Source organism: Marinobacter sp., from assembly GCF_048266785.1.
Lineage (GTDB): Bacteria > Pseudomonadota > Gammaproteobacteria > Pseudomonadales > Oleiphilaceae > Marinobacter.
Genome location: NZ_JBLWYX010000006.1, coordinates 169,272 through 226,942, shown reverse-complemented (window position 1 = coordinate 226,942; position 57,671 = coordinate 169,272). Strand labels below are relative to the sequence as shown.

General features: G+C 54.9%; 47 protein-coding genes, 1 tRNA gene and 1 other RNA gene (2 of these 49 cut by a window edge). 32 read left to right on the top strand and 17 right to left on the bottom strand.

Going from position 1 to position 57,671, the window contains the following annotated elements:
• Positions 1–327, top strand: partial view of a tyrosine-type recombinase/integrase gene (locus tag ACN0V1_RS11400; RefSeq protein ID WP_417545100.1) — the 3' portion only. The gene continues 660 nt to the left of window position 1, outside the view; only the last 327 of its 987 coding nucleotides appear in the window; the start codon falls outside the window, past its left edge; it ends in the stop codon at positions 325–327.
• Between the two features lie 485 nt (positions 328–812).
• Here ACN0V1_RS11400 and ssrA read toward each other — a convergent pair.
• From ssrA to smpB, 3 genes are all read right to left on the bottom strand, one after another.
• Positions 813–1,175: a transfer-messenger RNA gene (ssrA, locus tag ACN0V1_RS11395) on the bottom strand.
• Between the two features lie 87 nt (positions 1,176–1,262).
• Complete coding sequence (locus ACN0V1_RS11390; RefSeq protein WP_417545099.1) at positions 1,263–2,681, bottom strand: WS/DGAT/MGAT family O-acyltransferase; 1,419 nt, start codon at positions 2,679–2,681, stop codon at positions 1,263–1,265.
• Positions 2,682–2,820: 139 nt separating this feature from the next.
• Positions 2,821–3,300, bottom strand: a complete 480-nt coding sequence (gene smpB / locus ACN0V1_RS11385; protein WP_417545098.1) for an SsrA-binding protein SmpB — start codon at positions 3,298–3,300, stop codon at positions 2,821–2,823.
• Positions 3,301–3,478: 178 nt separating this feature from the next.
• On the opposite strand from smpB, the gene ACN0V1_RS11380 reads away from it, so the two are divergent.
• The 3 genes from ACN0V1_RS11380 (at position 3,479) to ACN0V1_RS11370 (ending at position 5,910) form a co-directional block, all read left to right on the top strand.
• Positions 3,479–5,104 (top strand): sodium-dependent transporter, encoded by a 1,626-nt coding sequence (locus ACN0V1_RS11380; protein ID WP_417545097.1) that lies wholly within the window; start codon positions 3,479–3,481, stop codon positions 5,102–5,104.
• Positions 5,105–5,177: 73 nt separating this feature from the next.
• Positions 5,178–5,633 (top strand): type II toxin-antitoxin system RatA family toxin, encoded by a 456-nt coding sequence (locus ACN0V1_RS11375; protein ID WP_417545096.1) that lies wholly within the window; start codon positions 5,178–5,180, stop codon positions 5,631–5,633.
• Positions 5,620–5,910: an RnfH family protein gene (locus ACN0V1_RS11370; RefSeq protein WP_417545095.1), complete on the top strand. Its 291-nt coding sequence runs from the start codon at positions 5,620–5,622 to the stop codon at positions 5,908–5,910. The genes ACN0V1_RS11375 and ACN0V1_RS11370 overlap by 14 nt, the downstream gene beginning before the upstream one ends.
• Here ACN0V1_RS11370 and ACN0V1_RS11365 read toward each other — a convergent pair.
• A complete protein-coding gene (locus ACN0V1_RS11365) occupies positions 5,907–6,233 on the bottom strand; it encodes an outer membrane protein assembly factor BamE (protein ID WP_417545094.1) in 327 nt (108 codons plus the stop codon). The two genes, ACN0V1_RS11370 and ACN0V1_RS11365, sit on opposite strands and share 4 nt — an antisense overlap.
• Before the next feature lie 122 nt (positions 6,234–6,355).
• On the opposite strand from ACN0V1_RS11365, the gene fur reads away from it, so the two are divergent.
• Entirely contained in the window at positions 6,356–6,766 is a 411-nt protein-coding gene (gene fur, locus ACN0V1_RS11360; RefSeq protein WP_417545093.1) for a ferric iron uptake transcriptional regulator, read from the top strand.
• A gap of 95 nt (positions 6,767–6,861) precedes the next feature.
• Here the strand turns inward: fur and recN are convergent, their stop codons facing one another.
• Positions 6,862–8,541 carry a DNA repair protein RecN gene (recN, locus tag ACN0V1_RS11355; protein WP_417545092.1) on the bottom strand — a complete coding sequence of 560 codons (1,680 nt, stop codon included), beginning with the start codon at positions 8,539–8,541 and terminating at the stop codon, positions 6,862–6,864.
• A 244-nt stretch (positions 8,542–8,785) separates the two neighbouring features.
• Between recN and grpE the strand changes: the two genes are divergently transcribed.
• From grpE to greA, 7 genes are all read left to right on the top strand, one after another.
• A complete protein-coding gene (gene grpE, locus ACN0V1_RS11350; protein ID WP_417545091.1) occupies positions 8,786–9,382 on the top strand; it encodes a nucleotide exchange factor GrpE in 597 nt (198 codons plus the stop codon).
• Positions 9,383–9,485: 103 nt separating this feature from the next.
• Positions 9,486–11,411 (top strand): molecular chaperone DnaK, encoded by a 1,926-nt coding sequence (gene dnaK, locus ACN0V1_RS11345; protein ID WP_417545090.1) that lies wholly within the window; start codon positions 9,486–9,488, stop codon positions 11,409–11,411.
• A 77-nt stretch (positions 11,412–11,488) separates the two neighbouring features.
• On the top strand, positions 11,489–12,616 hold the full coding sequence (gene dnaJ / locus ACN0V1_RS11340) for a molecular chaperone DnaJ (protein ID WP_417545089.1): 1,128 nt from the start codon (positions 11,489–11,491) through the stop codon (positions 12,614–12,616).
• 24 nt (positions 12,617–12,640) lie between these two features.
• The gene (gene dapB, locus ACN0V1_RS11335; RefSeq protein WP_417545088.1) at positions 12,641–13,441 is read left to right on the top strand and encodes a 4-hydroxy-tetrahydrodipicolinate reductase; all 801 of its coding nucleotides are present in this window, start codon (positions 12,641–12,643) and stop codon (positions 13,439–13,441) included.
• Between the two features lie 361 nt (positions 13,442–13,802).
• The gene (gene carA, locus ACN0V1_RS11330; RefSeq protein WP_417545087.1) at positions 13,803–14,933 is read left to right on the top strand and encodes a glutamine-hydrolyzing carbamoyl-phosphate synthase small subunit; all 1,131 of its coding nucleotides are present in this window, start codon (positions 13,803–13,805) and stop codon (positions 14,931–14,933) included.
• Positions 14,934–15,023: 90 nt separating this feature from the next.
• Positions 15,024–18,242 carry a carbamoyl-phosphate synthase large subunit gene (carB, locus tag ACN0V1_RS11325; RefSeq protein WP_417545086.1) on the top strand — a complete coding sequence of 1,073 codons (3,219 nt, stop codon included), beginning with the start codon at positions 15,024–15,026 and terminating at the stop codon, positions 18,240–18,242.
• Between the two features lie 4 nt (positions 18,243–18,246).
• The gene (gene greA / locus ACN0V1_RS11320; RefSeq protein WP_417545085.1) at positions 18,247–18,726 is read left to right on the top strand and encodes a transcription elongation factor GreA; all 480 of its coding nucleotides are present in this window, start codon (positions 18,247–18,249) and stop codon (positions 18,724–18,726) included.
• A 137-nt stretch (positions 18,727–18,863) separates the two neighbouring features.
• Here greA and yhbY read toward each other — a convergent pair whose 3' ends face one another.
• Positions 18,864–19,175, bottom strand: a complete 312-nt coding sequence (gene yhbY, locus ACN0V1_RS11315; protein ID WP_417545084.1) for a ribosome assembly RNA-binding protein YhbY — start codon at positions 19,173–19,175, stop codon at positions 18,864–18,866.
• 330 nt (positions 19,176–19,505) lie between these two features.
• Here yhbY and ftsH point away from each other — a divergent pair, with 330 nt between their 5' ends.
• The 13 genes from ftsH to pnp all read left to right on the top strand — a co-directional run bounded on the left by ftsH (position 19,506) and on the right by pnp (position 34,136).
• Positions 19,506–21,440, top strand: coding sequence for an ATP-dependent zinc metalloprotease FtsH (gene ftsH, locus ACN0V1_RS11310; protein ID WP_417545108.1), 1,935 nt, complete (start codon positions 19,506–19,508; stop codon positions 21,438–21,440).
• 120 nt (positions 21,441–21,560) lie between these two features.
• Complete coding sequence (gene folP, locus ACN0V1_RS11305; protein ID WP_417545083.1) at positions 21,561–22,391, top strand: dihydropteroate synthase; 831 nt, start codon at positions 21,561–21,563, stop codon at positions 22,389–22,391.
• Positions 22,391–23,734 (top strand): phosphoglucosamine mutase, encoded by a 1,344-nt coding sequence (gene glmM, locus ACN0V1_RS11300; RefSeq protein WP_417545082.1) that lies wholly within the window; start codon positions 22,391–22,393, stop codon positions 23,732–23,734. Before folP ends, glmM begins: the two co-directional genes overlap by 1 nt.
• 76 nt (positions 23,735–23,810) lie before the next feature.
• Complete coding sequence (gene tpiA, locus ACN0V1_RS11295) at positions 23,811–24,569, top strand: triose-phosphate isomerase (protein ID WP_417545081.1); 759 nt, start codon at positions 23,811–23,813, stop codon at positions 24,567–24,569.
• A 24-nt stretch (positions 24,570–24,593) separates the two neighbouring features.
• A complete protein-coding gene (gene secG / locus ACN0V1_RS11290; protein ID WP_417545080.1) occupies positions 24,594–24,971 on the top strand; it encodes a preprotein translocase subunit SecG in 378 nt (125 codons plus the stop codon).
• Positions 24,972–24,978: 7 nt separating this feature from the next.
• Positions 24,979–25,063: transfer RNA gene (locus ACN0V1_RS11285), tRNA-Leu, on the top strand.
• A gap of 319 nt (positions 25,064–25,382) precedes the next feature.
• Positions 25,383–25,844, top strand: a complete 462-nt coding sequence (gene rimP / locus ACN0V1_RS11280; RefSeq protein ID WP_417545079.1) for a ribosome maturation factor RimP — start codon at positions 25,383–25,385, stop codon at positions 25,842–25,844.
• Between the two features lie 54 nt (positions 25,845–25,898).
• The gene (nusA, locus tag ACN0V1_RS11275; protein ID WP_417545078.1) at positions 25,899–27,392 is read left to right on the top strand and encodes a transcription termination factor NusA; all 1,494 of its coding nucleotides are present in this window, start codon (positions 25,899–25,901) and stop codon (positions 27,390–27,392) included.
• Between the two features lie 17 nt (positions 27,393–27,409).
• Positions 27,410–29,971 carry a translation initiation factor IF-2 gene (gene infB, locus ACN0V1_RS11270; protein ID WP_417545077.1) on the top strand — a complete coding sequence of 854 codons (2,562 nt, stop codon included), beginning with the start codon at positions 27,410–27,412 and terminating at the stop codon, positions 29,969–29,971.
• Entirely contained in the window at positions 29,971–30,441 is a 471-nt protein-coding gene (rbfA, locus tag ACN0V1_RS11265; protein ID WP_417545076.1) for a 30S ribosome-binding factor RbfA, read from the top strand. The genes infB and rbfA overlap by 1 nt, the downstream gene beginning before the upstream one ends.
• Positions 30,438–31,367, top strand: a complete 930-nt coding sequence (gene truB, locus ACN0V1_RS11260) for a tRNA pseudouridine(55) synthase TruB (RefSeq protein WP_417545075.1) — start codon at positions 30,438–30,440, stop codon at positions 31,365–31,367. Before rbfA ends, truB begins: the two co-directional genes overlap by 4 nt.
• A 78-nt stretch (positions 31,368–31,445) precedes the next feature.
• A complete protein-coding gene (gene rpsO / locus ACN0V1_RS11255) occupies positions 31,446–31,715 on the top strand; it encodes a 30S ribosomal protein S15 (protein ID WP_144777886.1) in 270 nt (89 codons plus the stop codon).
• Positions 31,716–32,021: 306 nt separating this feature from the next.
• Positions 32,022–34,136 (top strand): polyribonucleotide nucleotidyltransferase, encoded by a 2,115-nt coding sequence (pnp, locus tag ACN0V1_RS11250; RefSeq protein WP_417545107.1) that lies wholly within the window; start codon positions 32,022–32,024, stop codon positions 34,134–34,136.
• A 198-nt stretch (positions 34,137–34,334) separates the two neighbouring features.
• Here pnp and ACN0V1_RS11245 read toward each other — a convergent pair whose 3' ends face one another.
• The 8 genes from ACN0V1_RS11245 to ACN0V1_RS11210 form a co-directional block, all read right to left on the bottom strand.
• On the bottom strand, positions 34,335–35,213 hold the full coding sequence (locus tag ACN0V1_RS11245) for an alpha/beta hydrolase (protein ID WP_417545074.1): 879 nt from the start codon (positions 35,211–35,213) through the stop codon (positions 34,335–34,337).
• Entirely contained in the window at positions 35,183–37,048 is a 1,866-nt protein-coding gene (locus ACN0V1_RS11240) for a DUF4105 domain-containing protein (RefSeq protein ID WP_417545073.1), read from the bottom strand. Before ACN0V1_RS11240 ends, ACN0V1_RS11245 begins: the two co-directional genes overlap by 31 nt.
• Before the next feature lie 83 nt (positions 37,049–37,131).
• Positions 37,132–37,596 (bottom strand): DUF3015 domain-containing protein, encoded by a 465-nt coding sequence (locus ACN0V1_RS11235; RefSeq protein WP_417545072.1) that lies wholly within the window; start codon positions 37,594–37,596, stop codon positions 37,132–37,134.
• Between the two features lie 273 nt (positions 37,597–37,869).
• Positions 37,870–38,571, bottom strand: a complete 702-nt coding sequence (locus ACN0V1_RS11230; protein ID WP_417545071.1) for an ABC transporter ATP-binding protein — start codon at positions 38,569–38,571, stop codon at positions 37,870–37,872.
• Positions 38,572–38,579: 8 nt separating this feature from the next.
• Positions 38,580–39,335: a high-affinity branched-chain amino acid ABC transporter ATP-binding protein LivG gene (livG, locus tag ACN0V1_RS11225; RefSeq protein WP_417545070.1), complete on the bottom strand. Its 756-nt coding sequence runs from the start codon at positions 39,333–39,335 to the stop codon at positions 38,580–38,582.
• A gap of 6 nt (positions 39,336–39,341) precedes the next feature.
• Complete coding sequence (locus ACN0V1_RS11220) at positions 39,342–40,613, bottom strand: high-affinity branched-chain amino acid ABC transporter permease LivM (protein WP_417545069.1); 1,272 nt, start codon at positions 40,611–40,613, stop codon at positions 39,342–39,344.
• Positions 40,613–41,536 (bottom strand): high-affinity branched-chain amino acid ABC transporter permease LivH, encoded by a 924-nt coding sequence (gene livH, locus ACN0V1_RS11215; protein ID WP_291946420.1) that lies wholly within the window; start codon positions 41,534–41,536, stop codon positions 40,613–40,615. The genes ACN0V1_RS11220 and livH overlap by 1 nt, the downstream gene beginning before the upstream one ends.
• Before the next feature lie 161 nt (positions 41,537–41,697).
• A complete protein-coding gene (locus ACN0V1_RS11210) occupies positions 41,698–42,810 on the bottom strand; it encodes a branched-chain amino acid ABC transporter substrate-binding protein (protein WP_417545068.1) in 1,113 nt (370 codons plus the stop codon).
• A gap of 333 nt (positions 42,811–43,143) precedes the next feature.
• Between ACN0V1_RS11210 and ACN0V1_RS11205 the strand changes: the two genes are divergently transcribed.
• Entirely contained in the window at positions 43,144–43,638 is a 495-nt protein-coding gene (locus ACN0V1_RS11205; RefSeq protein ID WP_144777895.1) for a MarR family winged helix-turn-helix transcriptional regulator, read from the top strand.
• Positions 43,639–43,657: 19 nt separating this feature from the next.
• On the opposite strand, the gene lon is transcribed toward ACN0V1_RS11205, so the two are convergent.
• Complete coding sequence (gene lon, locus ACN0V1_RS11200; RefSeq protein ID WP_417545067.1) at positions 43,658–46,108, bottom strand: endopeptidase La; 2,451 nt, start codon at positions 46,106–46,108, stop codon at positions 43,658–43,660.
• A gap of 165 nt (positions 46,109–46,273) precedes the next feature.
• Between lon and ACN0V1_RS11195 the strand changes: the two genes are divergently transcribed.
• Positions 46,274–47,137 carry a tetratricopeptide repeat protein gene (locus ACN0V1_RS11195; RefSeq protein WP_417545066.1) on the top strand — a complete coding sequence of 288 codons (864 nt, stop codon included), beginning with the start codon at positions 46,274–46,276 and terminating at the stop codon, positions 47,135–47,137.
• A gap of 72 nt (positions 47,138–47,209) precedes the next feature.
• Here the strand turns inward: ACN0V1_RS11195 and ACN0V1_RS11190 are convergent, their stop codons facing one another.
• Positions 47,210–48,574, bottom strand: a complete 1,365-nt coding sequence (locus tag ACN0V1_RS11190) for a KamA family radical SAM protein (protein WP_417545065.1) — start codon at positions 48,572–48,574, stop codon at positions 47,210–47,212.
• Between the two features lie 640 nt (positions 48,575–49,214).
• Between ACN0V1_RS11190 and aceE the strand changes: the two genes are divergently transcribed.
• The 3 genes from aceE (at position 49,215) to ACN0V1_RS11175 (ending at position 54,255) form a co-directional block, all read left to right on the top strand.
• Positions 49,215–51,881, top strand: a complete 2,667-nt coding sequence (aceE, locus tag ACN0V1_RS11185; protein ID WP_417545064.1) for a pyruvate dehydrogenase (acetyl-transferring), homodimeric type — start codon at positions 49,215–49,217, stop codon at positions 51,879–51,881.
• A 10-nt stretch (positions 51,882–51,891) separates the two neighbouring features.
• On the top strand, positions 51,892–53,577 hold the full coding sequence (gene aceF, locus ACN0V1_RS11180; protein WP_417545063.1) for a dihydrolipoyllysine-residue acetyltransferase: 1,686 nt from the start codon (positions 51,892–51,894) through the stop codon (positions 53,575–53,577).
• Positions 53,578–53,736: 159 nt separating this feature from the next.
• Entirely contained in the window at positions 53,737–54,255 is a 519-nt protein-coding gene (locus ACN0V1_RS11175; protein ID WP_417545062.1) for a DUF2478 domain-containing protein, read from the top strand.
• 64 nt (positions 54,256–54,319) lie between these two features.
• Here ACN0V1_RS11175 and ACN0V1_RS11170 read toward each other — a convergent pair whose 3' ends face one another.
• Entirely contained in the window at positions 54,320–55,450 is a 1,131-nt protein-coding gene (locus ACN0V1_RS11170; protein ID WP_417545061.1) for a DcaP family trimeric outer membrane transporter, read from the bottom strand.
• A gap of 170 nt (positions 55,451–55,620) precedes the next feature.
• On the opposite strand from ACN0V1_RS11170, the gene ACN0V1_RS11165 reads away from it, so the two are divergent.
• On the top strand, positions 55,621–57,072 hold the full coding sequence (locus ACN0V1_RS11165; RefSeq protein ID WP_417545060.1) for an exonuclease domain-containing protein: 1,452 nt from the start codon (positions 55,621–55,623) through the stop codon (positions 57,070–57,072).
• 98 nt (positions 57,073–57,170) lie between these two features.
• A protein-coding gene (locus tag ACN0V1_RS11160) for an aspartate aminotransferase family protein (protein WP_417545059.1) crosses the window boundary here: on the top strand, positions 57,171–57,671 show its beginning. Its footprint extends 714 nt past the window's final position; 501 of the gene's 1,215 nt are visible here — the first part of the coding sequence; its start codon is at positions 57,171–57,173; its stop codon lies beyond the right edge, outside the window.

Here is a 57,671-nt window from a genome sequence, read left to right as displayed (position 1 = left end):
ACGAAAAGCGGGAAGTCCAGGTCTGTGCCTGTAGCGCCTGAGCTATTCAAGGAGATCCAAGAGCACCTGAAACAACACGGCGGTTTTAGCTTTTCACTGTCGGCCTTCCGCCGCGCTTTGGAAAAGTCGGGAATTCAGCTTCCGGCGGGTCAGTCTGCCCACGTCCTCCGCCACTCGTTTGCCAGTCACTTCGTCATGAATGGCGGCGATATTCTCTCGCTTCAAAAGATCCTTGGGCACGCTTCAATCACTATGACAATGCGCTATGCGCACCTATCTGGCGACCATTTATTGGCGGCTAAGGCTCTGAATCCGCTTGAATATTGAAAAAGTTATTTTTTTGACACGCAAAAACGTGACCAACTCCACAGGATCGGGTATTATCCAGTGGTCGTAGGCACGACAAGGAGCATTAGGAGGGTGCAACCTCAAAATGCAATGGCTGTAGTATCGAAATTGGACGCTGATTATATCGCTTGTTTTATGAAAGTAAACCCTTGGTTTATTTTTCGCAAGTAAAAAGATCAGTTGCTATGGCCTTCTGAGGGACCAGTTCAACTAACTGTGTGAAAGAAGGAGGCCATATGGCCCGCAAAACTGAAGTATATAAAAGTGCCGACAATGGCGAGTTTGTGTCCGAGGACTACGCGAAGAAGCATCCGAAGACAACTTACAAAACCAGTGTCAAAAAAGGTCCAACAAAGTCTAGAGGTAAATAAAGGCTAGGTGGACTGATCGTGGACAGTTTCTAGTTGCGCTGTCTTTGATCCATAAAAAAAGCCCCTGAAATCAGGGGCTTTCTCTTGGTTGGTTGGTGGAGACGGCGGGAATTGAACCCGCGTCCGCCAGCACTGTGCCTTGAGATCTACATGCTTGTGTCCTTCTATTGATTTAACCTCTTGCGACCCGAAGGCCAGGGTGCAAAAGGCGAGTTCTTTAAATCTTAGCCGTTAGACAGTGAACTCTGGATAACGGAGCATCCCGTAAGCGATGACGTCCTGAGATGTAGCTCTGGGCTACGGGCGACCCAGTCAGGACGACTAGCAGCTTACGCTGCTAGTGCGTAGTTTTCGTCGTTTGCGACTATTGCATTGCAGCTTTGGATTAACGAGATTCGCTGCCATCTCGACATGCACCCAAGGGTTCGCCACCAGCGTCGAAGCCATGTCGTCCCCTTACCCACAGTATATGTGGGCGCCTCGCATAACTTCAAGGCTTCTTTGTTGCTGTTTTGCACAGGCAAGTTTGCAAGGCTCAGTATGTCAGCTTGCCTGGCGCTTTATATTCTCATGCCGGCCCGCTAATGCCGCATGGCTCATGGCTTTGAAGCTTTCGCAGAAGTAGCCCATCACGGCATTCGGGTCTGCGTGAATGGCTTTGTCTACGGTAATGCCGAATTGCACGGTGCCAGCGTAGCTGAAAATGCTCATACCAATACCGATATTGCCACTTTGTGGAACCCAGAACATGGGTTGTATCAGCTTGCTACCAGCTAGATATACCGGCTCTTTGGGCCCGGGTACGTTGGTGAGCACCGCTGAGGCTTTGTTGCTCAGTAAGTCCAGCGCCCGCCGCTCCAGAATATCCGGGCCACGCCCAAACAGATCGAGCAGGCTGTAGGTAACCTGAGCCTGATAGGACTGCTTGAGGCGGGTCATGTTCTCCTGAACCTGGCGGAAGCACATTACCGGGTCTTCGATTTCGACCGGCAGGCATGCCAGAACCAGGCCAAACTGGTTTCCCAGGGTTTCGATGGGCTGGTTGAGCGGCCGAAGGTTGAAGGGCACCGCGACACGGATGCCGCAATCCGGAATAACTTCCTTGCTTGCTTTGAAATGCCGGTGTAGAGCACCAGTAGCCGCACAGAGCAGTGCGTCGTTGATGGTCCCGCCCAGCGCTTTCGCGCAGGCTTTTACTTCAGCCAGGTCTAGCGGTTCCGCCCAGGCAACTTCCTTGCGCCCTGAGAGCGGGCTTTTCAGGCAGGTTTTCGGCTCGAACGGTGAGAGCCCCAGTTTGAGCAGATCTGCAGCAACGCCGCTGGCAGTGCTCACCAGCTTCAAAGGGTAGTTGGGCTCTTCGCGCACGGATTGGATAAACAACCTGGCCTGGTGCGTTGCAGCCCCAGTGGTATCCAGGACGCGGTGCAGAAACTTGCTGATGGTCGAGGATTTGCTTTGCGGCCGAGGCCGGGACGGAAACGTTGTTTGCTTGCAGGGCTCCGGCGTCTTGTCGGTCAGGGAGAGAAGCACCCGTACCAGTGAAATACCATCCGCAATGCAATGATGGATACGGATCAGAAGCGCGCAGCCGCCATCGTAGTTGTCGATATAGTGAATTTGCCAAAGGGGACGTCGCAGATCCAAAGATGTGCTGTTGAGATCGCTGGTCAGCGCCTGAAGCTCTGCTTTCCCGGCTTTTCCGGGAAGTGCTATCCGGTGCAGGTGGTTGTCGATATCGAAGAGAGGGTCGTCTTGCCAGTAAACCTTGCTACCTTCATCAACAACCCTCTGGCGAAACCGCTGAAAACGCAGGAAACGCTCATTCAGAAGGTGTCTCAGCCGGTTGATGGCAATTGGCTTATCAAATACCAGAACCGTCGAGATCATCATCGGATTGCTGGGCGTGTCCATCCGCAACCACGAGCGATCAACAGCCGCCATCGGAATCCGTATAGGTGACATAAGCCCTCCCCCTGCGGTGTGCCGTAACCCGGCAGTATAAGCAGGGTAAAAAACGGTGCATAGAGGAAGAGTATGCGACACAAGACGTTGCTCGCTCATGACGCGGATCAGAATAATTGCTGCTTGTAATGGGTGCCGGTCAGGCGTTTCCTTCACGCAGGATGCGCTGCTTTTGACGGTCCCAGTCGCGTTCTTTCTCCGTAGCGCGCTTGTCGAACAGCTTTTTGCCTTTCACCAGGGCGATTTCGCACTTCACTTTGTTCTTTTTCCAGTACAGCGCCAGCGGCACGCAGGTTTGGCCAGCCTGGCTCGTTTCCCCGATCAGCTTGGCCAGCTCTTTGGCGTGCAGCAGCAGCTTGCGGGTGCGCGTGGGGTCAGCAATAACGTGGGTGGAAGCCGTGGTAAGTGGCTCAAAGTGCCCGCCCAGCAGGAATGCCTCGCCGTCTTTCAGCAAAACATAGGCGTCAGTGATCTGGGCCTTGCCAGCTCGTAGAGATTTTACTTCCCAGCCGAGTAAAACCATCCCCGCTTCAAAGCGTTCTTCTATATGGTATTCGTGCTTCGCCTTCTTGTTAAGGGCGATGGTACCGCTTGGCGTACCGGCTTTTTTCTTGCTCATGAATCAGTTATCCGGGTTCGGACGAGTGAACGGGCCGACCGGACTCAGGTCGGCAAAACGCGCATTGTAGCCCAGGAGTGCCAGATTGGTCACGAAATGGCCGCCGAAGGCGTTGCCGGTTCGTATGTAATCGAGTCCTTCGGCTACACTATCTGACCAGACTCTTTCAGGGGCGCAAATGCCTACGCCGTATCAGACACATATCGGGTCGTTTACCCGAAAATCAACCTTTTTCTGGGCCGCAGTAGGTGCAACTGTGGGTCTGGCGAATCTTTGGCAGTTTCCCTATCTGGCGAGCCAGCACGGTGGTGGCTTGTTTATCCTGCTGTATCTCGGGTGTCTGTTGCTCGTCACTCTGCCCCTTATGGTTACCGAAGCCTCGATTGGCCGCTACGCCCGCCATGGCATCGTGCTGGCGATGGATGGGTTGATACGCAGTGCTAAAAGCTCAAGAGTGTGGATGGCGGCGGGCCGGCTAAGTGTTCTGGCTGCCTTTGTTGTGCTGTCGTTTACCGCGGTTTTTGGTGCCATCGCGTTGGCCTATGTTTTTTTTGGTGCTTTAGGCCGGTTTTCGGGCGCGAGCCAAGCGGAGGCTACCAGTGTGTTGGCCGGGCTTGTTTCTGACCCGAGAGCGTTTCGCGAGTTTATGGGTTGGCATGCGTTTTTTTTGGTTATGGTGCTTTGGGTGTCCGGGCAAGGTGTGGTTGGGGGGCTTGAGCGTGCCTTCAGAATTGTAGTCCCAGGCACGCTCATACTCATGCTCGCGTTGTTCGGGCTTGCCGCTTGGCATGGCAGGATTGATGGCGCCATCAGTCAGATCCTTGAGATGCACCCAGAAGACCTCACCTGGGCCTCCTTGAGGGCAGCGCTGTTCCATGCGTTCTTCACGCTTGGTCTTGGAATGGGGGTGTGGGCTGTTCTGGGTGCCTATACCACGCCGGATACACGCCTGAAGCGATCCATTCTGGCTGCCGTGTTGATGGACACGCTGGTGGCGATTCTGGCCGGGTTGATGATTTTTTCCATGGCAACTGAAAGCAACGTGTTTGATGGCGAGCGCGGGTTCAGCCTTCTGTTTGTCTCGCTACCGGTTACGCTTGCACAGCTCCCTGTGAGTCAGTTCGTTATCGCGACGGTCTTTCTTATGGTGGTGATGATTGTATGGGCGACCGCGCTGGCTTTGCTGGAGCCGGTTGTTGGCTGGTTTCGTGAATGGACAGGCGCGCCTCGGGGGTTGTCTGTGGTACTGGTGGGTCTGGCAGTTTGGCTCGCAGGATTGGCCTCCCTGTTATCGTTCAATGTGTGGGCGGAATACCGCTTGGGTGGTGCGACGGTTTTTCGCTGGCTGGAACTGGCAACCGGGGGATTGATGATTCCATTGGTGGCGATTCTCATTGCGCTTTTTACCGGTTGGTGTCTGACGCGCAATCTTTCGAGAACCATGCTTGGGGCGGCGCCGAAGCTTTTTGGTACAATCTGGTTCTGGGTTATGCGCCTGGTGTTACCTCTGGTTGTTGTTTATATCGGCATCCATTACACCACGGCTTCATTGGCAAACCTTTGCGACAACGGCAGCAAAGCATTTTGGTGTGAGCAAGCGCCGGGTATGGTTTTCCGGGGTGAGGGTGGTGTGCCCACTGAGGATGCAGAATCGCACGCGCGAGGCGCAATCGAAGGTGGAACGGTTGAGAAGCCAGGAGGACTGCTCCCGGCAGATCAGCCGTCTGCAGGTGGGTCTGGTGAACAGCAATCGTCCCCTGAAAATGCCCCTAAAGACGACGATATCCTTTATCATAGCGTCTGATTGCAGCCTTGTTCGAGCTTGAGGCGTCTGCAGTCATTATTAAAGCGTATTTGTAAGCAGGACAACCGGTTCAATGCCCCATCAGATTGATAAAACAGCCCTGGTAATGCACTCTGCCGAGCGCATGTTTCACCTGGTTAATGACATAGCCCGTTATCCGGAGTTTCTTCCTTGGTGTGCGGGGGCCGAGGTTCACCACCATGGCCCGGAACAGATCATGGCGTCGTTGGAGATAGCCAAGGGAGGCGTGCGCCATAAGCTCACCACTCGCAACCAACTGCTGATGCCAGAGGCCATTGAAATGAACCTTGTAGAGGGTCCGTTTCGAAATCTTACGGGTCGCTGGCACTTCAAGGCGCTCAGTGAGAGCGCCTGTAAAGTGGTGCTGACGCTGGAGTTCGAGTTTTCAGGTTCGCTGTCGCGCATGACCTTTGGGCCAATATTCAATCAGGCGGCGACCACTATGGTGGATGCTTTCTGCCGTCGCGCAGATGACATATACAAGGAGGCGCGTCATGCCTCAAGTTGAAGTGGCGTATGCCCGGCCCGATAAGCAGGAAATCGTTCCCGTGCAGGTGCCAGAGGGTGCAACTGCCGTTGATGCGGTCAAATTGTCAGGCATTTGCGCAATCTTTCCGGAAATCGACGCAGATTCCATCGATATGGGGATATTCGGCAAGGTTATTAAAAATCCGGCGGATCATGAGCTGCGCGACGGAGACCGGGTGGAGTTGTATCGCCCGCTCCAGATTGACCCGAAGCAGGCGCGCCTGAACCGGGCCAAAAAGAAAACCGGTCCAGTTTAATAGGCTGGCGTTTCTTCCAGAAGCTCTGCTTCGTGATGTGAGTAACGGTCGGCGTCGTAATGCACAATGATACGTTGTTCTTCGATATCACCGCCGCGGCGCTGGAACGTGTACACGTAGTACTCCCGGGAAGGGTCGACCGGGTTCAGTATCAGAGGGCTGCCGAGTAGCGCCTGAACCTGGCTTCGCGGCATGCCTTCGTTAAGTTTGGCCAGCTCTTCTTCAGTAACAATGTTGCCTTGCTGGACGTTGATCTTGTAAACGCCCGGGAAAGCGCAACCAGACAGAACGAGAGTGAGAATGAGAGCTGTGAGCTTTTGCATCGCCGGAGGAAATCCTCTATCTTGAAATCGCCTGCCAAGGGCAGGTGTGGCACGGGTTAACCGTTAAATGGCGGCTTCATCATACCGGAAGCCGTGAGGCACACCAAAGAGTGAATAGTAACATGTCATCTGAAAACGCCGAACTACGAAAAGTCGGTCTCAAAGTAACTCTGCCGAGAGTGAAGATCTTCAACATCCTGGAAAACGCCAAGGACCATCATCTCAGTGCTGAGGATGTGTATAAGCGGCTTCTGGATCAGGGGGATGATGTGGGGCTAGCCACTGTATACCGTGTATTGACCCAGTTTGAGACGGCGGGTCTGGTGCTGCGTCATAATTTTGAAGGCGGCCACGCGGTATTCGAGATGGCGGGCGAAGATCATCACGATCATATGGTTTGCACCCAGACAGGTCAGGTGATCGAGTTTGTCGATGACGTAATAGAAGAGCGTCAGCAGAAAATTGCCAAGGAGCACGGCTACGAAATTGTAGAGCATAGCCTGATTCTTTACGTTAAGCCCATCAAGTCGTAAGCGCGCAGCGTTGATGATTGAATAAAAAAGGGGCAGGCCGTGAAGCCTGCCCCAATAGCTCTCAGGGTCGAGAGGGGGAAGTGGTCGCCTTCACCTCAGTGATGGGTTGCCTGTCCTTTGGAAAACATTTCTGTCGCGTGGGCAATGGTATGTTCGGTCATGTCCACGCCGCCCAGCATTCTTGCAACTTCACTGATTCTTCCCTGGTCGTCCAGAGATTCGATTTTCGAGAAAGTCGCGTCCTGTTGAGTGAATTTGCTGACAAACAGATGTTGGTGACACTGGGCCGCAACCTGCGGCAAGTGAGTCACACAGATAACCTGGCCATTGTCCCCCAGGGATCTAAGCAATTTGCCGACCACCTCTGCGGTGCCGCCGCCAATACCCACGTCGACTTCGTCAAATATCAGGGTAGGGGTTGTCGATGTTTGCGCAACCACAACCTGAATCGCCAGGCTGATTCGTGACAGTTCGCCACCCGACGCGACTTTGGCAAGAGGTCTTGCTGGCTGCCCGGGGTTGGCGCTCACCAGAAACTCGATTTCTTCGAGCCCGTGTGGTGCCGGCTCGTCCTGGTTGTTGCGGCTCAGGTGGGTAACAAACTGAACGGCGGGCATGCTCAGCTGGGTCAGCTCACCTGCAATGCGCTGGTCCAGTTCCCCAGCAGCTTTGGCCCGGATATCTGACAGCTTGCCGGCCAGTTCATTAAAGCCGTTGCGTCGGCTTTCCAGTTCCTCTTCCAGCTTCTCCAGGCTGCCCTCACCGTCGTCCAGCTCTGCCAGCTCTGCGTTTTGCCGTTTGTGAAACTCCGGTAGTTCCTCGGGGCTGATTCGGTGTTTACGTGCCATCTGGTATATGGCGCTCAGCCTCTCTTCAACTTCCGTCAGGCGCGCAGGATCTGCCTCGTAGTCATCGACAAAGTGGCGAAGGTTATCGCCGGCCTCGCTGATCTGGATTTGTGCTTCGTTGAGCATCTGGATGGTGTCGGCCAGCGCAGGTATCTCGACTGGCAGCTGCTCCAGTTGTTGCAGCGCCTGGCGCACCAGCCCTGCGGCATTGGTTTCGTCTTCGGTGCACAACAGAGCGGCCTGATGGCTGTTGTGAAGAATCGCATCGGCTTGGCTAAGTTGCGCTTGCTCTTGTTCCAGTTGCTCCTGCTCGCCGCTTTCCAGCGCAAGACGGTCAAGCTCTTCAACCTGATAGCGCAGCAGTTGGAGCTTGGCTTCAGATTCTTCTGCATTCTGCTGGCGTTCGAGCAATTTTGTGCGGATCTGGTTCCACGCTTGCCATGCTTCGCGGGTCTCGCTGGCAAGGTCTTCTGCGCGCGCGAATTCGTCAATCAGTTTGCGGTGGGTTTCCTTACGCAGGAGAGATTGGTGCTGGTGCTGGCTGTGAATGTCCATCAGTAGCCCGCCCAGATCTTTCAAGTGTGCGAGCGGGCAGGGCTGGCCATTAATGTAGGCCCGTGAGCGCCCGTCTTTACTGATTACACGGCGCAGGATGCAGTCGCTGTCGTCGTCCAGTTCGTGGTTTTCCAGCCACTGCAGTGCCTCCAAAATGGCAGAAACATCAAAGGTTGCGGTGATATCTGCACGCTTGGCGCCATGGCGCACTGCTCCGGCGTCGGCGCGGCCGCCCATGGCAAGCCCGAGAGCATCCAGCACAATGGATTTGCCCGCTCCCGTCTCGCCGGTGAGGGCTGTCATGCCTTTGCCGAATTGAAGTTCTACCCTTTCGGCAATCGCATAATTGGAAACTGTCAGTTGTGTGAGCATGCAGATAACCTCCGCTCTTGAAAAATACTGTTCGTACATACAGTGACTGTGAATATATACAGGGGTTTTCTGCTTTGCAAACACTTGGGCGTGATTTTTTCAGAATTAGGGGGTTTAGTGGTTGAAACCTGAGCGGTGAGCCCCATATTCGTTCGCAATAACAGACTTCCGGCTCTGCGGGGCCGGAGCCTATGTTCAATGGGTCGCGTTTTAGCCGGCCACCGAAGATCTGGCAGGAGTAGTCATGAGTACTGACGAAAACCGCAATGAGCAGGTAGAAGAATTGAATGAAGCCGTTGATGCGTCGGCAGAAGCAGCGGGCGAGCAGGAAACCGAGCAAGGCGAGGCGTCTGAGCTGGACGCGTTGAAAGCGCAGGTTCAGGAGTTTCAGGAGCAGATGCTACGGTCTCAGGCAGAAATGCAGAACGTGCGTCGCCGGGCAGAAATGGATGTGGAGAAGGCTCACAAGTTTGCGCTGGAGAAATTTGTTAAAGAACTGTTGCCCGTGGCAGACAGCCTTGAAAAAGCGGTCGAGAGCACTGAAGGTCAGGGGAATGCCGATGATCTTGTGGCGTCTATCCGCCAGGGTGTCGAGATGACGCTGAGCTTACTCGAATCGAGCTTTAAAAAATTCAATGTTGAGCCTCTGAACCCGATCGGCGAGCCGTTCGATCCTCGGCACCACGAGGCCATGTCTATGGTTCCGGCGCCGGATGCAGAGCCGAACAGCGTGGTGGCTGTGGTGCAAAAAGGCTACCTGCTGAACGGGCGTGTGGTACGCCCGGCAATGGTGATGGTAGCGAAGGCTCAGGATGCACCAAAAATTGATGAGAAGGCTTGAAAAATCAGCCAAAGCGCCAATATAGCTTTTAAACAGCAGCAGCCGGAGTAGATATTTCCGGACAACTATTCAGTACAGCATACAGAAGAACTGGAGTGACTCAATGAGCAAGATTATCGGTATTGACCTTGGTACGACCAACTCATGTGTGGCCATCATGGATGGCGACAAAGTTCGCGTTATTGAGAATGCAGAGGGTGATCGCACCACCCCATCCATCATCGCTTATACCGATGATAGTGAGATTCTGGTAGGTCAGTCGGCCAAGCGCCAGGCGGTGACCAACCCCCACAACACTATTTATGCCATCAAGCGTCTGATTGGCCGTCGCTTCAAAGACGACGTGGTTCAGAAAGACATTAAAATGGTGCCCTACAAGATTGCCGAGGCGGATAACGGCGATGCGTGGGTAGAAGTGAAGGGTAAAAAGATGGCGCCACCCCAGGTGTCTGCAGAAATTCTGAAGAAGATGAAGAAGACGGCAGAAGATTACCTGGGCGAGAAAGTGACCGAAGCGGTTATCACCGTACCGGCTTACTTCAACGATAGTCAGCGCCAGGCTACCAAAGACGCGGGCAGAATTGCCGGTCTGGAAGTAAAGCGTATTATCAACGAGCCGACAGCTGCAGCTCTGGCTTACGGTCTGGACAAAAAGAGCGGTGATCGCACTGTAGCGGTATACGATCTGGGTGGCGGTACTTTCGATCTTTCCATCATCGAAATCGCCGATGTGGACGGTGAGCACCAATTTGAAGTGCTGGCAACGAATGGCGACACCTTCCTTGGTGGCGAAGACTTCGATATGAAAATCATCGAATTCCTGGCCGATCAGTTCAAGAAAGACAGCGGTATTGATCTGCGCGGTGACTCCCTGGCCATGCAGCGTCTGAAAGAAGCTGGTGAGAAAGCCAAGATCGAACTTTCCAGCAGTCAGCAGACCGACGTAAATCTGCCGTATGTAACGGCAGATGCCAGTGGTCCCAAGCACATGAACGTGAAGCTGACCCGCGCCAAACTTGAGTCGCTGGTTGAAGATCTGGTCGATCGCAGCATGGAGCCCTGTAAGGTTGCCCTGAAGGACTCAGGCTTGAAAGTTAGCGAAATCGACGAGGTTATCCTGGTTGGTGGTCAGACCCGTATGCCACTGGTTCAGGAAAAAGTGAAAGAGTTCTTTGGCAAAGAAGCTCGTAAGGATGTTAACCCTGACGAAGCGGTTGCCATGGGCGCTGCGATTCAGGCTGCCGTACTGTCTGGTGATGTAAAAGACGTACTGCTGCTGGACGTAACCCCGCTGTCTCTGGGTATCGAAACCATGGGTGGTGTTGCAACGTCGCTGATCGAGAAGAACACCACGATTCCGACCAAAAAATCGCAGACCTTCTCAACGGCAGAGGACAGCCAGACCGCAGTGACCATCCACGTGGTTCAGGGCGAGCGCAAGCAGGCGACACAGAACAAGTCACTGGGCCGTTTTGATCTGGCAGACATTCCGCCCGCACCGCGTGGCGTGCCACAGATTGAAGTGACTTTCGACATCGACGCCAACGGTATTCTGAACGTGTCTGCGAAAGACAAGGCGACCGGTAAAGAGCAGTCCATCGTAATCAAGGCTTCTTCCGGTCTGAACGACGAAGAAATTGAGAAGATGGTGCGCGATGCCGAGGCAAATGCCGATGAAGATCGCAAGTTCGAAGAACTGGTTCAAGCCCGCAACCAGGGTGATGCCATGGTTCACGCCGTGCGCAAGACTCTGAAAGACGCCGGCGACAAAGTCAGTGACAGTGAGAAAGAGTCGATTGAAGCGTCGATTAAAGATTTGGAGGAAGCGCTGACCGGTTCAGACAAAGACGACATTGAGGCCAAAACCCAGAAGCTGACCGAAGTTTCGGGTGAGCTGGCTCAGAAGATGTACGCGGATCAGGATGGCCAGGCTCAGCAGGCTGGCGGTCAGGATGATGCTCAGTCCCAGACTGCCGACGACGCGGTGGATGCCGAGTTCGAAGAAGTCAAAGACGACGAAAAGAAGTAAATCTGACGTACATCAGGTAGTTGGAAAACGCGGAGAAACTCCGCGTTTTCCGCGTTTAAAAAACAGGGTTTTAAAGCATGGCCAAGCGCGATTATTACGACATTCTCGGGATCTCCCGGGACGCGGATGAGAAGGAAGTTAAACGGGCGTACCGAAAGCTCGCGATGAAGTACCATCCTGACCGTAACCCGGAAGATAAAGACGCCGAGAACAAGTTTAAAGAGGCGAGCGAAGCCTACGAAGTTCTGGCGGACCAGTCCAAGCGGGCGGCCTACGATCAGTTCGGCCATGCCGGAGTCGATGGCCAGGCTGGCGGCGGCTTCGGAGGTGGAGGCGGTAACTTCTCCGACATCTTTGGTGACGTGTTTGGCGATATTTTCGGTGGAGGCGGCGGTCGCGGTCGCAACACTCGCGGCTCAGATCTGCGCTACACCCTGGAGCTGGATCTTGAGGAAGCGGTAAAAGGAAAAACCGTCGAGATTACGATACCCGGGCATCGGGAGTGCGACGTTTGTGACGGCAGTGGCGCTGAAAAAGGTTCACGCCCGGAAGCCTGCAGTACCTGTAAAGGTATGGGGCAGGTGCGCATGCAGCAGGGTTTCTTTACCGTCCAGCAAGCTTGTCCGACATGTCGGGGCGCCGGCCAGATTATCAAAAATCCTTGCAGGTCCTGCCATGGTCAGGGCCGGGTGCAGGAAGAGAAGACCCTCTCCGTAAAAGTACCCCCGGGCGTTGATACCGGTGACCGTATCCGGCTCTCCGGCGAAGGCGAGATGGGTGTGGATGGCGGCCCTTCCGGTGATCTGTATGTGCAGATGTCGGTGCGGGAGCACTCAATCTTCACCCGTGATGGCCGTAACCTGTATTGCGAAGTGCCGATCAGTATTGTTGATGCTGCGCTTGGTGGGGAGCTGGAAGTGCCGACACTGGATGGCCGCGTGAAACTCCGGATTCCTGCGGAAACCCAGACAGGAAAACTCTTTCGGCTGCGGAACAAAGGTGTCAGCCCGGTTCGCGGAGGTCCTTCAGGCGACCTGTTATGTCGTGTAACTGTTGAGACTCCGGTCAATCTGACCAAACGCCAGAAGGAGCTGCTTAACGAGTTCCAGGCGGCCCTTGACGGCAGCAGCGGCCAGAACCACGCGCCGAAGAAAACGTCCTGGTTTGAGGGTGTTAAGAGCTTCTTCGACGAAATGAAATTCTGATCAGCTTCATAGAGAGAAAAGGCCATGAGGGTAGCAATCATCGGCGCCGCCGGGCGCATGGGAAAGGTGCTGATTGAGGCGGTTGACGGCACAGAAGGACTGGAGCTGGGCGCCGCTGTCGTCGAGCCGGGCAGCAGCCTGATTGGTGCCGACGCCGGCGAAATGAGCAGTATCGGGAAAACCGGCGTAAAGATGGCGGGTACCTTGGCCGATGTGAAAGACGATTTCGACGTGCTCGTGGACTTCACGTTCCCGGACCTGACCCTGGAAAACGCCGAATTCTGCAAAGCCAACGGCAAAAGGCTGGTTGTTGGCACCACCGGCCTGTCCGATGCCGAAAAAGAGCAGTTAGCCCTCGCAGCGGAGTCTGCGCCAGTGGTTTTTGCCCCCAATATGAGCGTTGGCGTGAACGTGGTTCTCACTCTCCTGCACACCGCGGCAGCGACATTGGGTGATGACTACGACGTCGAGATCATCGAAGCCCACCACCGTCATAAAAAAGACGCGCCTTCTGGTACCGCCCTGCGCATGGGCGAAGTGGTTGCTGATGCACTTGGGCGTGATCTCAAAGAGTGCGCCGTCTATGGCCGTGAAGGCTTCACCGGCGAACGCACCCGCAAGGAAATCGGTTTCGAAACCATTCGCGCCGGTGACGTAGTGGGCGACCACACCGTACTGTTCGCCACCGAGGGCGAGCGCATTGAGATTACTCACAAGGCGAGTAGCCGCATGACTTTCGCCAAAGGCGCAATGCGAGCGGCTCTGTGGCTGAAAGACAAGCCTGCCGGCTTATACGATATGCAGGACGTCCTTTCGTTGAAATGAGTTTTAGGCAATCCTGAGGTGGCGGGCTGGGGTTATCTTCCGGGAATGTCGGAGGCCATGGATGGCCGGAGTCAAGCGCACAGGGATGTGCTTGTAGCGTTTCCCGGAAGATAATCCCAGTGCGCCGCCGGTGCCTGAGCTAAGTGAGATTTTGCATGGACACAAAACCGCAAATTTCATACAATAAGGCGGTTTAACTGCACCAAGCGTAGGCTTTTAAAAGCCCAAGGGACAAATAAAGTCCCCGGATAACAAAAAGCGGGACGGAGTTTTTACTCCCTCTCGCTTTTTTGTGACCTGAATTTGCGCTTGCGTTCCTGTTCGTGACGAACCGATACGCCACTCGATGAGGATACAAGCCTTGAGCACACCCGCAATCCTTGCACTCGCAGACGGAAGCCTGTTTTACGGCACCGCTATTGGCGCTGACGGCGAAACCAGCGGAGAAGTGGTGTTCAACACCGCCATGACCGGCTACCAGGAAATACTCACCGACCCATCCTACGCGCGTCAGCTCGTTACCCTGACCTATCCTCATATCGGTAACACCGGTGTGAATGAAGAAGATGTTGAGTCAGACTGCATCCAGGCAGCCGGCCTCATTATTCGCGACTTGCCTCTGGTGGCCAGTAACTGGCGCAGCACAGGGTCACTGGACGAATACCTGCGAAGCAGCAACATTGTCGGAATTGCCGATATAGATACCCGACGCCTGACCCGCATTCTCCGTGATAAAGGCTCGCAGAGCGGCGCAATTGTGGCCGGTGCTGATGCCACTGCAGAGCGTGCATTAGAACTCGCAAATGCGTTCCCGGGGCTCGAAGGCATGGACCTGGCCAAAGTGGTCAGCTGCGAAAAATCCTATAGATGGGTCCAGGGAGAGTGGACGCTCGGCGAGGGCTACGCAGAAGGTGGCGAATCGAAATTCAAGGTTGTGGCCTGGGACTACGGAGTCAAGTTCAACATTCTGCGCATGCTCGCATCCCGGGGCTGCGACATCACCGTTGTGCCTGCGCAAACTCCGGCGTCAGAAGTGCTGGCGATGAATCCGGATGGCATATTCCTCTCCAACGGCCCGGGCGATCCTGAGCCCTGCGACTACGCAATTAAGGCGATTCAGGACGTGCTGGAAACCGAAATTCCGGTATTTGGAATCTGCCTGGGGCATCAGCTTCTGGCGCTGGCCAGTGGCGCGAAAAGCATGAAAATGAATCACGGCCATCATGGCGCCAACCACCCGGTTCAGAACGTTGAAAACGGCACCGTCATGATTACAAGCCAGAACCACGGATTTGCAGTGGATGAAGCTTCTCTGCCTGCCGTGCTTGAAGTGACCCATAAATCGCTGTTCGATGGCACTTTGCAGGGTGTTCGCCGCACGGATAAGGCGGCGTTCAGCTTTCAGGGGCACCCCGAGGCGAGCCCGGGCCCCGGCGATGTGGCGCCCCTGTTTGATGAGTTTATCCGTCTTATGGAAGCCCGCAAGGGTTAGTACTGGCTCACGGATAGATACGTCATCCCAGGCACGCGCCGTGTTATTGCGCTGCAAGAATTTAAACGTTGCTGACAGGTTTACCAAGACATGCCAAAACGGACCGATATTAAAAGCATCCTGATTCTGGGCGCAGGCCCGATTGTGATCGGGCAGGCGTGCGAATTTGACTACTCCGGCGCTCAGGCCTGTAAAGCCCTGCGTGAGGAAGGTTACCGGGTAATACTGGTTAACTCGAACCCGGCCACCATCATGACCGACCCGGTGATGGCGGATGCCACCTACATCGAGCCGATTACCTGGCAGACCGTCGCCAAAATCATTGAAAAAGAAAAGCCTGATGCCTTGCTACCTACCATGGGTGGCCAGACCGCATTGAACTGTGCGCTGGACCTGGAAAAGCACGGGGTTCTGGCTGAGCACGGCGTGGAAATGATCGGCGCCAACGCCGACACCATTGATAAAGCGGAAGACCGAAGCCGTTTTGACAAGGCGATGAAAGCCATTGGCCTTGAGTGCCCCCGCGCCTCTATTGCTCACACTATGCAAGAAGCCTGGAGAGTGGCTGACGACATTGGCTTTCCGTGCATCATTCGCCCGTCGTTCACCATGGGCGGATCCGGAGGCGGTATCGCTTATAACCGGGATGAGTTTGAAGAGATCTGTACCCGTGGGCTTGATCTTTCCCCTACCAACGAACTGCTTATTGATGAGTCGCTGATCGGCTGGAAAGAGTATGAGATGGAAGTGGTCCGCGACAGGGCAGACAACTGCATTATCGTCTGTGCCATCGAGAACTTTGATGCCATGGGCGTCCACACCGGGGATTCCATCACAGTTGCGCCAGCGCAGACGCTGACCGACAGGGAGTACCAGATCATGCGCGACGCCTCACTGGCGGTGCTGCGTGAAATTGGTGTGGAAACTGGCGGCTCCAACGTACAGTTCGGCATTAACCCGGACACAGGCCGCATGGTTGTTATCGAGATGAACCCGAGGGTTTCGCGTTCATCTGCACTGGCGTCCAAGGCGACCGGCTTCCCGATTGCCAAAGTGGCAGCGAAGCTGGCCGTGGGCTACACACTCGATGAACTGCGTAACGAGATAACCGGGGGCGTGACACCTGCATCGTTCGAGCCCAGTATCGATTATGTTGTTACCAAGATCCCCAGATTTACCTTTGAAAAATTCCCGCAGGCCGATGCCCGCCTGACCACCCAGATGAAATCTGTGGGTGAGGTTATGGCTATTGGTCGGACCTTCCAGGAATCGCTTCAGAAGGCCCTCCGGGGTCTGGAAGTCGGGTCTGATGGTTTTGACGAGCAGTTGGAAGATTTCAGCTCCGAAAGCTCCCGGGAAACGCTTACTCGTGAGCTTAGTGTTCCGGGTGCCGAGCGTATCTGGTACATCGGTGATGCTTTTCGGGCCGGGTTGAGCGTGGATGACGTGTTCGAGTACACCAAGGTTGATCCCTGGTACCTGGTGCAGATCGAAGATCTTATTCGTGAAGAGCAGGCTCTGAAATCCGCCGGCAAGGCGGATATCGATCATGCCACTCTGTTCCGGCTCAAGCGTAAAGGTTTCTCTGACGCGAGGCTGGCGAAGCTGCTGGGCATAACCGAAGCAAGCATGCGTAAGTTGCGGCATGATCTGAACATTCGCCCGGTGTACAAGCGTGTGGATACCTGTGCTGCCGAGTTCGCCTCTGATACCGCCTACATGTACTCCACCTATGAGGAAGAGTGCGAGGCGGAGCCTACCGATCGTGAGAAGATTGTGGTTATTGGTGGCGGCCCCAACCGCATTGGCCAGGGTATCGAGTTTGATTACTGCTGTGTGCACGCGGCGCTTGCCATGCGTGAGGATGGCTACGAAACCATCATGATCAACTGCAACCCCGAGACAGTATCAACGGATTACGATACCTCCGATCGGTTGTACTTTGAGCCGATTACGCTCGAAGACGTGCTTGAAATCATCCACGTCGAGAAGCCAAAAGGCGTGATTGTTCAGTACGGTGGCCAGACACCGCTGAAACTGGCTCGGGGCCTGGAAGCGGCCGGCGTACCGATTATCGGAACCAGCCCGGATGCGATTGACCGGGCGGAAGATCGTGAGCGTTTTCAGCAGATGATTCAGCGCCTGGACCTCAAACAGCCGGAAAATGCCACTGTGCGAAGCCTCGAAGAGGGCATCGTTGCGGCCCGTGAAATTGGTTACCCGCTGGTGGTGCGTCCCTCTTATGTTCTTGGTGGTCGGGCCATGGAAATCGTATACGGAGAGGACGAGTTGGTGCGCTATATGCGCAGTGCGGTGCTGGTCTCCAACGACAGCCCGGTGTTACTGGACCACTTCCTCAATGCTGCCATTGAAGTCGATATTGATGCCATCTGCGACGGCAAGGATGTGGTTATCGGCGGCATTATGCAGCACATTGAGCAGGCCGGTATTCACTCCGGTGACTCTGCGTGCTCCTTGCCGCCCTACACGCTGCCGCCCGAGGTTCAGGACGCCATGCGTGAGGCGGTCCGGAAAATGGCCATCGAGCTTGAAGTTGTCGGTCTGATGAACGTGCAGTTGGCCTGGCAGGATGATGAGATCTACGTGATCGAGGTTAACCCGCGTGCCTCAAGAACGGTGCCTTTTGTATCCAAGGCTATCGGTGTGTCGCTGGCCAAGGTGGCGGCAAGAGTTATGGCCGGTACCTCGCTTGCAGAGCAGGGCTTTACAGAAGAAGTTGTTCCAGGCTATTACGCTGTAAAAGAGTCGGTTTTCCCGTTTAACAAGTTCCCTTCGGTTGACCCGATTCTTGGGCCCGAGATGAAATCCACGGGCGAAGTTATGGGTCTTGGCGACAGCTTCGATGAGGCGTTCGCCAAGGCTTCGCTGGCCATTGGAGAGCGCTTGCCTTCCAGCGGTACCGTGTTCATGTCGGTTCGTGACGTGGACAAGGTGGGTGCCATTCAGGTTGCCCGTGACCTGGTCGATATTGGCTTCCAGATTGTTGCCACGACTGGCACTGCGAAGGCTCTCCGCGCGGAAGGTATCGAAGTAACGCGGGTAAATAAAGTGGGTGAAGGGCGTCCTCACATTGTGGACGCTATCAAGAACGGACAGGTTCAGCTCATTATTAATACCACTGAGGGTCGCAAGGCAGTGTCTGATTCTGCACAGATTCGCCAGTCAGCTCTGCAGACCAAAGTTGCTTACACAACAACACTGGCGGGTGGCGAAGCCTTCTGTCGGGCTATCAGGTTTGGCCCGGAGCGTACCGTGCGCCGCCTGCAAGACCTCCACGCAGGGAAGTAAGATTATGAGTGAAAGAGTACCTATGACAAAAGCGGGTGAAGCCCGCCTTCGTGAGGAGCTCCGGAAGCTGAAATCCGAGGACCGCCCCCGGGTTATTGCTGCAATTTCGGATGCGCGTGAGCATGGTGACCTTAAAGAAAACGCCGAGTATCATGCCGCCCGGGAGCAGCAGAGCTTTATTGAAGGCCGGATTCAGGAAATTGAAGGCAAGCTTTCTGCCGCTCAGGTGATCGATGTTACTGCCATGGAGAACACCGGCAGGGTTATCTTCGGTACCACGGTTCATCTGCTGAACATGGATACAGACGAGCAGGTGGTCTACAAAATCGTCGGGGAGGATGAAGCGGATATCAAGGAGGGCAAGTTGTCGATTTCTTCGCCCATCGCTCGCGCGCTAGTCGGCAAGAGCGAAGACGATGTTGTCGCTATCCGTGTGCCCTCTGGCACCGTGGAATACGAAATCGAAAAGGTGGAATACATTTGATTCCAGCGGTGCTGGCGTTGCCAGCAACGAGAGAATAAAAAACCGGCTGTGTTATGCGCAGCCGGTTTTTTATTTCAGGTGCTTTTGCACCAGGTGCTCTTATTGCGTGTGTTCTTTTTATTACAGTTCTGCGGACGTCAGCTTTTATGGCGCAGCAGATTGGAAAGCTTTGGGTTGGGCTGTTTGGATCTGCGCATGACAACGGCGATTTTCCCAATGGTCTGCACCACTTCAGCGCCACTGGCTCCGCACAGGGCCTTTATTGTTTCCTGGCGGGCTTCCCGATCCTGGCTTGCCACTTTGATCTTGATGAGTTCGTGGTCGTTCAGGGCGCGCTCCAGTTCTTCCTGGAGGTTTTCGGTGAGGCCCTTGTCGCCCACAATAATGACAGGTTTCAGGTGGTGGGCAATAGCCCGGTATTCCCGGCGCTGTTCCGGTGAAAGGCTCATGATGTAATCTCTTTATCGGTGCAATTAACAAAAGGTCAGCGGCATATTCGCTGGCAACGTCGTATAATCGGCGGATTGTAGCAGACAACCTTGTATACAGATCACCTTGCAGGCGTTGTAATTTCCGAGATAAGGCCCACATATAAGTAACATGGGGATTTATCCGGCGTTCTGAAGCGTCTTCAGGTTGATCCGCAACTGCGTTTTTCTGTGGCAGTAACGGATGGGCCGTTTCTGGTGGATAGACGTACAATTGGTGTAAGGTGTCAGTAAAGAGTAGTTCCTTCGATGGTCTGCTCTTCAATTCACAGGTGATGATCCTTGAACGATATGGCAAAAAATCTGGTTCTCTGGCTGATAATAGCCGCGGTACTGTTGATGGTGTTTCAGAATTTCTCTCCCACCACCACCGGTCAGCAAGTCAATTATTCCCAATTCGTTGAAATGGTTCAGCAGGGCCAAGTCAACAAAGTCACTATTGATGGTCTGGAAATTCAGGGCACCCGTGGCGATGGTTCCCAATTTCAGACAATTCGCCCGCAGGTGGCGGATAACAAGCTGATGGACGATCTACTGGCGAATCAAGTAGAAGTAATCGGCAAGGAGCCGGAGCGCCAGAGTCTCTGGACACAGCTACTGGTCGCGGCATTCCCGATTCTGATCATAATCGCACTGTTCGTGTTCTTCATGCGCCAGATGCAGGGCGGCGGGGGTGGTAAAGGCCCCATGTCGTTTGGCAAAAGCAAAGCGAAGCTGATGAGTGAAGATCAGATCAAGACCACGTTCGCCGACGTAGCCGGTGTGGACGAGGCTAAAGAAGACGTTAAGGAGCTGGTGGATTTCCTTCGGGACCCCAGCAAGTTCCAGCGTCTTGGTGGCAGCATCCCCAAAGGCGTCCTGATGGTGGGGCAGCCGGGTACCGGTAAAACCCTGCTGGCCAAGGCCATTGCCGGTGAAGCGAAGGTTCCATTCTTCTCTATTTCCGGCTCCGACTTCGTGGAAATGTTCGTAGGTGTTGGTGCGTCTCGTGTGCGGGACATGTTCGAACAAGCCAAGAAGCAGAGCCCTTGCATCATCTTTATCGATGAAATCGATGCGGTCGGTCGCCATCGTGGTGCCGGCATGGGTGGTGGTCACGATGAGCGTGAGCAAACCTTGAACGCACTGCTGGTTGAAATGGACGGCTTTGAAGGTAATGAAGGCGTCATCGTTATTGCTGCGACCAACCGCCCGGACGTTCTTGATCCGGCGTTGCTGCGCCCCGGCCGGTTTGACCGCCAGGTCGTTGTTGGTCTGCCCGATATTATTGGTCGGGAGCAGATTCTCAAAGTGCACATGAAGAAGGTGCCCCTGGATGAAAACGTTGTACCAGCGCTGATTGCGCGCGGTACGCCGGGCTTCTCGGGCGCAGATCTTGCAAACCTGGTTAACGAAGCCGCGCTTTTTGCGGCGCGCAGAAATATGCGCTTGGTTTCCATGGAAGAATTTGAGCTCGCGAAAGACAAGATCATGATGGGCGCAGAGCGTAAGTCCATGGTGATGAGCGAGAAGGAAAAGCTGAATACGGCGTACCACGAGTCCGGTCACGCCATTGTGGGTCGGCTGACGCCTGAGCATGATCCGGTTTACAAGGTGAGCATTATCCCCCGTGGTCGTGCCTTGGGTGTCACGATGTTCCTGCCGGAAGAAGACAGGTACAGCCACAGCAAGCGCTTCCTGATCAGCTCCATTTGCAGTCTGTTTGGTGGTCGTATTGCGGAAGAACTCACATTGGGCTTTGACGGCGTTACCACCGGTGCCTCGAATGATATCGAACGCGCTACCAGTCTGGCTCGTAACATGGTTACCCGTTGGGGCTTGTCCGAGAAGCTTGGACCGCTGCAGTACGATACCGACAGCGAAGAGCCGTTCCTTGGTCGCTCCGCCGGGCAGGCTCAAACTGTCTATTCGCCCGAAACGGCGCAGCGTATTGATGAGGAAGTCCGCAACATCATCGATACCTGTTATGAGAAAGCCACGCAGATTCTGGTCGATAACCGGGACAAGCTCGACCTCATGGCCGAAGCGTTAATGAAGTATGAAACCATCGACCGCCATCAGATTGATGACATCATGGAAGGCCGTCCGCCGCGTCCGCCGAAAGGTTGGGATGACAGTGGGTCTGCTGGCGGCGTCAAGGCTGACGAGTCGGCGCCGGCTGCGGGAAGCAAGCCTGCTGATGATGGTCAGAGGCCGGATGTTGGCCGACCCGCTGGAGAGCATTAAGGCTCCAGGCTTTGGATAACCCGAGCTGACACCTGCGCCGCCCTGATTACGGGCGGCGTTTGTTTTTGCCAAGCGCGGTTTCTCTGGCTCAGCAGGTACGCCTGCCCGGAAAGGTTAGCTATGGAAATCAAATTTGCCGGACGAACCCTGAATATGCTCCGTTGCCATGTGATGGGCGTCCTTAATGTAACGCCGGATTCGTTCTCTGATGGTGGTCGGTACAACCAGTTGGATGCAGCGCTTTTTAGGGCTCGCCAAATGGTCGTAGATGGCGCCGCGTTTATTGATGTTGGCGGAGAATCCACCCGCCCGGGTGCGGCCAAAGTATCGGTGCAGGAAGAGCTGGATCGTGTTTGCCCGGTGGTAGAGGCGCTTGCACGTGAGCTGGATGTGATTGTTTCCGTAGATACCAGCACGCCGGAAGTGATGTCTCAGGCGACTGAGCTCGGCGTAGGGCTGATTAACGATGTGAGAGCGCTGCAGAGGGATGGTGCTCTAGCCGCTGTGGCGCGTGCGGGAATACCTGTATGCATCATGCACATTCAGGGTGAGCCGGAAACCATGCAGGAGCAACCCGAATATCGGAATGTGCTGCGCGAGGTCAGCGAGTTTCTGACCGGGCGCATTCGCGCCGCGGAGAAGGCAGGAATAAAGGCGCACGATATCATTCTGGACCCGGGATTCGGATTCGGGAAAAATCTTGAGCATAATCTGCGTTTGCTTGCTTCGCTGGAGCAGTTGCAGGCTTTGGGACATCCGCTGTTGGTCGGTATGTCCAGAAAATCCATGCTCGGCCACATCACGGGTCGGGAAGTTGATGAAAGGTTGCCCGCGAGCCTTGCGGCCGCGACAATATCGGCCATGAAGGGTGCAAGCATTATTCGCGTGCATGATGTCAGGGAAACCGTAGATGCCGTCAAGGTTGCGACGGCTGTAAAGGAGACAGTTTGATGGCCGGAAGAAAGTATTTTGGCACGGATGGAATACGCGGCAGGGTGGGTGAGTCCCCGATTACGCCGGAATTCATGTTGCACCTGGGGTGGGCTGCCGGTCAGGCTTTTAAAAGGGCTGGTCAGCGTAACAGCGTGCTGATTGGCAAGGACACCCGGCTGTCGGGTTACATGTTTGAATCCGCTCTTGAGGCCGGGTTGTCGGCGGCTGGGGTGGATGTGAAGCTGTTGGGCCCCATGCCAACTCCAGCCATCGCCTACCTGACGCGCACCTTCCGTGCCTCCGCAGGCATCGTTATCAGTGCGTCTCACAACCCGCATCATGATAACGGCATCAAGTTTTTCTCTGCCGATGGCACCAAGCTTGACGATGCCCTGGAAGCAGAAATCGAGCGTTGGCTGGATAAGCCGATCGAGGTTTGTGGCCCAGGGGAATTGGGTAAGGCATCGCGGGTGGAGGATGCTCCCGGGCGCTACGTAGAGTTCTGCAAGAGCACCGTACCGAACGAGTTCACCCTGGATCACTTGAAGATCGTTCTCGATTGCGCCCATGGTGCGACATATCACGTTGCGCCGAAAGTGTTCCGTGAGCTTGGCGCTAATGTTTCCGTCATTGGCGCGGAGCCGAACGGACTTAACATCAACCTGGATGTTGGCTCCACTCATCTGGGCGCGCTCAAGAGGGCTGTTATCGACAAGGGTGCGGATCTGGGGGTTGCCTTTGACGGCGATGGTGACCGGGTATTGATGGTTGATCGTGACGGCTCTGAAGTTGACGGTGACGAGCTGCTGTATGTGATTGCATCCCAGCGGTTTGCCGAAGATCGCCTCAAAGGCGGCGTGGTCGGTACGCTGATGACCAACCTTGGTGTTGAGCTGGCGCTCACGGAAATGGGTATCTCGTTCGAGCGCGCCAATGTGGGCGATCGCTATGTGATGGAACGGCTATTGGCGAATAACTGGGTGCTCGGTGGTGAGGGTTCGGGGCACATGGTCATCCGCGACTGCACCAGTACCGGCGATGGTATTGTGTCTGCACTTCAGGTGCTGCTGTCTATCAGCAAGTCTGGCAAAACCCTTGCCGAGTTACGTCAGGGCATGAGCAAACTGCCCCAGACCATGATCAATGTGCGCGTTGCCAAGCGCTTTGACCCGTTCAGTCGCGCCGACATTGTTGCGGCGGTCAAAAAGGCTGAGTCAGAACTTGGCAGCTCGGGCAGGATCCTGTTGCGTGCATCAGGAACGGAGGCGTTGATTCGCGTCATGGCGGAGGGGCAGCAGGCTGACGATATTCGTCGTGTTGCTGAAAATCTCGCGCGAATCGTGGAAAACTCAACGCCCTGATTTTGTTGGTTTCAGGCGGTTGTCTGTTCTTGGGGACTGCTGTATAGTGCGCCCTCCCTCACATTCGGGAACTGTTATGCGTCGCAAGATTGTAGCCGGAAACTGGAAGATGAACGGGTCGAAAGACCTCTCGGAAAAACTGGTGGGCTATGTCCGGTCTGAAGCCGGATCTCTTGATAACGACGTGGAGGTTGTTATTATTCCTCCCGTAATTTATATCAAGGATGTGTTGGAGCAGGCCCGGAACGTTGTATCAGTTGGTGTTCAGAATGTGGGGCAGTGGCAGTCGGGCGCTTATACCGGGGAAGTTTCCGCGGAAATGGCCAAAGATGCAGGTTGTCGCTACGCACTTGTTGGTCACTCCGAGCGCCGTCAGCTCTTTGGTGAAACCGACGAGCAGGTCGCTGAAAAAGTGGCGCTTGTTGTGTCCAGTGGTTTAACCGCCATCGTTTGTGTTGGCGAAACGCTGGAAGAGCGGGAAGCCGGGCAGGCTGAGGCAGTCGTTGCTGGCCAGGTGCGCACGGGTTTGTCGTCAGTGGCGTTGGGTGAATGGCACAATATCGTAGTTGCCTATGAGCCGGTTTGGGCAATTGGTACCGGTAAAACGGCAACCTCTGATGACGCTCAGGCTATGCATGCAGCTATACGGGATGTGCTGAAAGGCATGGGTGCCCCCGCCGAAGAGATTTCACTGCTTTACGGCGGCAGTGTAAAAGCAGATAATGCAGCGGCTCTTTTTTCAGAGCCGGATGTAGATGGCGGTTTAATTGGCGGCGCATCATTGGTCGCAAAAGAATTTATGAGTATTTGCCGGTCTCTACCGGCGGGTGCCTAAAGTTAAAGGTTCGCGAGATTCGATATGGATTGGATGGAAACACTGGTAGTCGTTGTGCACGTGGTGATCGCGGTGGCGCTGGTGGGTCTGGTGCTGATCCAGCAGGGCAAGGGTGCGGATGCAGGTGCGGCCTTCGGTGGTGGTGCTTCCCAAACTGTATTCGGTAGTCAGGGTAGCGGCAGTTTTCTGACCCGCATGACTACCTTGCTCGCAATCGTATTTTTCGTGACGAGTTTTTCGCTGGCAGTATTCGCCAAACAGCGTGCAGAAGTGGCAGGTGAGGCAGGCATTCCGGTTGTAGAGGAATCCCGCCAGGCTCCTTCCGAGGGCGCTGCAGGTAATGGTGATGCTGCGAAGAGCGAAGCCGGGAGCGGGGAGACTGATCTCCCCGAGCTCGAGTAAGAGTGTTGCCCAAGTGGTGGAACTGGTAGACACGCTATCTTGAGGGGGTAGTGGCGAAAGCCGTGCCGGTTCGAGTCCGGCCTTGGGCACCAATTAAGAAGAAAAACGGCTTGGGTCTTCCAGGCCGTTTTTTTGAGCAGTCCTTGACCACTTCGTTCGGCGTCTCTATACTCCGGCGGAGATTGGAGCCAGACATCTTTTGTTGTCGGGTTTCTGGCAGGCCAGGTGTCTGTCAGCAGGAAGCGGTTTACCGGTTTGCTTTCTGCGAGTTCTTGCAACAAAAGGCCCCAGTTATCGGGGCTTTTTGATTAAGGGGCCTGGCGCAACGGGCCCTGGTGCGTAAAAAGGGCTGATTAACAGCCCTTTTTTTGTTTTTGGGGCCGGTAAATTTTAAAACGGAGACCGCCTAACTTGTCAGGCAAGCTTAAACAACTGGAAGACATCCTTCGGCCTGTGGTGGAGGGCTTGGGTTATGAGTTCTGGGGCATCGAGTATCGCTCCAAGGGCTATCAATCCATGCTTCGGGTCTTTATAGACGATGCCGAAAAAGGCATTGGCATCGACGACTGCGAGAAAGTCAGTCGTCAGATCAGTGGCGTGATGGATGTGGAAGATCCCATCCAGACCGAGTACACGCTGGAGGTTTCGTCCCCGGGGATGGATCGCCCCTTGTTCCGGCCTGAGCAGTATCAGGCATTTGTGGGGCACCAGGTACAAATTCGCTTGCGCATGGCGTTTGAAGGCCGGCGCAATTTTCAAGGGCTTATTAAAGGTGTGGAGGGCGATGATATTGTCGTGGTCGTTGATGATCACGAGTATCTGTTGCCTTTTGACAGCATCGAAAAAGCCCAGATTATTCCGGTATTCGAGTGAGCTATTTGAAAAACTCAGTAGATGCACAGTTTATTTTCAGAGCAGGGCAATCCAATGAGTAAAGAGATCTTGCTGGTGGTTGAGGCCGTCTCGAACGAAAAAGGCGTCGAGAAGGATGTGATTTTCGAGGCAATCGAGCTTGCACTCGCCACCGCTGCCAAAAAACGTTACGAAGACGAAGAGTCGGATGTGCGCGTGTCAATCGATCGTCGTACGGGTGAGTACGATACCTTCCGCCGTTGGCTGGTCGTTGATAACGATGCTGTTCCTGCGCTGGGTACGGAGCTGACGCTTCAGGAAGCTGAAGAAATTGATCCTGCGCTGAAGCCGGGTGACACTTATGAAGAGAAAGCAGAGTCTGTTGCTTTCGGTCGTATCGGTGCCCAGGCTGCGAAGCAGATCATTTTCCAGAAAGTTCGTGAGGCTGAGCGCAGCAAAATTGTAGACAGTTATCGTGATCGTGTTGGTGAGCTGGTTTCGGGTACCGTGAAGAAGGTTACCCGCGATAACGTCATCGTCGATCTTGGCGCTAACGCTGAAGCTTTGCTGCCCAGAGAGCACCTGATCCCGCGCGAAACATTCCGCATGGGTGACCGGGTACGCTCATTGTTGCTCGAAATTCGCACGGATCATCGCGGCCCTCAGTTGATTCTGAGCCGATCTGCACCACAGATGCTGATTGAGTTGTTTCGCATTGAAGTGCCTGAGATTGCAGAAGAGCTGATTGAAATCCGCGGCGCAGCCCGGGATCCCGGCTCACGCGCAAAGATTGCGGTGAAAACCAACGACCGCCGTATTGATCCCGTTGGTGCTTGTGTAGGCATGCGTGGTTCTCGCGTTCAGGCTGTTTCCAACGAGCTGGGCGGCGAGCGCGTCGACATCGTACTCTGGGACGACAACCCCGCACAGCTGGTTATTAACGCCATGTCGCCGGCAGAAGTCGCCTCTATTGTGATGGATGAAGATCGCCACACCATGGAAGTAGCCGTTGCAGCAGATAATCTGGCGCAGGCTATCGGTCGCAATGGGCAGAACGTGCGCCTGGCTACCGAGCTTACGGGCTGGACTCTGAACGTGATGACCGAAGAAGAGGCCGGAGAGCGCCAGGAGCAGGAATACAACACTCTGGTTGAGCACTTTACTGCCCATCTCGACATTGACGAAGAGTTTGCAGGTGTGCTGATCGACGAAGGCTTTACTTCTATTGAGGAAGTCGCCTACGTGCCCATGGAAGAGATGTTGGCGATTGAAGGTTTTGACGAAGAAACCGTCACTGAACTACGCCGCCGTGCCAAGGATGTCCTGTTGAATCAGGCCCTGGCCAGCGAAGAAGCCCTCGACGGCGCAGAACCGGCGGAAGATCTTCTGAGTATGGACGGAATGGACCGAGGCCTGGCGTTCAAGCTTGCCGGCATGGGTGTACGTACCATGGAAGATCTGGCGGAGCAGTCAGTTGACGACTTGCTCGATATCGAAGGTATGGATGAAGAGCGTGCAGGACAGCTGATTATGACCGCACGCGCCCCCTGGTTTGAAGACCAGGCTTAATTCGGGAGGAGACCAGTATGGCTGAAGTAACGGTAAAACAACTGGCCGATGATGTAGGCGCTCCCGTGGATCGTTTGCTGAAGCAGATCGTGGAAGCCGGCCTCAAGGCCCGCTCGGAAAGCGACGCTGTGTCCAGCGATGAGAAGCAGCAGTTGCTGGCCTATCTGAGAAAGACCCACGGTGAAGCAGGCGCTGAGCCGAACAAGATTACTCTGAAGCGCAAGACTACAACTACGCTCAAGGCCGGCAAGGCCAAGACCGTCAATGTGGAAGTGCGCAAGCGGCGCACTTACATAAAGCGCGCAGAGCTTACGCCTGAGCCGGAAGCAGAGACGCCGGAAGTGCCGCAGGAAGAGCAAAAGATCGAACAGCCGCAGGCAGAATCTGTTGTTAATGTAGCGGCTGATCAGGTGCCTCAGGCAGGAGCGGACGCTCCGGTCGAAGCTCCGAAAGAAGAAACACCGGTTGCTGAAGACAAGGCAACGGCCGAGAAGGCTGAGCCGAAAAAAGCAGCCGAACCCGAGCCGGTTCCCGCTCCGGAAGATATGCCGATTCCGCCACCAGCAGATGGCGAAGGCAAGGATCGGAAGCCGAAGAAAAAGAAAGAAAAAGTTCGTGAACGTGGCGACGAAACCGAAGAAGGCAAGCCCAAGAAGAAGCAGGCTGGTCATCGTGGTCCACGTAACCGCCCTGCGGACGCACCCGTGGTGATTTCTGAAGACGATGATGACACCACATTGCGCAAGCCATTGCGTGCGAAAAAGAAACCCAAAGAGAAGCGTCATGGCTTCGAGAGGCCGACCAAACCAATGGTCAGAGAAGTAGAAGTTCCCGAAATCATTACCGTTGGCGATCTTGCCCAGCGGATGGCCGTCAAATCCGGTGATGTCATCAAAACATTGATGGGCATGGGCGTGATGGCAACCATTAATCAGCCGTTGGATCAGGCGACGTCGACTCTGGTTGTTGAAGAGCTGGGCCACAAGGCCAAGCCTATCAGTGACGATGCCTTTGAAGAGGGTGTGCTGAGCGAGTTCAGTGTCGAAGGCAAGGAAAAGGCCAAGCGCGCTCCTGTTGTGAGTGTGATGGGCCATGTTGACCACGGTAAGACATCACTGCTGGACTACATTCGACGCACCAAGGTTGCCTCCGGTGAATCCGGTGGCATTACCCAGCACATTGGCGCTTACCATGTTGAAACGGATCACGGCATGATCTCGTTTCTCGATACGCCGGGCCACGCGGCTTTCACCGCGATGCGTGCCCGTGGTGCCCAGTGCACGGATATCGTTATCCTGGTAGTAGCGTCAGACGACGGCGTTATGCCGCAAACCAAAGAAGCGGTTCAACATGCACGCTCGGCTGGTGTGCCTATCGTTGTCGCCATCACCAAGATGGACAAGGAGCAGGCAGATCCCGATCGCGTGAAGAACGAGTTGGCAGCGATTGACGTTATCCCTGAAGACTGGGGTGGCGATGTCCAGTTTGTGCCGATCTCCGCTCACTCAGGTGATGGCGTCGACAACTTGCTGGAAGCCGTATTGCTGCAGGCCGAAATCCTTGAGCTTCAGGCCTCTCCCGATGCGCCAGCACAAGGCGTTGTGGTTGAGTCCAGCCTTGAGCGTGGCCGTGGTTCTGTTGCCACCGTATTGGTTCAGAACGGTACACTGCGCCAGGGCGATATGGTTGTTGCGGGATCCTACTTCGGTAAGGTTCGTGCAATGACGGATGAAGCTGGCAAACAGGTGAAAGAAGCCGGCCCGTCGATTCCGGTCGAGATTCTGGGCCTGAACGGCACGCCAAACGCCGGTGACGAGTTCTTTGCCGTAGCGGATGAGCGCAAGGCCAAAGAGCTGGCAGAATTCCGTCATATTCGTGAGCGTGAGCAGCGTTTACAGCGAGCGCAAGCGGCCAAGCTTGAGAACCTGTTCGAGAACATGGGCAAAGATGATGTTAAAACCCTCAATGTTGTTCTCAAAACGGATGTTCGTGGCTCTCTGGAGGCGATCACCAAGTCGCTGCAGGACCTGGGTAACGACGAAGTTCAAGTGAAAATCGTATCGTCTGGCGTCGGCGGTATTGCCGAAACGGACGTAAGCCTTGCAATGGCCACCAACGCCGTTATTTTCGGCTTCAATGTGCGTGCAGATACGGCCTCCAAGCGCCTTGTGGAGCAGGAAGGCCTGGATCTGCGTTACTACAGCATCATCTACAACCTGCTGGACGATGTGAAAGCCGCGTTGACGGGCATGCTGGCACCGGAATTCCGCGAGGACATCATAGGCATTGCCGACGTTCGCGACGTGTTCCGTTCACCGAAGTTCGGCCAGGTTGCTGGCTGTATGGTGACGGAGGGCAACGTATACCGGAACAAGCCGATCCGTGTACTGCGCGACAACGTGGTTATCTTTGAAGGCGAGCTGGAATCCCTGCGCCGCTTCAAGGATGACGTACCTGAAGTCCGCAATGGCATGGAATGTGGTATCGGTGTAAAAGGCTACGACGTGAAGGTCGGTGACCAGATCGAAGTCTTCGACCGTATCAGAGTCGAGCGTAAACTCGAATCTACGGGGGCCTGATGCCTAGAGAGTTCAGTCGTATTGATCGCATTGGCGATCAGATGCAGCGTGAGCTTGCCCAGCTGATTCAGCGTGAGGTCAAGGATCCGCGGTTAGGCATGGTAACGGTCAACGCAGTCAAGGTCAGTCGTGACCTTGGCTACGCCGATATCTATGTCTCCCTGTTGACCACCGAAGAGCTCACCGCTGAGTCTCCCGAGGTCAAGGATTCGATTTCGGTGCTGAACAGGGCGGCGGGGTTCCTTCGCGGCCAAGTCGGAAGAGCCATGAAATTGCGGGTGATACCGCAACTTCGATTTCACTTTGACGCGCTTCAGGGATACAGCCGCCGAATGGACAGTCTGATCCGGGAAGCGGTTGGTGATAAAACACCCGTTGAACGGAACGATGACAGCCGGGGTGAAAATCAGAGCGAAAACCAGAGTGAAAACCAGAGCGACAATCAGAGCAATCCGGAGTCAAACCCTTGAGTCGCAGACGTAAGGGCCGTGATGTCAGTGGTATTCTGGTAATTGACAAGCCGCTGGGTATTACCTCAAACGGTATTCTGCAAGAGGTGAAACGCCTGTATGGTGCCGCCAAGGCTGGCCACACTGGTGCTCTGGACCCTCTGGCAACAGGGGTTCTGCCCCTTTGCTTTGGTGAGGCGACAAAGTTTTCGCAGATGATGCTGGACAGCGACAAGGCCTATATCGCCACCGCACGGCTTGGCGAGCGCACCGAAACGGGTGATAGCGAAGGCGCTGTAGTCGCAACAAAGCCGGTATCAAAAGACTTGTCACCGGAAATGCTTGAGCCGGTGCTCGAACAGTTTCGGGGCGATATCCAGCAAGTTCCCTCCATGTATTCCGCGCTCAAGCACAATGGACGTCCGCTTTACGAATACGCCCGTGAGGGCATCGAAGTGGAGCGTCCTGCGCGCCCGGTAACCATTTATGAGCTCCGCCTGTTGGATGTGCGCGAGAACGAAATGGATATCGCGGTGAAATGCACCAAAGGTACGTATATTCGCTCACTCGTTGAAGATATCGGCGAGGTTCTGGGTTGCGGAGCGCACGTGATTGCACTGAGGCGCACGCTGGCGGCCGGGTTCACTCTTGCTGATGTCCATGCGGTGCCTGATCTTGAGGCGATGCGTGAGCGTGGTGAAAGCCTCGATGGTCTGCTTGTTGCTCCTGATGCGGCGCTTTCCATGTTCCCGGAGCACCGCCTGTCAGGGCAGCCTTTGGTGTCGATATTGAATGGACAACCGGTTAGAATACCGGGCCGGGCTTACGACGGCTTCGTGCGCATTTATGGCAACGAAGGCTTTGTAGGGCTGGCAGAAGCATTGCCGGATGGCGAGGAAACCGAACTGGTACCCCGTCGTCTGGTAAGTAGCAGCGGCAAACGATAGTTAGACCGCTGTTTTAGCCGGGCTGTAGAGATGCGCGGTTCGGCCGGATTTGACAGCATCGCAACCATGAGGTGAGTTATGGCACTTTCTGCCAATGAGAAAGCACAGATCGTTAATGATTATCAGCAAGCTGATGGCGATACAGGTTCCCCGGAAGTGCAGGTTGCACTGCTGAGCGCCAACATCAACAAGCTGCAGGACCACTTCAAGATCAACAAGCAGGATCACCATTCCCGCCGTGGTCTGATCCGGATGGTAAACCAGCGTCGTAAGCTGCTGGACTACCTCCGTCGGAAGAATGCTGACCGTTACCTGGAGCTGATCAAGCGCCTGGGACTGCGTCGCTAAATCCGGTCTTACGACCTGAAGGCCGCCCCGGTTTGTTCCGGTGCGGCCACCAGCCGGCGGGCTCCTCACGGGCCTGCCGGCTGTGCTTTACATCACCGCATTGAGTATTTTAGTGAATCTGGGGTTTCCTGTCGCATTGGAAAGCTGAAATTGATAGCAGGTTGTTGAAAGCCCGGGCGGTGCGCAAATAAAGCGTACCAGTTGCCTGGCCGGGGTTTTGCAACAGCCTGTTAGCTTTCAGGCAGAGTGCTTTCAGAGTCACATTTCAATCATTCTGAACAGATAACGCAGGAGTTCGTTGTGGATCTGCAACCGCGTAAGAAAACATTTGAACTGGGCGGCGAAACCGTCACTCTGGAAACGGGCCGTATTGCCCGTCAGGCTACAGGTTCCGTTCTTGTCACCATGGGTGATATTTCGGTTCTGGGTACTGTCGTTGGTGCCAAAGAAGCCAAGCCGGGTCAGCCGTTCTTCCCGCTGACCGTTAACTACTTCGAAAAAACCTATGCCGTGGGCAAAATCCCCGGTGGTTTCTTCAAGCGTGAAGGTCGTCCTTCCGAGAAAGAGACCCTGACATCCCGTTTGATCGACCGTCCGATTCGTCCGCTGTTCCCGAACGGCTACATGAACGAGACACAGGTTATCTGTACGGTTATGTCGTCCAGCAAACAGCAGGATCCGGATATCGCCGCCATGTTGGCCGCTTCGGCAGCCTTGGCAATCTCCGGTATTCCTTTCGCCGGCCCCATCGGTGCTAGCCGTGTTGGTTACACCAACGAAAGGGGTTACTTCCTGAACCCGAGCTTTGAAGACCTGAAAACCTCCCTGCTGGACATGGTGGTTGCGGGTACTGAAGACGCGGTTCTGATGGTTGAATCCGAAGCTAAAGGCCTGAGCGAAGATCAGATGCTGGGTGGCGTTCTGTTCGCGCACCAGGAAATGCAGACGGCTGTTGCCGCTATCAAAGAGTTCGCTGCTGAAAATGGCAAGCCCCGTTGGGATTGGCAGCCAGCTGCTGAAAACACCGAGCTACTGGGTGCGATCAGGTCTGAGTTTGCGGGCGCTATCGAAGAAGCCTATGGCATTCACGACAAGATGGCCCGCTACGCGCGTCTTGGCGAAATCAAAGCTGCAGCGGTTGAGAAGCTTGCAGGCGAAGAGGAAGGCCAGCCTTCCGCAGACGAAGTCAAAAAGAACTTCGGAAAAGTCGAGAAGACCGTTGTTCGCCAGCAGGTAATTGATGGCAAGCCGCGTATCGATGGCCGGGATAACAAGACGGTTCGTCCGATCGAAATCGAAGTGGGCATTCTGCCAAGCGTTCACGGTTCGGCACTGTTTACCCGTGGTGAAACCCAGGCAATCGTTACCACGACTCTGGGCACTTCCCGCGATGTGCAGACAATCGACGCACTGGAAGGTGAGCGCAAGGATCCGTTCCTGTTCCATTACAACTTCCCTCCGTACTCCGTAGGCGAAGCTGGCCGTGTTGGTACTCCTGGTCGTCGTGAAGTTGGTCACGGTCGTCTGGCCAAGCGCGGTGTGATGGCGGTTATGCCGACATTGGAAGAGTTCCCGTATGCCATTCGTGCGGTCTCCGAGATTACTGAATCCAACGGCTCCAGCTCCATGGCGTCTGTTTGTGGTTCAAGTCTGGCGCTGATGGATGCCGGTGTTCCGCTCAAGGCGGCAGTAGCGGGTATTGCCATGGGGCTGGTCAAGGAAGGCGACAAGTTTGCCATCCTGACCGACATTCTGGGTGATGAGGATCACCTGGGTGATATGGACTTCAAGGTTGCCGGTACCAAAGACGGCATTACTGCTCTGCAGATGGACATCAAGATCCAGGGTATTACTGACGAGATCATGGAACTTGCTCTTGAGCAGGCCTATGCAGCGCGTCAGCACATTCTGGTTGAGATGAACAAGGTTATCTCCGAGTCGCGTACAGAGCTTTCTCCGCGCGCTCCGAGCATCACCACTATCAAGATCAACCCGGAGAAGATCCGTGACGTTATCGGTAAGGGCGGTTCCATGATCCGTTCTATCTGTGACGAGACCGGTGCTTCCATTGATCTGGATGACGACGGCAACGTGAAGATCTACGCAGATAACATGGAAGCGGCCCAGGCGGCGGTTAACCGGGTTAAGGAAATCACTGCTGAGATTGAGGTTGGCGCTATCTACAAGGGCCGCGTTGAGCGCATTGTGGACTTTGGTGCCTTTGTTAACATCCTGCCTGGCAAGGATGGTCTGGTGCACATTTCCCAGATCTCTGATCGCCGGATTGAGAACGTGACTGACGAGCTTAGCGAAGGTCAGGAAGTTCTGGTCAAGGTTCTGGATGTGGACAACCGTGGTCGTGTGAAGCTGTCCATGAAGGAAGTGAAAGAAGGCGAGCAGCCGACTGACTTTTCTGACTGATAGCTAGCAGCTACTAAAAACCCGCCTTTCTTCTGGATTGGCGGGTTTTTTTGTTTACTGGTCTCTAGCTCGGAGATGGCAGGTATTGGGTGGGGCTTTTCAAAACACGCTGTAAATACGTCCTTGTACGCTTGGCTCCGCCATCCATGGCTCCGCACAGTTTTGAAAAGCCCCACCCAATACCTGCTGCCTGCGAAATCAGTTATCCCTTAAAAACTCCAGTACCGAATTCTTATAGGCGGGAATGATAAACGTCGCGGCATGGGGCGTATCCGTTTGCAGGAATTGCTTTGGCTCACCGGCGGCCTCGTAAAGCGCCTGACCGTGGTGGAAGGGGATGATGCCGTCGCGGATGCTGTGAATGATCATGACAGGTACCGGACTTATGTTGGCTATACGGTCGATGCCTTCGTACTGGTCCGGGATGGTCCAGCTCAGGGGGGCCTGGAGTGGCCAGGTGAGCCAGAAGCTTGAGAGCTTCTCTCTGGCTATGCCGCGAAAACCAGAGAAGGTGCCGTCGAGGATGACGCCGTTGAGTTCTGGGGTTTCGTTCCGTTGTACCCACTCGCTGGCGAGAGTTAGCCCAAGGGCGCCGCCCAGACTTTGGCCGAGGAGGAAGATCGGGGTGTTGTCGACGTCAGGTTGGCTCGCCAGCCAGCGCAGGCCGGTTTCGGAGTCGTGAAGGGCGCCTTCTATGTCGGGTGCGCCGGTGGACTTGCCGTAGCCGCGGTAGTCGATGGTGAAGACGTTGTAGCCTTCAGCGGGCAGCCAGGCAATGTTGAGCAGATGGCTGCTGATGTTCTGGGCGTTGCCGTGGAGGAAGTAAACAGTGCCTTTTGGCTGGCCTTGGGCGGGCAGCCACCAGCCGTGGAGGGTTTCGCCGTCGGCGGTGTCGAGATAGACGTTTTCGTGGGACAGGTTAAGCCGGTCTGGCGTTATGTAGGTGGTTCTGTCCGGGAAGAAGAACAGGCTGCTGCAACCGCTTTGTAATAACGCTGCGGCTGAGACGAGCAGGACCAGCAAGGGTGCCTTTATGCTGGATGTTTTCAGAAGTAAGCGTGTAGTCCGGCTTGCCATGTGCTCTGGTACCTATCGTAGTGATCTTCCCGGGTGAATTCGGCGAACAGGCTGAATTCGCGGCCGATGTGCCAGTTGCCTTTGGCGTATACCTGATCTTGCCGGTGCTGGCTGCTGACGATCCAGGCTTTGGTTTTGGCGCCGGCTGCCAGGCTGAAGCGGTTGTTCTGGTGCAGCAGGCCAATGTCGGCGCCGGGCGCTGCATCGTAGCCACGACGCAGGTCGTCGTCGATTTCCAGATCTGCCGTCGCAATGGCGAAGGCCTGGGTTTGTTGGCCCAGCCTCCAGCTTCCGCCTGCGCCACCTTCCAGGTAGGGTGCCAGAACTCTTTTGTTGCCGGTGTCGGTGCGACGCCCACCAAAGCCTACTTGCCACGATAAGGGCGAGAAAAACGCGTTTCTGGGGCTCAGGGAGCGGATTTCCACACCGGTGAGTTGCTCCACTTGCAGTTCGTCGTTGTCAGTGTAGTAGCGGGCATCCAGGCGGAGAAACTGCAGTTGGGCTCCGCTGCGATAGCCGGCGGGTGGGTCGAGAATATCGTGGTATGCGGGCCGGAATGTCAGTTGGGTAAACTCGCGATGGGCCAGTTGTCCTGCGCCCAGGCTCACGCGAAACGTATCATGACCCTGGTCGTCACGAACCTTTGGCTCTTCGGGTTCTTCAAGTGCTGCAGCACCATCTATTTTGCTGCGCTCACGCAGCAGGCTGTGAGACAGCGGTGCCGCGAATTCCCTTGGCCAGCTGTCAGCTTCGCTCTGGTAGCGAACGTAGTCGTAGGTGGCGTCCAGCAGGTGGGCACGTTCGCGGGGCGGAAGAGCAAGTACCTCGCCGCTGTCTGGCTCCACATATCCATTCGCCATCGCGGCTGCAAGTGTCTGATGGGGTTGGGGCAGTGCAGACAGGCTATGGGACACAGAGGTGGCTGCCGATGCGCGGTAGTGCACATTCTCGACCAGATCCTTATCGACTACCCAACGAACCGTGTCCGACGGTATGGCATGGGTGCTTACCTCACCCAGAAGGTTGGTGCCAGGACGGGCAACATCGATAAGTGCAAGCAGGCGATAGGCGCAGTTTTCATCGAAAAAATAGTAGTCAAAATTGCGATCCCGGATTTCCCAGGCGTGAGCCAGCATGAAGTCCACTTCCTGCTGGTTCAGGTTCAGTTTGTATTCCCACAGATCCCGGTGCTCGATATCGGAGTAGAGCCGGATTTTTTCGTAGTAGGGTTGCACACTGGTGATGCCCGGATAACCTCCGAAGATCCCCCGGTATGCAAACAACAGTTCGCTGTCGTGGGCGGCCGCGTCAGCTGCGTAGGAAATCGTATTGGCGAGCAGTAAGTTCGTTTGCTCGTCGTCCTGCGGTGGGTCCAGCCTGAGAAAAGTATGACCAAACATGGATGATGGGCTGTTCAGGTACGACGCTGCAAAAACCAGAGTGATGCTTTCGGTGTTAAGGGTATTCATCCACTCTTTGTAATCCGGGCAGTCTGTTGCCTGGGTTGGCAGATCAAGCTGTTCACGAAGCCAGGCATCCCGGGCCGGAAAGCGGCACCGGGCGTGGTCATTGCCATCGCCCGGTTGCTGTATAGCCTTGAGGGTTGCTTCCAGCTCTGCTTTTGGAGAGTTCTTGCCGCCCTCGCTCAGGAAAAATGCGGGATCATCCGCCTGGCTGGTATAGCCGCTGCCAAATCTGTCGGGCTGGTAGTGAATAAGTGTGAGCCATGCCGGGTCGAGATGCAGTGAGCTTTCGGCAGTTTGTGCCTGGGCCTGCAGGGGTAAGCTGGTGATGAGCCAAAGCACAGCTGGCCCAATGCGAAGCGAGTTGCTCATGGGTATGTGCGAGTTCCGGTAGGAGATGATGAAACGGGGCAGTGCGCCATCCTTGGCGCTCGGGCATCCCTGCAGTTCAGCTATCAGGCCGCTACGTATTTGCTCAGCGACTCATGCTTTTCCAGCAGGGCGACAATGGCGTCTACTGCTTCACCGGAAGTGGTGTCGGAACTTGGGAAAACAGCAGCGAAGTTATCCTGCAGAATCTGGCGGAAAGCATCGCGGTCCGTTGCTTCTACACCCAGAAGAACTGCCAGGGTTTCCAGGTTCTCGCCACTACCGCGAGACATGTCACGAGCTACCTTGTCGATGTTGCTGTCCATATACATGGCCATGGACTGAACAGATTCGTTGGTCTGGCAGCCCAGGGTGCCCGTGGTCATGCCGAATGTCTGGTTGCCGAATGTAGCGTTGGTTGTTGCAGCCAGTACGTGGGGAGCAACACCGGATTGTCCTTTCCAGATCATGGCGCCAACGCCGCAGCCCGGTTGAGCAAAAGCCATGGAAGAAGCACCCAGAAGAATTGCACCTGCGATCAGTTTTTTCATTGTCCACTCCTTTGAATATTTTTACAGTCGTCGCAAAATCCACATAGCCAGCTGTCATTGCTGACTGTGCGGCAACGGCTCTGACAGATTTCTTGTGAAAAAAGCACAAAGACCGTTGCCTTGAGTATAGTGCAGATTTGGAAGTGGCAAGTCTATACTTCGGTGACCATTTGATTTTAAGAGATTATTTGGCCTGTTCAGCGGACAGCGGTGTGAATTCCGGGTATAAAAAACCGGAGCAGGCTCCGGTTCAGTGGTATCGCGAGTGCTGGCTCAGCCACCCAGATACGCGTTCTGCACATCCGGGTTCTCGAGCAGATTCTTGCCTGTATCGTGCAGGCGGATTTTTCCGGTTTCTAGCACGTAACCGCGATCAGCGAGGTGCAGCGCCTGATGAGCGTTTTGCTCCACCAGGAATACCGTAATTCCTTCGTCCCGAAGATGGCCAATGATCTCAAAGATCTGTTTGATCACCAGTGGTGCAAGACCCAGTGATGGTTCATCCAGAATAATCATGTTGGGCCGGCTCATGAGTGCCCGCCCTATGGCCAACATCTGCTGCTCGCCCCCGGACATGGTGCCCGCGCGCTGGTGTTCACGTTCTTTCAGGCGAGGGAACAGCTCGTATACGTGAGCCTGGCTTTTCCGAATCTCGGATTTGGTATTGAAGAAGCCGCCCATGTGCAGGTTTTCTTCTACCGTCAGGCCCGAAAATATGCGACGGCCTTCGGGCACTATTGCCAGCCCGGAGCGCATAATCTGCGCGGTGGGCTCATGGGTGATGTCCCGGCCTTCCAGGATGACGCGTCCCGAGCTGGCTTGCGGCATTCCGCACACGGTCATTAGCAGAGTGGTTTTCCCGGCGCCATTGGCACCGATCAGCGAGACAATCTCGCCTTGGTTAACCTCGACTGAAACCCCGTGCAGGGCCTCAATTTTGCCGTAATGGGTGTGGACATCTTCTAGTACAAGCATGCTCATATTCAGGCCTCGCCCAGGTAAGCTTTGATCACGTCGTCGTTCTGGCGGATTTCTTCCGGAGTGCCACTGGCCAGGGGGCGCCCCTGGTTGATGACGTTAATCCGGTCGGAAATATCCATTACCAGGCTCATGTCGTGCTCAATCAGCACCACGGAAACGTTGTAGTCCTCCTTCAGGCTCACGATGAGCTGATTGAGTTCTTTGGTTTCCGCCGGGTTAAGGCCTGCCGCCGGCTCGTCGAGCATCAGCAGTTTCGGCTCTGTGACCATGCAGCGCGCTATTTCAAGCCGTCGCTGCTGGCCGTATGCCAGGTTGCCGGCATCGCGATTAGCGAGGCTCAGAAGGCCGACACGTTCAAGCCAGTAGGCGGCGCGATCCAGCGCTTTCTGTTCCCGTTTCTTGTAGTCGGGGGTGCCCAGAAGCCCGGCAAGCATGTTGGTATTGAGATGACGATGTTGGGCTACGAGCAGGTTCTCTGCGACGGACATTTTAGTGAACAGGCGAACGTGCTGAAAGGTTCTGACCATGCCCAACCGGGAAATCTTGTAATCCGGCGTGCCCTGTACTTCCTTGCCTTCGAAAAGTATCTTTCCGCCGGACGGCTTGTAAAAGCCACTCATGCAGTTGAATACGGTGGTTTTCCCGGCGCCGTTGGGGCCGATGATGGAAACGATTTCCCGTTCCTGAACGTCCAGTGAAACGCCGTCTACTGCCAACAGTCCGCCAAAGCGCATGGACAGATTCTGTACTTCAAGCATTGTCTGTCACTCCTGCTTGTTCAGTGTGATGTGGATGCGGCGCATAGGTAGCAGGCCCTGTGGTCGCCAGACCATCATCAACACCATGGCAGCGCCGAAAATCAGCATGCGGTATTCGGAAAATTCCCGAGCGAGTTCCGGCAGGATGGTTACCGCAATAGCCGCCAATATAACGCCGAGCTGTGATCCCATGCCGCCCAGAACCACAATCGCAAGGATGATGGCGGACTCGAGGAACACAAAAGATTCCGGGCTGATGAAGCCTTGCTTGGAGGCGAACACAGTGCCTGCAAAGCCCGCAAAGAACGCGCCAATGGTGAAAGCGGAGAGTTTGACGGCGGTACGGCTGAGGCCCAGCGAGCGAGCCGCGATTTCATCTTCCCGCAAGGCTTCCCAGGCCCGGCCAACCGGCATGTGCATAAAGCGGCGGATGATCAGGGCCGTAATAACAGCCAGTACCAATGCGATCAGGTACAGGAAAATGACCTTGTGCTCGCCGCTGTAGGCAATACCGAAGGTTTCGTGGAATGACGTGTTGCCTTCTTCCTTTACGCGGCGACCGAACTCCATGCCAAACAGCGTGGGCTCGGGAATGCCCCCGATGCCATTGGGGCCGCCGGTCAGGGTGGTCCAGTTATTAAGCAGGATGCGGATGATCTCGCCAAAGCCCAGGGTGACAATCGCCAGATAGTCCCCCCTGAGGCGTAAAACCGGAAAGCCCAGAGTCATCCCGGTCAGTCCTGCGAGTAACGCACCGATGGGCAAAGCCATCCAGAATGAAATGCCTGTGTATTGCGACAACAGGGCGAAGGTGTAAGCCCCCACCGCGTAGAAGGCAACATACCCAAGATCCAGCAGGCCAGCGAGGCCTACGACCACGTTTAGCCCCAGAGCCAGCATGACATAAATCAGGACCAGAGTGGCAAGATCCACAGAGCCTCGCGACACAACGAACGGCCAGAACAGTGCAAGCACTACGATACCGGTCAGTATCCAGGATTCCAGCTTTGCCCGCTTGGCTTGCTCCATGGGTTCTTTGTCTGCCAACGGGTTGAATTTGGGCAACTTGCCCAGCAAGCCCATGATTGAATCGCGGTAGGCCTGGAAAACAAACACCGCAATTGCCGCCAGAACAATGGCAACGTAGGTTGAGGTCTTGGCTCCCGTGAGGATGATGTTGATGCCTTCGGCTTCCAGGTTAAGCCCAAGGATAGGGATAGAGATTATTAGCGTGACAACCGCGCAGAACAGCGCGTGTCTGAAGTTGTTAGCAGCCATCAGATCTTTTCAACCTCCGGTTTGCCGAGCAGACCCGTGGGTTTGAAGAGCAGAATAAGGATCAGCAAGCCGAACGAGACGACGTCTTTGTATTCACCGCTGAGGTAGCCGGAGGTCATACTTTCAGCCACTCCAAGAATCAGACCACCGAGCATGGCACCGGGAATACTGCCAATGCCGCCGAGCACGGCTGCGGTAAAGGCCTTGAGCCCCGCAATAAAACCGAACAATGGGTCAATCGAGCCGTAGTACATGCCCAGGAGTAGGCCCGCAACCGCCGCCAGTGCGGCACCAATTATGAAGGTGGCTGAGATAATGCGGTTGGTGTCGATGCCCAGCAGGCTGGCCATGCCGAGATCCTGGGAAACTGCCCGGCAGGCGCGGCCTGTGCGGGAGCGGGAAATGAACAGCGAGAGTACCGTCATGCAAATCAATGTGGTCACAAAAATAGTGATCTGCATGTATGACAGCGACATCTCGAACGCGCCATCAGCGCTAAAATTGAACCCACCCTCAATAAGTGCGGGGAAGCCGACGTTGCGGGAGCCCTGGGCAAGATGAACATAGTTCTGCAGGAAGATGGACATACCGATTGCAGAGATCAGGGGGATCAGGCGATGACGGCCACGCACGGGGCGGTAGGCGACGCGTTCCACAGCCCAGCCCATGGAACTGGAAACAAGCATGGCGCACAAAAGCGCAACGACAAGAATAAGTGGAAGCCAGGCAAGGCCAAGAGCTGTAAGGCCGGTAATGGCGATGAGCGCGGTGTAGGCGCCGATCATATAGATTTCACCATGGGCAAAGTTGATCATGCCGATGATGCCGTAAACCATCGTGTAACCGATGGCGATCAGGGCATAGGCGCTCCCGATCGTTAGCCCGTTAATGAGCTGTTGGGAGAAATACAGGAGGTCTTGCATTATTGTTTGACTCCGGAGGCCTGCTCCCTCCCCTGAAACACACCAGACACGGGATAACCGGGTCAGCAATGGGACAGGATCAACAGGAGCCTAGAAAAACACCTTCTCCCGGATCGCGGTGAGAAGGTGTCCTCATGATTACCGTTTATTAACGATTTGGCTTAGTTTACCGGAGTTTTGCTGCCATCTGAATGCCATTCGTACACAACAAATTCAAATGACTTCATGTCGCCGGCTTTGTCGTACTGCACGGTGCCGATTGGTGTTTCAAAGCTGCCGCTGCGCAAGGCTGCAGCAACGTCGAACGGGTCCTTGGATTTCGCAGCTTCGATACCGTCAGCTACCAGTTGCACAGCAGCGTAGGAGGTCAGCACGAACGGGCCTGAGGGGTCTTCACCCTTGGCTTCGAATGCTTGTACCAGGCTCTGGTTTTCAGCTTTTTCGTCGAAGCTTGGTGGCAGGGTTACCAGAAGCCCTTCAGAGGCTTCGCCAGCAATGGTGTTGATGTCTTTGTTACCAACGCCCTCAGGACCCATGAACTTGGCATCCAGGTTTGCCTGGCGCGCCTGGCGCAGAATAAGGCCCAGCTCAGGGTGGTAACCGCCAAAGTAAACGTAGTCGACATCGGCTTGCTTGAGTTTGGTGACCAGGGAGGAGAAGTCCTTGTCGCCGGCAGTAACACCTTCAAACATGGCAATCTCGATGCCTTTGTCTTTCAGGGTGTCACGTACTGCCGTTGCAATACCCTCACCGTACTGCTGCTTGTCGTGAATGACAGCAACGCGCTTGGGGTTCTGGCTGGCGAGGTAGTTGCCGGCAACCGGGCCCTGCATGCTGTCGAGCCCGATGGTGCGGAAGATCAGCTCATAGCCGCGCTCGGTGATCTCGGGGCTGGTTGAGGCAGGCGTGATCATCAGGATGCCTTCGTCCTCATAAATGTCCGAGGCGGGCTGGGTCGAGCTGGAGCAGAGGTGGCCGATCACGTAACGGACGCCGTCGTTAACCAGTCGGTTTGCGACGGTTACAGCTTGCTTGGGGTCGCATACGTCGTCGTATTCTACCGCGACGAGCTTCTCACCCATCACGCCGCCCTTGGCGTTGATCTGCTCAATGGCCATGCGAGCGCCGGAGAACTGCATGTCGCCGTACTGTGCAACGGGGCCGGTCATTGGGCCTGCGATGCCAATTTGAATCTCCGCAGCTGCGTGGCCGGCGCCCATAAGGGCAACGGAAGCACTAACGGCGGTTACGAGTTTTTTCAGTGAAGTTGTCATTGTGTCTGTCCTGTTAGGTTCAGGGTTATTCTTATGTTCTCAGAAAGCTAAACAAACACCACACATCCAGCCTTGTCAAGCTAGCCTGAGCCTTCTTTGATTATTTAACATTCTCCGGCTCAAACTTCTTTGTTGTCAGTATGATCCGGGAATGCCAGTGTGCGGAAGCTTTGGTGGACACGCAACTCTTCCAGGTTGATATTGACCGAAGTGCCGTCTGAGGTTTGCGTGAAAGGATGGGGAGAATCCGCTACTTGCATTCCGGGGAACAAAGACCTCTAATAATTAGTGGTGTAAATAAAGATCGGAAAGCTTCAGCGGAGCAGTAATACAGTGAACAATCATGAGCATGTTCTGGTGGCACTCAGGCGTGTCATCCGGGCAACGGACCTCCACTCCAAGCGCCTTAGCAAAAATGCCGGACTCACCGGCCCGCAACTACTAATCATGAGGACAATTCGGGACCTGGGTGAGGTGACTATAGGTACGATCGCAGACAAGGTCAGCCTCAGCCAGGCCACGGTTACGACGATCCTCGATCGACTTGAGCACCGGCAGTTGGTCTACCGTGTTCGCAGTACGCAGGACAAACGAAAGGTTCATGCGCATCTGACCGAGGGTGGTGCAGACATACTGTCCCGCGCGCCGAACCCTCTGCAGGAGGATTTCATCAAGAAATTCCAAAGCCTTCATGAGTGGGAACAGAACATGATTCTGGCCTCTCTTCAGCGCGTGGCGAACATGATGGATGCTGATGATATAGATGCTTCTCCGGTGCTGGATGTCGGCCCTGTGCTGAAGGACGACGGCTGGAAAGAAAAAGCCTGAGCCTTTTCCTTCCTCCGGTTCAGTGTACCGAGGAGCCCGTTCTGGGCTTGTTACCGAAGCACACTTGAAACACATCGTTGTAATGTCGTGCGAAGTTGACGGTCAGGCCCTCCGTGAGGTAACCCGGTAGTTCTTCGTAATCTCCGCGGTTCGCTTCGGGCAGAATCAGATTGCTGATTTTCTGCCGGCGGGCCGCGATGACTTTCTCGCGTATGCCCCCCACGGGTAGCACCTGGCCGGTGAGTGTCAGCTCCCCGGTCATCGCCGTATTCTGCTGCGGCGCTTCCCGGCGGGCAATAGAAAGCAGCGCGGTTGCCATGGTAACGCCGGCACTGGGGCCGTCTTTGGGCGTTGCGCCCTCCGGAACATGGAGATGCACGAAGGACTTGTCGAAAAACCCGGGGTCGCCTTTGAACCGTTTCAGGTTTGAGCAAACGTAGCTGTAAGCGATTTCAGCAGATTCTTTCATGACGTCGCCAAGCTGGCCGGTCAGTTTGAAGCCACGTTGGCTGGTATGCACGCGTGTGGCCTCCATGCTCAGTGTTGCGCCGCCCATGGCGGTCCAGGCGAGACCGGTAACCACTCCGACACCCTTGAGTGATTTTTCTTTTCGGAATGTTGGCTGCCCGAGGTATTCCTGCAGGTCGGATATGCCAATCTTTACCGGCTCGTTCGGGGCTTCCAGGAGCTTTACGATGCCTTTGCGCATGACTTTGTGCAGCAGTTTTTCCAGATTTCGGACACCGGCTTCGCGGGCATAGCCTTCAATAATCTGCCGGATAGCGGCGTCTGTAATGTTGAACTGTTTCTTCAGAAGCCCCGCCCGCTTCAGCAAACGCGGCAGCAGATGGTGCTTGGCGATGGCCAGCTTTTCCTCACCGATATAGCCAGACAGGCGGATAACGTCCATGCGATCCAGAAGTGGCCTGGGAATAGTATCGAGCTGGTTGGCCGTGCAAATGAAAAGCACTTTGGACAGGTCCATACGGACATCCAGGTAGTGATCCAGGAATTCCTTGTTCTGCTCCGGATCCAGGGTTTCCAGAAGCGCAGAGGCCGGGTCACCCTGATAGGACGCGCCAATCTTGTCGATCTCATCTAGCATGATGACAGGATTGGCTACTTTGGTATCTTTCAGAGCCTGCACAAACTTGCCGGGCATGGCGCCGATATAGGTGCGCCTATGGCCTTTGATCTCAGCCTCATCGCGCATGCCGCCAACGCTGAAACGGAAAAATTTGCGCCCCAGCGCATCCGCCACTGAGTGGCCAATAGAGGTTTTACCGACGCCCGGTGGGCCGACTAGCAGCAGGATTGAGCCGCTGACTTCGCCTTTGAATGATCCCTCTGCCAGGAATTCGATAATCCGGTCTTTCACGTCGAACAAGCCATCGTGGTCCCGGTCGAGGATACGGCGAGCTTCAGCCAGATCAAACTGATCTTCGGAGTGCTGGCCCCAGGGCACATGCGTCAGCCAATCCAGATAATTTCGGGTAACGCCATATTCCGGCGAGCCCTGCTCCAGAATGCGCAGCTTTTGCAGTTCATCGTCGAATCGCGCTCGCACTGCCTCGGGAGGGCTCAGCTCGGCCATTCGGCTTTCAAAGCGTTCGGCATCGGCCGTTTTATCGTCTTTCGACATGCCAAGCTCACGCTGAATCACTTTCAGCTGTTCTTTGAGGAAGAAATCACGCTGGTGTTTTTGCACCTTTTCATTCACTTCTTCGCTGATTTCAGACTGCAAGCGCGCCACTTCCAGCTCTTTGCGCATCAGCAGAAGCACTTTTTCCATGCGCCGAAGCAAGGGCACAGTGTCCAGAACGCCTTGCAACTCCGGGCCGGGCGCGCTGGTCATGGAGGCGCCAAAATCCGTCAACGGGGAGCTGTCTTCCGGGCCAAAACGCGAAAGGTACTGTTTTACTTCCTCGCCATACAGCGGATTGGTGCGAAGAAGCTCTTTGATCGCGCTGATGATTGCCAGAGTGTAGGCTTTGGTTTCGTCCGCATCTTCCTCAGGCTCCTCCGGGTACTCAACTTCTACCAGATACGGCGGCTTGCGGCGTAACCACTGTACAATCCGGAAGCGCTGCAGGCCTTGAGCAATAAACTGTACATTGCCGTCTGAGTTCTGCGCATGATGAACGCGCACAGCGCAACCAACGGTTGCCAGTTCGCTGCTCGCCGGCACGCTTTGGCCGGGCTCATGGTCATCCACAAAGCAAATCCCGAGCATTTTGTGGTCAGTTTCGCTTACGCGTTTGAGCGTCTCTTGCCAGGGGTTCTGCTTGACCACAACCGGCTGTACCTGTGCCGGGAAAAACGGCCGATTTGATACGGGTAGCACATACATCCGCTTTGGCAACGATTGTTGAGACAAAGCCAGCTCTTTACTGCGCTCATTTTTGCCGATGTATTCAGTAACGTCTTCCTCGAACTCTTCCAGTGGGTCTCTGTCGCTGTCGTGATTCATGCCGTGTCTGCTTCCTGGTAGGAGGAGTGGTTCACTACTAACTAGAGCCGAAAGCCACATTTTCAAGCTTGGGTGCTGTAAATGCCCTGGAATGAACCTCTTGAATTCTTACGCCAGGCGCCCCATCTACGCCTTAAACCATAATGAACGTTTCAGGTGTCCGACATGAGCAGTTCTCCCCATATATTTGAAGCCACCATGGAAAACTTCCAACAGGAAGTTATGGATGCCTCTGCCTCCACGCCCGTACTTGTGGATGTATGGGCCGAATGGTGTGCACCCTGCAAACAGCTTATGCCCCTGTTGGAAAAGCTGGTTAATGAGTACAAGGGCGCGTTCCGGCTGGCCAAGGTTAATGCGGATGAGCAGGAGCAGCTCACATCCAGCCTGGGTGTGCGCAGCCTGCCAACCATTATTCTGGTGAAGGATGGCCAGGCGGTTGACGGTTTTAACAGTGCCTTGCCTGAAAGTGAAATCCGCAAGGTGTTGGAAAAGCACATCGAGCTGCCGGAAGAGGCTCCGTACGAGAAAGCCCATCGCATCTGGGAAGAAGGCGATATCGAAGGCGCGATGGAAATTCTTTCGGAAATGAACAGGGAAGATCCGGAGAACCTCAAGGTGCTGATTGACCTTGCCCAGTTGAAAGCTGAATCCGGTGACCTCGAAACCGCTGAACAGGTTCTGGAAAGTCTGCCGCCGGAGGAGAAGCTGCAACAGCAGGCAAAGCAGCTGGCGGCCAGAATAAAGTTCCTGAAGCAGTCGGCGGAGCTGCCACCTGTAAAGGATCTGGAAATGGCCCTGGAGCAGGACCCGAAAGACCCTAACGCTTTGCACCAGTTGGCACTTCACAGCGTGCTGGCGGAAAAAAATGCCGAAGCCATGGAACTGCTGATTCGCCTGATGCAGGTGGACAGCAAATATAAAGACGAGGTGGCCAAAACCACGCTGGTTGAGCTGTTTGAGAAGCTTGGAAATAGCAACCCGGATGTGCGCACCTATCGGCGAAAGCTGTATACGCTGATGCACTGACCGTAGGTCAACCACCACCAAAAACGGGGCGCCTTTCGGAGCCCTGTTTTTGATGGTGTAAGCCCGAGAGCCTTAACCATTGCCTCTCTTCATCTCTTCAAACTCATCTTCAAAAAAGAACTTTTCTTCACCAAAAGCGGGTTCCAGCTCATGCAGCCAGGTAGCTGTCTCGCTGTACTTTGCAAAGAATGGGCGTTGTACCCAATCCGGATTGCGGCCTTGCAAAAAGCGCAGTACAAAAACCTTTTCGCCATTCACTTCGGCTATTCCCTGAACTTCTACCTTGCCCGGGCCTGCGCTCATGCTGGGTCCCCGGGCTGTGCGTGCCAGGCCGCTGACTTTCTTCATGGCTTCGCGATAAATGTTAAAGGCTCCTGCGAGCGGGACTTCGAAGTAGTTCTTGGCGCCGGTGTCGCGCTCCACAAACATGTAGTAGGGAATGATGCCGAGCTGTACTTCTTTCTTCCAAAGCTTGGCCCAGGCATCTGCATCGTCGTTGACGTGTTTGATCAGCGGGCCCTGTGCGCGGATTTCGGCGCCGGTGGCACGGATACGGCGAATGGCCTCCTCGGCGATGTCGGTGGTGATTTCCTGCCAGTGGTTGTAATGGGCCATGATCGCAACGTGCTTGCCGGCGTCCACAAGCTGGGCAAACAGATCGATCAGCTCATCTGCATCCTTGTCGGTCACGAAACGGTAAGGCCAGAAGGTTAAAGCTTTGGTGCCGATGCGGATGGTCTGGATGTGGTCGAACTCTGGCTGCAGCAAAGGTTCAAGGTACTGAGCCAGGCTTTTGGTTTTCATCACCATGGGGTCGCCACCGGTGACCAGAAGGTCGGTTACTTCGGTGTGCTCCTGCAGATACCCGTGCAACTTGTCTGCCTCGGCGCTCGACATCTTCAGATCTTTGTCGCCCACAAACTGCGCCCAGCGGAAACAGAAAGTGCAATAAGAGTGGCAGGTTTGGCCTTGGGCCGGGAAGAACAGCACAGTCTCGCGGTACTTGTGTTGCACGCCGTCGAGCACTTCGCCTTCCAGCTCCGGCATGTTCATTTCCATCTGGCCGGCCGGATGAGGGTTCAATTCATCGCGAATCTCTTTGGCTACGGCCTGAATTTCTTTCTTCTCGGCGCCGTCCCGGTGCATCTGGGCCATGCGTTGAAAGTGCTCGTCGTTGAGCATGCCCTTTTGTGGGAAGACCAGTTGGTAGATGGGGTCGTTAGGCACCTTGTCCCAGTTGATCAACTCGTTGATCACATACTCGTTCACCCGGAAGGGCAGCACGCTGGCGACGACCTTCATCTCAAACAAGGTCTCTGCGGGGAGGTTCTGAATGATCTCGATTTTGTCTAGCTGGCGGTCTGTATAAACCTTGAAGCGTCGTTCCTCGAATTCGGCTGCAGGAATCCGGTTGGGAAAAGTGACGATTGAATTCATGGTTCGCCCTCGGTGGTTAATAGTCTGAAATTGCAGAGGGCAAATAAACGCCGCTCCGGTGGTCAAAAAATGGGCAGAGGAGTATACATAAATTGCTGTTTGGTTTCAGGTCTAATTAAAAATGTGGAGAGTAAATCGATGGTTTTAAGGGTGCAGTTTTTAACTATTTGAAAATCAACATTAATTGCCTTGAATGGTTGTCAGATTTTACCTCGATATCGTTTAGGGCGGTAATGAAAAGAGAGGTTCTGCAGGTACTAAGACGTTGGTCGGAGTCTGGTTGTTTGGAGGTCGAAAAAAAGGCATTATTGCGTAACTAATCGTAATTATCTTTGTGATTTCTCGGAAGGTTTCACGTTTCAGTCGAAATCTTCGGGCAATACGTAGTAAAAATACTACGAAAATCGAGTCTTGATGGGTAGGTCCTGGGGATGTTTGGCCATAATTGGTTCAATCTGTGGGGCAGGGCAGCAAAAGCTGTTCTATGCTTTATGAACATAAATTTTGCCATTGGCCGGTGCATCGCCCGGCAGGTTGCTTAAAGAAAAGAAGCTGTATTACCGCAGCTCATCGATATCGCAAGCGCGGATGCCGGTCCCGGCACCTGCCGCACTTTTTTGATTTGAAGGGGGGAGGTTTGATGTACCAGGATGATGATCCGATTGAAACCGGTGAATGGCTTGATGCGCTCGAGTCACTGATCGAGAATGAAGGTATAGACCGAGTAAAGTACATCCTTGAGCGTCTCTCTGAGCGTGCCAGCCGGGATGGCGCCGAGTTGCCTTACGCAATTACCACGCCCTTTCGCAACAGCATTCCGCTAGTGCAGGAAGCCCGCATGCCGGGTGATCTGTTCATGGAGCGCCGTATTCGTTCTTTGATTCGCTGGAACGCCATGGCAATGGTAGTTCGGGCCAATAAGCGCCCGGGCGATCTGGGTGGTCACATTTCCACATTTTCGTCTGCAGCTACGCTGTACGATGTAGGCTTTAACTACTTCTTCCACGGCGGTGATGAAAAGCGCGAGTCCGATCTTGTGTATTTTCAGGGGCACGCGTCGCCGGGAATTTACGCCCGTTCTTATCTGGAAGGCCGGTTTGACGAGTCGCAACTGGATAAGTACCGCGAAGAAGTCGGCGGCGGTGGTCTGTCTTCTTACCCGCACCCATGGTTGATGCCGGACTACTGGCAGTTCCCCACGGTTTCTATGGGTCTGGGCCCGATTCAGGCTATTTATCAGGCGCACATCATGAAATACCTCGACAGCCGTGAGCTGGTCGAGATGGAAAACCGCAAAGTGTGGTGCTTTATTGGTGATGGCGAAACCGACGAACCTGAAACCCTCGGCTGTATTTCCAAAGCTGGCCGTGAAAATCTGGATAACCTGATTTTCGTCGTGAACTGTAACCTGCAGCGCCTGGACGGTCCGGTGCGCGGCAACGGCAAAATTATCCAGGAGCTGGAAGGCTCTTTCCGTGGCGCTGGCTGGAACGTCATCAAAGTGGTTTGGGGTCGCATGTGGGACCCGCTGTTTGATCAGGATGAAGACGGCACCATGCAACGTGCCATGGACGAAGTGGTCGACGGCGAACTGCAAAGTTTCACCAATGCTGGCCCGGCTGCAACGCGGAAGCAGTTTTTCGGCAAGTACCCGAAGCTGGCGAAGATGGTCGAAAACTGGACCGACGATGACATCAACAAACTGAACCGTGGCGGCCACGACCCCTACAAGGTGTATGCGGCTTATAAGAAAGCGGCAACCGAGGCCAATGGCAAGCCCACGGTTATTCTGGCTCACACTATTAAAGGCTACGGTTTTGGTGCTGCTGGCGAAGCCACCAACACGGCGCACTCGCTGAAAAAGCTGGATACCGAAACCCTGAAATCGTTCCGCGATCGTTTTGCGATTCCGCTGAAAGACGAAGAGCTGGACGACGTGCCTTACTATCGCCCTGCGCCGGACAGCCCCGAACTGGTGTATATGAAGAAACGCCGGCAGGATCTGGGCGGCTTCTACCCCAAGCGTCGTAAAGACAGCCAGCCGCTGCAGATTCCTGAGCTGGACATCTTCAAGCAGGTGCTTGAAGGTTCCAACGGCCGTGAAATCTCTACAACCATGGCATTTGTGCGCATTCTGAGTGCACTGGTAAAAGACAAGCGCGTGGGCAAAAGGGTTGTGCCGATCGTTCCGGATGAAGCCCGCACCTTCGGTATGGAGGGCATGTTCCGCCAACTGGGTATTTATACTTCTGAAGGGCAGAAGTATGTGCCGCAGGATCGCGAACAGATCATGTATTACCGTGAAGACAAAAAGGGCCAGATTCTGCAGGAAGGCATCAACGAAGGTGGTTCAATGGCGGCCTGGATGGCGGCGGCTACATCCTACAGCAACAACAACTTCCCGCTGATTCCGTTCTATGCATTTTACTCCATGTTCGGTTTTCAGCGGGTAGGCGATCTGGCCTGGGCTTCTGGCGACATTCAGGCTCGCGGCTTCCTGATTGGCGGCACCGCAGGGCGTACCACCCTGAATGGTGAGGGCTTGCAGCACCAGGACGGTCACAGTCATATCCTGGCCAACACCATTCCCAACTGCAAATCTTATGACCCGGCCTATGCCTATGAGATGGCGGTGGTGATTCACCATGGCATGAAGGAAATGTATGAAGACAACAAAAACGTCTTCTACTACCTGACCATGGAAAACGAAAACTATGTACAGCCTGCGATGCCGAAAGGGTGTGAAGAAGGCATCATTAAGGGCATGTATAAGTTCAGTTCTGTGGAAGCCAAAGGCAAGGGTAAAACCAAGCTGCGGGTTCAGCTGTTGGGTTCCGGCGCCATCCTGAACGAAGTGAATGCGGCTGCCGAACTACTGAAAGACGATTGGGGTGTTAGCTCCGATGTTTGGAGCATTACCAGCTTTAACGAACTGGCCCGCGATGGCCAGCATGTAGAGCGCTGGAACTTCATGCATCCTGACGATAAAGGTCGTAAGGCTTATGTTACCCAGTGTCTGGAAAACCAGGCCGGCCCGGTGGTGTCGTCTACTGACTACATCAAGCTGCATTCCGAGCAGCTGCGGGGGTACATCCCGAAAACCTTCCTGACCTTGGGTACGGATGGCTTTGGTCGCAGCGACACCCGTGAAAAACTGCGTGATTTCTTTGAGGTTGATCGCTACCACGTGGCTTTGGCGGCGCTTTCCGCTCTGGCTAAAGACGGCGAGATCAAGCAAGAGCAGGTTCTTGAAGCGATGCGCAAGTACGGAATCGATCGCAATAAACCGAACCCGGCGCACCTTTAAGGAGACCGCTATGAGCGAACAGGAAATCAGGGTCCCGGATCTCGGCGGGGCAGACGAAGTTGAGGTTATTGAACTTCTGGTAAGCGCCGGCGATTCGGTTGAAGCAGAAGATCCGATTTTGACCGTTGAAACTGACAAGGCCTCCGTCGAATTGCCATCCCCCGGGGCAGGCAAGATCATCAAGCTCACCGTAAAGGTGGGTGATAAGGTGAAAGAAGGCGATGTAGTTGGCACGATTGAATCCAGCGGTGAGTCCGGTGGTTCTGATGATTCTGCGGGCGAGCCGGAAGCGAAGGCCGAAGAAAAAACAGAGACCGAATCCAGCTCCAAGGGTGGGGCTGAGCCGGACGCGAGCAAACCGGCACCAAAGAAAAAGTCTGGGGGTTCGCGCAAGGAAGTCGTGCTGGTTCCGCCCCTGGACGGCATGGAGGATGTGCCGGTTATCGAAATCAACGTATCGGAAGGCGATACTGTTGAGGCTGATGATGCTCTGGTAACCGTGGAGTCCGACAAGGCGTCTATGGAAATCCCGTCGCCTTTCAGTGGCAAAGTGGTCAAGGTTCTTGTGGCCGAAGGTGACAAGTTGTCCGAGGGCGACAAGCTTCTTGAGCTGACCGTCGCCGAAGACGGCGGTGACGATGATGTTGAAGAGAGCAGCGATCAGGATGATGCACCCGCCGCCTCCGGCCAGGACGCAAAGCCTGAAGCCGAGGCAGATGACAAGGCTACGCCGAAAGAACCGGCAGCGCGGTCTCAGAGTGCGGTCAGTGAGCCACCGGCGCCGGGCGCTGGAGTTCATGCCGGCCCTGCTGTGCGCAAGCTCGCCCGTGAGCTGGGCGCAGATATGGCCCGCATCAAAGGATCTGGCCCGAAAAGCCGGATACTGAAAGACGATGTGCAGAACTACGTGAAGAGCCAGCTGCAACAGGCCCAGCAGGGCAGCGCTGTGGCTACAGGCTCCGGTATTCCGGGCGTTAAGCTGCCGGACTTCAGCCAGTTTGGTGGCATCGAGAAAGAAGCGATGTCACGAATGATGGCGGTTACGGCGGCTAACATGCAGCGTAGCTGGCTTAACGTGCCCCACGTGACCCAGTTTGAGGACGCCGACATCACTGATATGGAGGCATTCCGCAAATCGCAGAAAGCCGCCGGTGAGAAAAAAGGCGTGAAGATGACGCCGTTGCCGTTCCTGCTCAAGGCCTGTGCAACAGCTCTTGCTGAATTGCCGCAGTTCAATGTGTCTCTGGACATGGAGCGCAAAGAGGTGATTCGCAAGCAATACATTCATATTGGTATTGCGGTGGATACACCGAACGGGCTGATGGTTCCGGTGATTCGCGATGTGGACAAGAAGGGCCTTTGGGAGCTGGCAGCAGAAAGTGCTGAGCTTGCCCAGAAAGCCAGGGACAAGAAGCTGAAACCGGCAGAGATGCAAGGTGCCTGCTTTACCATCACAAGTCTGGGTGGTATCGGTGGCACGGCATTTACGCCCATCGTTAATGCTCCGGAAGTGGCGATTCTTGGTGTTTCCAAGGCGGCGATGAAACCGGTGTGGGATGGCAGTGGGTTCCAGCCAAGGTTGTTGCTGCCGCTGTCGTTGTCTTACGATCACCGCGCGGTGAACGGGGCCGATGCGGCGCGGTTCACGTCGCTGCTTAGTCAGGTTCTTGGGGATATTCGTACCTTGTTGTTGTAAGCCGTTGTTGCAGGTTTCTGATCCAGCGCAATCGGCGCTGGCTGAAACTAGCTAAGATCGTAAATGTAAAATGCATAAGGGGGTGCAGAGCAATCTGCACCCCCTTTTTCCGTAATTATAGGCAGGAGTGTAGGCAGGACTTTCCTGTTGGGGACTTGTATGAGCACAGAGCTGAACCTTGCAGCTATTATCTACGATAGCGACGATCAGCCGGTTGATGCGTTGCTGCATGCACTGGCAGCGAGCCTGAGCCGCCGTGGCGACAGAGTGGCCGGGCTGGCCATGGTGCTGAATGAGCAGGGTTTACGGCGCAAGCCTATGGCGCTGCAGGATCTGGAGACGGGGCAGGAGTACTCCATTGCCCAGAATCTGGGGAAAGCGTCGCAATCCTGCTGCCTGGACCCCCATGGGCTGGCAGAGGCGACCGTTGTGTTGCGCGCTTTGCTAGCGCATCCGCCCCGACTGGCGGTTGTGAACCGTTTTGGCCATCAGGAAATAGACGGCAAAGGATGTCGTGCCGAATTTCTTCAGTTGCTTGATGCGGGTATACCTGTACTGACGGTTGTAAAGCGTAAATTTCTGAAGCAGTGGCGCGAGTTCGGTGGTGGAGAAGCAGTTGAACTGCCGTTTTCTGAAGTGGCTGTACTGCAGTGGTGTGATGGGGTTTTGAAGAGATAACGAGGCCAGAAACAAATACGCCCCGGAAGGCCGGGGCGTATTTGTGTTTGCTTAGCAGTACGTTTTAGAAGTTGTACTGGGCTGCGAACAGCAGGCGGCTTGCGTCGCCGTCATCGCCATTTTGAGATTCCTTCATACCGTACTGGTACTCAACGCCCATCATGACGTTCTTAACTGGAGTCCACTTATAGTTAGCCATAACTGCAGATATGCTCTCAGCATCAGTAGCTGAAATTACGCCATCAGAAACACCATCGTCCAAATCGACTTCAGTCATGCCATAACCGATGTTGATGCTCCTGCCACCGCCAAGGCTGAAGCCTGCGCCAATGGTTCCGCCATAGCCTGAAATGGTTTCTACATCACCATTTGGGGCAACGTAGGCACTTTCCGCTCCTGCGCGATACAGATAGCTGCTGGCACCATCAGTATAGCTCAATGAGCCTTGAATGGTGATCATGTCTGACAGCGCCATTTTGGCAGCAACAAATGTTCCAAAGCCAAAGGCGCTGTCGTCATTCGTGCCTGTGTCGTAGCCCAGCTGCTGTGCCAGAACGGCGGCAGAGTAGGACAGGCCACCCGCTGAATCTTCAACGCGAGCAGTTAAGGCCGGCATGCTGTCTTTTTCCGCAGTGCCAGCGCTTGTGAACTTGCTCTGCGGTTGCTCCGCAGAGATAGACAGGGGGCCAGTTGTATAGCGCAGCTGAGCCGTGCGGCTTTGGTAGCCTGCAGCGCCTGGTAGTGAGTCAAAATCGAGTGTGCCAGTGTTGCCTACGAAGCTGGTGAAGTTAGACCAGGTCTGACCTGCCAGAACGCCATTGTATGAACCGTATGCGTGGCGCAGACGAAGAGTACCGCCGCCGCCGCCCCGGAAGTCGCCTTCAACGTTGAATGTTACGCCTTCGGGACTGGTTGTTCTCAGGCCGATACGGCTTTGGAAAGCGTCAGCACCAAAATAGCCAGTTGCCTCGTTGTCTTCTGCGGGGCCAACGTTAATGGCGTTGTAGTTGAACGAACGGGTGGAAGATGAGACATCTTCATCGATATCGTAACTGGCGTTAAGACGGGCATACCCGTAAACGCTGGTGTTCCAGCCGCCGGCGTCGAAGCTTACAGCGCCTGCCTGACCAGCCATACCAAATACCGCCACGGCCGCTGTCGCACGAATGGCCATTCTCAATTTGTTGCTTTGCATTGTTGTTGTCTCCACACATTAGACAATTATTTTTGTAGGACCCGCGGACAAGATAGTTACCATTTCATGACAATTCAAATAAATTCGCATAATAATTAGACGAAGGTCTATGGAATGTTTTCTTTTCTATACAGGTGTCTGCGTGCTCCTTTCAGTATTAAGATAGGTTCATGACCTCCAAAAGTACTCATCTCAGCCTGTCCACGTTTGCGTTCCTTGATATTGAGACTACCGGTGGGAATTCGTCTCACGACCGCATTACCGAAATCGGAATCCGCTTCTGGCGCGCAGGAGAGGTGGTGAGTGAGTGGCAAATCTTGCTGAACCCGGGCATCCGCATTTCTCCTTTCATCGAGCATTTGACCGGTATCTCCAATGGCATGGTGGCCGATGCGCCGCCGTTTGAAGCAATAGCCGATGTTCTCGAAGAGAAGCTTCGGGATACGGTGTTCGTGGCCCATAACGCGCGTTTTGATTACGGTTTTATTAAATCGGAGTATCGGCGGCTGGGGCGGCTCTTCTCTGCGCGGGTGCTGTGTACCGTGAAGCTTTCCCGGCGGCTTTACCCTGAGTTCCGCAAGCACAATATGGATGCGTTGATCGAACGGCACGGGCTCGAACAAGTGCAGCGGCACCGGGCCATGGGAGATGTGTCTGCAATGCTTGAGTTCTTCACCCATGCTTTGGCAGAAAAGGGCGATGCAGAAATAGAGGAAGCTGTTGCGGCGCTGTTGCAGCGACCGAGCATTCCGTCACATTTGCCCCTCGACACCCTGAAGGATCTGCCTCGCGGCCCGGGCGTGTACCGGTTCTATGGCGAAAATGATGTGCTTTTATACGTAGGAAAGAGCACCAACATTGCACAGCGGGTAGCCTCGCATTTTTCCGGGGATCACAACACCGGCCGTGGCGTGCGGATTTCCGAAAGCCTGCGCCGCGTGGAATGCACCGAAACCGCCGGCGAGCTCGGAGCCTTATTGCTGGAGCTTCGGCAGATCAAAACGCTAAGCCCTCTTTTTAACCGCCGATCCCGTGCGGCGAAAAACCTTGTGAGCATCGAATTGACGCCCATTTGTCCCGGATATTTGCAGGCAAAACTGGTGCGGGAGATTGAGCCGCACCGGTTGGGCCATTACTTTGGCCTGTTTCGCAGCAAACGGGATGCCGAGCGGGCCTTGAGCGGCATCGTTGCAAAGAACGAGCTTTGCAACCGGTTGCTCGGCCTTGAGCCTGAACACGAAGGCCCGTGTTTTCAACGTGCGCTGGGGCGCTGCAAAGGCGCCTGTGAGGGTGTAGAAGATGTTGCCCGCTATAACCTCCGGGTGCAGATTGCCTTCCACGAGTTACGGCTGCGGACCTGGCCCTGGAAAGGGCCAGTGGCGATTGTCGAACGCAGGGAGGATCAGATACAGTCTGACATACTGGTGGTCTATAACTGGATGCATGTCGCCACTGTGCATGATGAGCAGGAGCTGCATGATCTGTCTCTGCGCGGCCAGTCGGTTACCTTTGATCTGGACTCATACAAGTTGCTGGTCAAGGCGCTGATGGGACGGAATAATAAGGCTCATTCCCTGATCGAACTGCCAACCGTTGGAGAGCCGGATGTGCTTATGCCTTGAGTGGCGTATTATGGTTATTGATCCGCACACCTACGTACTTGCCCGCGCCGGCAACTCTATTATTTTTATAGGCTTAACTGCTTTCCTGAGAGAGATCTATGCACAAAGAACCTGTCAGCCGCGAACTTTTCGATGAAGTCATGGTACCTAACTACGCTCCCGGTTCGATTATTCCGGTGCGAGGTGAGGGTTCCCGTATATGGGATCAGGACGGGCGCGAGTTTATAGATCTTCAGGGCGGCATAGCCGTGAGCTGCCTCGGGCACTCCCACCCCGGGCTGGTCGGGGCGCTGCGGGAGCAGTCAGAAAAAATCTGGCACCTCTCCAACGTGATGACCAACGAGCCAGCTCTGCGACTGGCAAAAACCCTTTGTGACCTTACGTTTGCTGAGAGGGTGTTTTTTGCCAACTCTGGTGGCGAGGCCAACGAGGCGGCTTTCAAGCTTGCGCGCCGTTATAGCTGGGAGCACACGGGGCCGGAAAAACACGAAATCATCTCTTTTAAAAATGCCTTCCACGGGCGCACCCTGTTCACTGTGAGTGTGGGCGGCCAGCCTAAGTACCTTGAAGGCTTTGAACCGGCGCCGGGTGGCATTCAT

What these genes read in the sequence shown, in the direction of transcription:
- ACN0V1_RS11390 (WP_417545099.1), bottom strand. Translation starts at nt 2,681, where the DNA reads ATGTCACCTATACGGATTCCGATGGCGGCTGTTGATCGCTCGTGGTTG.
- smpB (WP_417545098.1), bottom strand. Translation starts at nt 3,300, where the DNA reads ATGAGCAAGAAAAAAGCCGGTACGCCAAGCGGTACCATCGCCCTTAAC.
- ACN0V1_RS11380 (WP_417545097.1), top strand. Translation starts at nt 3,479, where the DNA reads ATGCCTACGCCGTATCAGACACATATCGGGTCGTTTACCCGAAAATCA.
- ACN0V1_RS11375 (WP_417545096.1), top strand. Translation starts at nt 5,178, where the DNA reads ATGCCCCATCAGATTGATAAAACAGCCCTGGTAATGCACTCTGCCGAG.
- ACN0V1_RS11370 (WP_417545095.1), top strand. Translation starts at nt 5,620, where the DNA reads ATGCCTCAAGTTGAAGTGGCGTATGCCCGGCCCGATAAGCAGGAAATC.
- ACN0V1_RS11365 (WP_417545094.1), bottom strand. Translation starts at nt 6,233, where the DNA reads ATGCAAAAGCTCACAGCTCTCATTCTCACTCTCGTTCTGTCTGGTTGC.
- fur (WP_417545093.1), top strand. Translation starts at nt 6,356, where the DNA reads ATGTCATCTGAAAACGCCGAACTACGAAAAGTCGGTCTCAAAGTAACT.
- recN (WP_417545092.1), bottom strand. Translation starts at nt 8,541, where the DNA reads ATGCTCACACAACTGACAGTTTCCAATTATGCGATTGCCGAAAGGGTA.
- grpE (WP_417545091.1), top strand. Translation starts at nt 8,786, where the DNA reads ATGAGTACTGACGAAAACCGCAATGAGCAGGTAGAAGAATTGAATGAA.
- dnaK (WP_417545090.1), top strand. Translation starts at nt 9,486, where the DNA reads ATGAGCAAGATTATCGGTATTGACCTTGGTACGACCAACTCATGTGTG.
- dnaJ (WP_417545089.1), top strand. Translation starts at nt 11,489, where the DNA reads ATGGCCAAGCGCGATTATTACGACATTCTCGGGATCTCCCGGGACGCG.
- dapB (WP_417545088.1), top strand. Translation starts at nt 12,641, where the DNA reads ATGAGGGTAGCAATCATCGGCGCCGCCGGGCGCATGGGAAAGGTGCTG.
- carB (WP_417545086.1), top strand. Translation starts at nt 15,024, where the DNA reads ATGCCAAAACGGACCGATATTAAAAGCATCCTGATTCTGGGCGCAGGC.
- greA (WP_417545085.1), top strand. Translation starts at nt 18,247, where the DNA reads ATGAGTGAAAGAGTACCTATGACAAAAGCGGGTGAAGCCCGCCTTCGT.
- yhbY (WP_417545084.1), bottom strand. Translation starts at nt 19,175, where the DNA reads ATGAGCCTTTCACCGGAACAGCGCCGGGAATACCGGGCTATTGCCCAC.
- ftsH (WP_417545108.1), top strand. Translation starts at nt 19,506, where the DNA reads ATGGCAAAAAATCTGGTTCTCTGGCTGATAATAGCCGCGGTACTGTTG.
- folP (WP_417545083.1), top strand. Translation starts at nt 21,561, where the DNA reads ATGGAAATCAAATTTGCCGGACGAACCCTGAATATGCTCCGTTGCCAT.
- glmM (WP_417545082.1), top strand. Translation starts at nt 22,391, where the DNA reads ATGGCCGGAAGAAAGTATTTTGGCACGGATGGAATACGCGGCAGGGTG.
- tpiA (WP_417545081.1), top strand. Translation starts at nt 23,811, where the DNA reads ATGCGTCGCAAGATTGTAGCCGGAAACTGGAAGATGAACGGGTCGAAA.
- secG (WP_417545080.1), top strand. Translation starts at nt 24,594, where the DNA reads ATGGATTGGATGGAAACACTGGTAGTCGTTGTGCACGTGGTGATCGCG.
- nusA (WP_417545078.1), top strand. Translation starts at nt 25,899, where the DNA reads ATGAGTAAAGAGATCTTGCTGGTGGTTGAGGCCGTCTCGAACGAAAAA.
- infB (WP_417545077.1), top strand. Translation starts at nt 27,410, where the DNA reads ATGGCTGAAGTAACGGTAAAACAACTGGCCGATGATGTAGGCGCTCCC.
- rbfA (WP_417545076.1), top strand. Translation starts at nt 29,971, where the DNA reads ATGCCTAGAGAGTTCAGTCGTATTGATCGCATTGGCGATCAGATGCAG.
- rpsO (WP_144777886.1), top strand. Translation starts at nt 31,446, where the DNA reads ATGGCACTTTCTGCCAATGAGAAAGCACAGATCGTTAATGATTATCAG.
- ACN0V1_RS11245 (WP_417545074.1), bottom strand. Translation starts at nt 35,213, where the DNA reads ATGGCAAGCCGGACTACACGCTTACTTCTGAAAACATCCAGCATAAAG.
- ACN0V1_RS11240 (WP_417545073.1), bottom strand. Translation starts at nt 37,048, where the DNA reads ATGAGCAACTCGCTTCGCATTGGGCCAGCTGTGCTTTGGCTCATCACC.
- ACN0V1_RS11235 (WP_417545072.1), bottom strand. Translation starts at nt 37,596, where the DNA reads ATGAAAAAACTGATCGCAGGTGCAATTCTTCTGGGTGCTTCTTCCATG.
- ACN0V1_RS11230 (WP_417545071.1), bottom strand. Translation starts at nt 38,571, where the DNA reads ATGCTTGTACTAGAAGATGTCCACACCCATTACGGCAAAATTGAGGCC.
- livG (WP_417545070.1), bottom strand. Translation starts at nt 39,335, where the DNA reads ATGCTTGAAGTACAGAATCTGTCCATGCGCTTTGGCGGACTGTTGGCA.
- ACN0V1_RS11220 (WP_417545069.1), bottom strand. Translation starts at nt 40,613, where the DNA reads ATGGCTGCTAACAACTTCAGACACGCGCTGTTCTGCGCGGTTGTCACG.
- livH (WP_291946420.1), bottom strand. Translation starts at nt 41,536, where the DNA reads ATGCAAGACCTCCTGTATTTCTCCCAACAGCTCATTAACGGGCTAACG.
- ACN0V1_RS11210 (WP_417545068.1), bottom strand. Translation starts at nt 42,810, where the DNA reads ATGACAACTTCACTGAAAAAACTCGTAACCGCCGTTAGTGCTTCCGTT.
- lon (WP_417545067.1), bottom strand. Translation starts at nt 46,108, where the DNA reads ATGAATCACGACAGCGACAGAGACCCACTGGAAGAGTTCGAGGAAGAC.
- ACN0V1_RS11195 (WP_417545066.1), top strand. Translation starts at nt 46,274, where the DNA reads ATGAGCAGTTCTCCCCATATATTTGAAGCCACCATGGAAAACTTCCAA.
- ACN0V1_RS11190 (WP_417545065.1), bottom strand. Translation starts at nt 48,574, where the DNA reads ATGAATTCAATCGTCACTTTTCCCAACCGGATTCCTGCAGCCGAATTC.
- aceE (WP_417545064.1), top strand. Translation starts at nt 49,215, where the DNA reads ATGTACCAGGATGATGATCCGATTGAAACCGGTGAATGGCTTGATGCG.
- aceF (WP_417545063.1), top strand. Translation starts at nt 51,892, where the DNA reads ATGAGCGAACAGGAAATCAGGGTCCCGGATCTCGGCGGGGCAGACGAA.
- ACN0V1_RS11175 (WP_417545062.1), top strand. Translation starts at nt 53,737, where the DNA reads ATGAGCACAGAGCTGAACCTTGCAGCTATTATCTACGATAGCGACGAT.
- ACN0V1_RS11170 (WP_417545061.1), bottom strand. Translation starts at nt 55,450, where the DNA reads ATGCAAAGCAACAAATTGAGAATGGCCATTCGTGCGACAGCGGCCGTG.
- ACN0V1_RS11165 (WP_417545060.1), top strand. Translation starts at nt 55,621, where the DNA reads ATGACCTCCAAAAGTACTCATCTCAGCCTGTCCACGTTTGCGTTCCTT.